Annotated in this window: 40 protein-coding genes; 30 read left to right on the forward strand and 10 right to left on the reverse strand. The window is 38.5% G+C overall.

From position 1 onward, the window contains the following. Positions 1-363 precede the first annotated feature (363 nt). Positions 364-885 carry a TetR/AcrR family transcriptional regulator gene (locus AAEY57_RS10650; RefSeq protein ID WP_076921277.1) on the reverse strand — a complete coding sequence of 174 codons (522 nt, stop codon included), beginning with the start codon at positions 883-885 and terminating at the stop codon, positions 364-366. Between the two features lie 111 nt (positions 886-996). Here AAEY57_RS10650 and AAEY57_RS10655 point away from each other — a divergent pair, with 111 nt between their 5' ends. Further along, positions 997-1,179 (forward strand): hypothetical protein, encoded by a 183-nt coding sequence (locus tag AAEY57_RS10655; RefSeq protein WP_024602491.1) that lies wholly within the window; start codon positions 997-999, stop codon positions 1,177-1,179. Positions 1,180-1,265: 86 nt separating this feature from the next. Here the strand turns inward: AAEY57_RS10655 and AAEY57_RS10660 are convergent, their stop codons facing one another. After that, a complete protein-coding gene (locus AAEY57_RS10660) occupies positions 1,266-2,474 on the reverse strand; it encodes a porin (protein WP_350607834.1) in 1,209 nt (402 codons plus the stop codon). Positions 2,475-3,090: 616 nt separating this feature from the next. Between AAEY57_RS10660 and AAEY57_RS10665 the strand changes: the two genes are divergently transcribed. The 7 genes from AAEY57_RS10665 to AAEY57_RS10695 all read left to right on the forward strand — a co-directional run bounded on the left by AAEY57_RS10665 (position 3,091) and on the right by AAEY57_RS10695 (position 11,464). Next, positions 3,091-4,677 carry an ABC-F family ATPase gene (locus AAEY57_RS10665; RefSeq protein WP_081485471.1) on the forward strand — a complete coding sequence of 529 codons (1,587 nt, stop codon included), beginning with the start codon at positions 3,091-3,093 and terminating at the stop codon, positions 4,675-4,677. Between the two features lie 152 nt (positions 4,678-4,829). Continuing rightward, positions 4,830-5,312: a 5-(carboxyamino)imidazole ribonucleotide mutase gene (gene purE, locus AAEY57_RS10670; protein WP_013464946.1), complete on the forward strand. Its 483-nt coding sequence runs from the start codon at positions 4,830-4,832 to the stop codon at positions 5,310-5,312. A 2-nt stretch (positions 5,313-5,314) separates the two neighbouring features. Beyond that, the gene (locus AAEY57_RS10675) at positions 5,315-6,460 is read left to right on the forward strand and encodes a 5-(carboxyamino)imidazole ribonucleotide synthase (protein WP_064664141.1); all 1,146 of its coding nucleotides are present in this window, start codon (positions 5,315-5,317) and stop codon (positions 6,458-6,460) included. 69 nt (positions 6,461-6,529) lie between these two features. Beyond that, positions 6,530-6,754, forward strand: a complete 225-nt coding sequence (locus tag AAEY57_RS10680) for a DUF2798 domain-containing protein (protein ID WP_350607835.1) — start codon at positions 6,530-6,532, stop codon at positions 6,752-6,754. A 4-nt stretch (positions 6,755-6,758) separates the two neighbouring features. Further along, complete coding sequence (locus tag AAEY57_RS10685) at positions 6,759-7,688, forward strand: YeiH family protein (RefSeq protein WP_350607836.1); 930 nt, start codon at positions 6,759-6,761, stop codon at positions 7,686-7,688. Next, complete coding sequence (locus tag AAEY57_RS10690) at positions 7,688-8,857, forward strand: endonuclease/exonuclease/phosphatase family protein (protein ID WP_350607837.1); 1,170 nt, start codon at positions 7,688-7,690, stop codon at positions 8,855-8,857. Before AAEY57_RS10685 ends, AAEY57_RS10690 begins: the two co-directional genes overlap by 1 nt. 105 nt (positions 8,858-8,962) lie before the next feature. Next, positions 8,963-11,464, forward strand: coding sequence for a S9 family peptidase (locus AAEY57_RS10695; RefSeq protein ID WP_350607838.1), 2,502 nt, complete (start codon positions 8,963-8,965; stop codon positions 11,462-11,464). 37 nt (positions 11,465-11,501) lie between these two features. Here AAEY57_RS10695 and rrtA read toward each other — a convergent pair whose 3' ends face one another. Next, positions 11,502-12,095, reverse strand: coding sequence for a rhombosortase (rrtA, locus tag AAEY57_RS10700; RefSeq protein ID WP_350607839.1), 594 nt, complete (start codon positions 12,093-12,095; stop codon positions 11,502-11,504). 97 nt (positions 12,096-12,192) lie between these two features. On the opposite strand from rrtA, the gene ggt reads away from it, so the two are divergent. From ggt to AAEY57_RS10715, 3 genes are all read left to right on the forward strand, one after another. Then, a complete protein-coding gene (gene ggt, locus AAEY57_RS10705; RefSeq protein WP_350607840.1) occupies positions 12,193-13,971 on the forward strand; it encodes a gamma-glutamyltransferase in 1,779 nt (592 codons plus the stop codon). A gap of 368 nt (positions 13,972-14,339) precedes the next feature. Next, the gene (locus AAEY57_RS10710) at positions 14,340-16,034 is read left to right on the forward strand and encodes an NAD-dependent malic enzyme (protein WP_128583564.1); all 1,695 of its coding nucleotides are present in this window, start codon (positions 14,340-14,342) and stop codon (positions 16,032-16,034) included. 112 nt (positions 16,035-16,146) lie between these two features. Beyond that, positions 16,147-16,857, forward strand: a complete 711-nt coding sequence (locus AAEY57_RS10715) for an SIMPL domain-containing protein (RefSeq protein WP_350607841.1) — start codon at positions 16,147-16,149, stop codon at positions 16,855-16,857. 85 nt (positions 16,858-16,942) lie between these two features. On the opposite strand, the gene AAEY57_RS10720 is transcribed toward AAEY57_RS10715, so the two are convergent. Further along, positions 16,943-18,304 carry a DUF2254 domain-containing protein gene (locus AAEY57_RS10720; RefSeq protein ID WP_028835242.1) on the reverse strand — a complete coding sequence of 454 codons (1,362 nt, stop codon included), beginning with the start codon at positions 18,302-18,304 and terminating at the stop codon, positions 16,943-16,945. A 120-nt stretch (positions 18,305-18,424) separates the two neighbouring features. Here AAEY57_RS10720 and AAEY57_RS10725 point away from each other — a divergent pair, with 120 nt between their 5' ends. From AAEY57_RS10725 to AAEY57_RS10775, 11 genes are all read left to right on the forward strand, one after another. After that, a complete protein-coding gene (locus tag AAEY57_RS10725; RefSeq protein ID WP_350607842.1) occupies positions 18,425-18,793 on the forward strand; it encodes an MAPEG family protein in 369 nt (122 codons plus the stop codon). A 6-nt stretch (positions 18,794-18,799) separates the two neighbouring features. After that, positions 18,800-19,699 (forward strand): transporter substrate-binding domain-containing protein, encoded by a 900-nt coding sequence (locus AAEY57_RS10730; RefSeq protein ID WP_350607843.1) that lies wholly within the window; start codon positions 18,800-18,802, stop codon positions 19,697-19,699. A 6-nt stretch (positions 19,700-19,705) separates the two neighbouring features. Continuing rightward, a complete protein-coding gene (locus AAEY57_RS10735; RefSeq protein WP_350607844.1) occupies positions 19,706-20,338 on the forward strand; it encodes a sulfotransferase in 633 nt (210 codons plus the stop codon). A 74-nt stretch (positions 20,339-20,412) separates the two neighbouring features. Next, positions 20,413-20,985, forward strand: a complete 573-nt coding sequence (locus AAEY57_RS10740) for a MiaE family protein (protein WP_350607845.1) — start codon at positions 20,413-20,415, stop codon at positions 20,983-20,985. Positions 20,986-21,176: 191 nt separating this feature from the next. Continuing rightward, positions 21,177-22,145, forward strand: a complete 969-nt coding sequence (locus AAEY57_RS10745; protein WP_350607846.1) for an ATP-dependent 6-phosphofructokinase — start codon at positions 21,177-21,179, stop codon at positions 22,143-22,145. A 122-nt stretch (positions 22,146-22,267) separates the two neighbouring features. Next, the gene (locus AAEY57_RS10750) at positions 22,268-22,576 is read left to right on the forward strand and encodes a DUF1090 domain-containing protein (RefSeq protein WP_350607847.1); all 309 of its coding nucleotides are present in this window, start codon (positions 22,268-22,270) and stop codon (positions 22,574-22,576) included. 378 nt (positions 22,577-22,954) lie between these two features. After that, positions 22,955-23,338 carry a response regulator gene (locus tag AAEY57_RS10755; RefSeq protein ID WP_013464929.1) on the forward strand — a complete coding sequence of 128 codons (384 nt, stop codon included), beginning with the start codon at positions 22,955-22,957 and terminating at the stop codon, positions 23,336-23,338. An 8-nt stretch (positions 23,339-23,346) separates the two neighbouring features. Beyond that, a complete protein-coding gene (locus tag AAEY57_RS10760) occupies positions 23,347-24,252 on the forward strand; it encodes an AAA family ATPase (RefSeq protein ID WP_036956482.1) in 906 nt (301 codons plus the stop codon). A 4-nt stretch (positions 24,253-24,256) separates the two neighbouring features. Beyond that, entirely contained in the window at positions 24,257-25,246 is a 990-nt protein-coding gene (locus AAEY57_RS10765) for a DUF58 domain-containing protein (protein ID WP_502935493.1), read from the forward strand. After that, entirely contained in the window at positions 25,239-27,212 is a 1,974-nt protein-coding gene (locus AAEY57_RS10770) for a transglutaminase TgpA family protein (RefSeq protein WP_350607849.1), read from the forward strand. The genes AAEY57_RS10765 and AAEY57_RS10770 overlap by 8 nt, the downstream gene beginning before the upstream one ends. Further along, positions 27,209-28,531 carry a Na+/H+ antiporter family protein gene (locus tag AAEY57_RS10775; RefSeq protein WP_350607850.1) on the forward strand — a complete coding sequence of 441 codons (1,323 nt, stop codon included), beginning with the start codon at positions 27,209-27,211 and terminating at the stop codon, positions 28,529-28,531. Before AAEY57_RS10770 ends, AAEY57_RS10775 begins: the two co-directional genes overlap by 4 nt. A gap of 184 nt (positions 28,532-28,715) precedes the next feature. On the opposite strand, the gene AAEY57_RS10780 is transcribed toward AAEY57_RS10775, so the two are convergent. The 3 genes from AAEY57_RS10780 to AAEY57_RS10790 are packed head-to-tail and all read right to left on the reverse strand — an operon-like array spanning position 28,716 to position 30,824. Next, on the reverse strand, positions 28,716-29,150 hold the full coding sequence (locus tag AAEY57_RS10780) for an acyl-CoA thioesterase (RefSeq protein ID WP_008114650.1): 435 nt from the start codon (positions 29,148-29,150) through the stop codon (positions 28,716-28,718). A 5-nt stretch (positions 29,151-29,155) separates the two neighbouring features. Then, positions 29,156-29,974, reverse strand: coding sequence for a M23 family metallopeptidase (locus tag AAEY57_RS10785; RefSeq protein ID WP_350607851.1), 819 nt, complete (start codon positions 29,972-29,974; stop codon positions 29,156-29,158). Then, positions 29,967-30,824, reverse strand: a complete 858-nt coding sequence (locus AAEY57_RS10790) for a 6-carboxytetrahydropterin synthase (RefSeq protein WP_350607852.1) — start codon at positions 30,822-30,824, stop codon at positions 29,967-29,969. The genes AAEY57_RS10785 and AAEY57_RS10790 overlap by 8 nt, the downstream gene beginning before the upstream one ends. 195 nt (positions 30,825-31,019) lie before the next feature. Here AAEY57_RS10790 and fabA point away from each other — a divergent pair, with 195 nt between their 5' ends. Next, the gene (fabA, locus tag AAEY57_RS10795) at positions 31,020-31,535 is read left to right on the forward strand and encodes a bifunctional 3-hydroxydecanoyl-ACP dehydratase/trans-2-decenoyl-ACP isomerase (RefSeq protein ID WP_008114654.1); all 516 of its coding nucleotides are present in this window, start codon (positions 31,020-31,022) and stop codon (positions 31,533-31,535) included. Between the two features lie 63 nt (positions 31,536-31,598). Here fabA and rmf read toward each other — a convergent pair whose 3' ends face one another. After that, positions 31,599-31,769: a ribosome modulation factor gene (gene rmf / locus AAEY57_RS10800; RefSeq protein WP_008114656.1), complete on the reverse strand. Its 171-nt coding sequence runs from the start codon at positions 31,767-31,769 to the stop codon at positions 31,599-31,601. 363 nt (positions 31,770-32,132) lie between these two features. On the opposite strand from rmf, the gene acuR reads away from it, so the two are divergent. The 3 genes from acuR to AAEY57_RS10815 all read left to right on the forward strand — a co-directional run bounded on the left by acuR (position 32,133) and on the right by AAEY57_RS10815 (position 34,299). Further along, complete coding sequence (gene acuR / locus AAEY57_RS10805; protein ID WP_350607853.1) at positions 32,133-32,768, forward strand: acrylate utilization transcriptional regulator AcuR; 636 nt, start codon at positions 32,133-32,135, stop codon at positions 32,766-32,768. A gap of 49 nt (positions 32,769-32,817) precedes the next feature. Continuing rightward, positions 32,818-33,810 carry an acrylyl-CoA reductase (NADPH) gene (acuI, locus tag AAEY57_RS10810; protein ID WP_350607854.1) on the forward strand — a complete coding sequence of 331 codons (993 nt, stop codon included), beginning with the start codon at positions 32,818-32,820 and terminating at the stop codon, positions 33,808-33,810. Between the two features lie 72 nt (positions 33,811-33,882). Then, positions 33,883-34,299 (forward strand): VF530 family protein, encoded by a 417-nt coding sequence (locus tag AAEY57_RS10815; protein WP_008114664.1) that lies wholly within the window; start codon positions 33,883-33,885, stop codon positions 34,297-34,299. Between the two features lie 56 nt (positions 34,300-34,355). Here AAEY57_RS10815 and AAEY57_RS10820 read toward each other — a convergent pair whose 3' ends face one another. Next, positions 34,356-34,787, reverse strand: coding sequence for a DUF3859 domain-containing protein (locus AAEY57_RS10820; RefSeq protein WP_350607855.1), 432 nt, complete (start codon positions 34,785-34,787; stop codon positions 34,356-34,358). Between the two features lie 56 nt (positions 34,788-34,843). After that, positions 34,844-36,661 carry a protein kinase domain-containing protein gene (locus AAEY57_RS10825; RefSeq protein ID WP_350607856.1) on the reverse strand — a complete coding sequence of 606 codons (1,818 nt, stop codon included), beginning with the start codon at positions 36,659-36,661 and terminating at the stop codon, positions 34,844-34,846. Positions 36,662-36,900: 239 nt separating this feature from the next. On the opposite strand from AAEY57_RS10825, the gene AAEY57_RS10830 reads away from it, so the two are divergent. The 4 genes from AAEY57_RS10830 (at position 36,901) to tnpB (ending at position 40,796) form a co-directional block, all read left to right on the forward strand. Beyond that, on the forward strand, positions 36,901-38,418 hold the full coding sequence (locus AAEY57_RS10830; protein WP_350607857.1) for a leucyl aminopeptidase: 1,518 nt from the start codon (positions 36,901-36,903) through the stop codon (positions 38,416-38,418). Between the two features lie 183 nt (positions 38,419-38,601). Next, on the forward strand, positions 38,602-40,071 hold the full coding sequence (locus tag AAEY57_RS10835) for a methyl-accepting chemotaxis protein (RefSeq protein ID WP_350607858.1): 1,470 nt from the start codon (positions 38,602-38,604) through the stop codon (positions 40,069-40,071). A gap of 75 nt (positions 40,072-40,146) precedes the next feature. Beyond that, complete coding sequence (gene tnpA, locus AAEY57_RS10840; RefSeq protein ID WP_036956872.1) at positions 40,147-40,449, forward strand: IS66 family insertion sequence element accessory protein TnpA; 303 nt, start codon at positions 40,147-40,149, stop codon at positions 40,447-40,449. Next, complete coding sequence (gene tnpB, locus AAEY57_RS10845) at positions 40,446-40,796, forward strand: IS66 family insertion sequence element accessory protein TnpB (protein WP_036956871.1); 351 nt, start codon at positions 40,446-40,448, stop codon at positions 40,794-40,796. The genes tnpA and tnpB overlap by 4 nt, the downstream gene beginning before the upstream one ends. The last annotated feature ends 148 nt before the right edge of the window (positions 40,797-40,944 follow it).

The raw sequence follows: 40,944 nt of genomic DNA on the forward strand, positions 1-40,944 counted from the left end.
GTTTTTGACGAATTCTTTTAATTGTTGATTAATATTGAAATTTTATTCTATCAACACAGAAATGGATCACAGCCACATATATACAGTTAAGCCTTTTTGCTATAAATTACCTTATTTTATGGTGTAAATGGCTGGCTGGTGGATGTAAGGTAACATAAAAAAGAACACATCATACTAATGGCGTTTAAATGTAGTCTTAGCAATGGGGTAATATAAATTATCAATTTAGTCATAAGTGGAGTGGTGGGTTTATAACGCTTATTGAGTTTGGCTATCTGGGTCGTTAATTAAAGAATTTAAATAACAAAAAAGGTTGGCGGTGCTTTATTTATATCAGCACCGGTCTATACGTTTAGGACTTAATTACAAAAGCGCTATTTTATTACTTAACTGTCTAAGCATATTTTCAGCATTAGGTAAGGGATCGTTTAACCCATCGATTAAGGTCATAAAATAACAGTCCATCATTACGCTTGCTTTTGTTTCATCAAACTTCGGTTGTTCACTAAAAAGCAGTTGTTTAAATTCATCCATCTGCGCTTTAAATAAAGACGTTCTCCAAATGATGTCGCTAATTAATAGCTTACTAAATTCACTATTTTCACAATAAAAAGAATAAAGCGGATGAGCGTAATGACGTAACTTTAATCGAGGGGAGTGCTGCGTATCTAACTGCTTTGCTTGGTTAATAATAACGGCTATTTGTTGTTGCATACCGGCCATCAATAAATCAATTTTATTTTCAAAATGACTAAACACTGTACCTACAGCAACATTGGCTGCAATCGCTATTTCTCTTGTTGATGTGTGATCGTAACCTTGCAACAAAAATAATTCCCATGCTGAAGCTAAAATTTTATCGCGTGTCTTTTCTTTTTTACTCATTATATTTCAATGCTTTACTTGTTTGTTAAATAAAAGGGCTAAATCATTATTTGATTAATTGAGCGCGCTCAATTAATATTTTGAGCACACTCATTTTTATAAGGATGTTACATGAAGTTTATCAAACGTGTTATTGGTTATGTACTTTTTATTCCACTAATTTATTTTTATTCTTATTTGCTAGGGCCAATATTAAAAGCAGTTTTAGTCCCAGGAGGGGTTGCTTTTTTATGGCTTATTCTAGGGCCAACAGAGGGGACGCGTGCGTTAAAAAAAGCATTTAAGAAAAAATAGCTCAAGCTTCAACTAAACAAATCGAAAAAAAGCCCTGCTATTTTGCAGGGCTTTAAGTTTTTTTAAGCTTGAAAGCTCAACTGATATTAAAGAACGTATCTAAAACCAAAAGCAATACCGTCATCTTCAGATTGCTCCATTAGCGCTTGCTGCTGTTTATTATTACTTTCAAAATCACCAAAGTCTTTACGTGCTTCTACATAAAGTTGTGTGTCTTGGTCAATTAAGTAATGCACACCAATAACTGCAAACTGACGCTTAAATACATCGTTAGGATCGGCATTAAAGTTTGGTTGAATTACGTAGTCATCACCTGCATCAAATAAGTTATAGGCAATAAATGGTCTAAAATCGTTATCAAAGCGATACGACACAAATGTTTCAATACCAATCGCATCTTTAATTAAACGACCTATGTTATCTGTATCGTGGTTTTCGTTTTTGTTGATATTAGCGGCTACATACAAGCCTGGCGCATCAATATTGCCCCAAATAACACCTGCACCATAAATTAAATCGTCAACAGAGCGGGTTGTTCCGTCGCCATACGTTAATTTAAACTCGCCGCGGTTAATACCCGCGGTCAGTTTTAGCTTATCAGTCACGTTATAGGTTACTGCACCGCCAAACGTATAGTTAAATTCAACTTGTTGTGCAGCAGCATCTCCAGACTCAAAATTTGCTTGGCATTGTGATTCTGTAATATTACTTACATCACAAGTATAAAAAGCGCTGTTTTTTAACTGAGTTTGAACACTAAAGTCAAAGTCGTTGTAGCTATTACGGTATTGCAGTGTTTTATCACCACGACCAGTACCATTTACGGCACCATCGTCTTTGTTGTAAGTGTAAACACCGGCAGCGTTACCATCCCATACATAGCTGTAGTTTGTTGCATACACAACATCAAACCACGCACCCCATTGTTTACCAATCGTAATTTGGCCGTATTTATCGTGTTTAAGTCCTGCATAGCCTAAACGATTATATAAAAACTCATCTTGAATAGATTCAAAACGGTTGTTATATACAATATCGCTACTGCCAACAGGGTTGACACCCCATTCAACTAAAGCCATTGCTTCCCAGCCGTTTTTTATTTGGCGTTTAAAATCAAAATTAATTCGTGAGGCACCATTGACGATTTCGTTTTGACCTTGAGTATTTATCACTCGCGCATCAATGTATCCGCCTACTGCGACTGTATTTTTTTCATCCTTAAACACTTCTACTGCTGAAACACTTGGAGCAGCTAAAACACCCGCAATTGCTAGCGATACTAATTTTCTTTTCATTGTGTGTGCCTTGACTAAATTAAAGGCGTTTTTATAATTACTAAATTCGAAGTCGTGCAGACTAGCAAAGCAATAAAAGGCTCAAAAGTGAAAAATTATCAATGACAATTAGCACAAAACACGCAGCTTGTTCATTTTAAGTTAATGCTGTTTTTATTTTGTAGCCGTATAAACTGCCATTTAATTTTGGAATAAGACATTAGGCTTAAATGCAGGAGAGGGAGTGTTGAATTTTTTTCATAGTTGCGCCTGTCGGCATGGGTAGAGCTAAAACTCTAATACTATAAAAAACGTTAATATAGCCGTATTAATTGTTAATAAAAGTAAAATGCGACCAAGTCGCCTGTAAACGCGATTAAATAATTTATAAAGGTTTTATGCTAGTTGTTTTTTAATAAACATTTTTTTACTGCATCAACAGTACAATAATGAGTTTTACCCACCTTTTCAGCACATTTACTCGCCCAGTACTTTGGCTATTTAATTGCTTTTATAGTTAATAAACAGCCACCGTTTACTTTGAGTTTGGTGCTATAAACTTTCATAGAAAAAAACGGTGATTTGGTTTAAACTGCGCGCAATTTAAATACTTCAGTCTCCCTTGGAGGGTAGCGCTATTATTAGTACAGCAAACATCACCATGCAATTTGGTGCTAAACCGTTATTTGAAAATATCTCAGCTAAATTTGGCGAATCAAACCGTTATGGTTTAATTGGTGCTAATGGTTGCGGTAAATCAACGTTTATGAAAATCCTTAGTGGTGAATTAGAACCATCTTCGGGTAACGTAAGTACTGATCCAAATGAGCGCGTTGCTAAACTAAACCAAGATCAATTCGCCTACGAAGAATATTCTGTTATTGATACCGTGATTATGGGTCATAAAGAATTGTGGGATATCAAACAAGAACGTGACCGTATATATAGCCTACCTGAAATGAGTGAAGAAGACGGCATGAAAGTAGCCGATCTTGAAACTGAATTTGCTGAAATGGACGGTTACTCGGCTGAATCTAAAGCGGGTGAGTTACTATTAGGTGTGGGTATTGCTACAGAGCAGCACTACGGACCTATGTCAGAAATTGCACCAGGTTTTAAACTTCGTGTGCTTCTAGCTCAAGTTTTGTTTTCAGACCCTGATATCATGCTGCTCGATGAGCCTACCAATAACTTGGACATTTATACAATTAAGTGGCTTGAAGATGTATTGAATCAACGTGACTGTACCATGATCATCATCTCGCATGACCGTCACTTTTTAAATTCGGTATGTACGCACATGGCCGATATTGACTACGGTGAACTACGTATTTACCCGGGTAACTACGATGAATACATGTTTGCAGCTACTCAAGCACGCGAACGTTTATTAAGTGAAAACGCCAAAAAGAAAAGCCAAATAGCAGAGCTTCAACAATTTGTATCGCGCTTTTCTGCCAACGCATCAAAGGCAAAGCAAGCCACTTCACGTGCAAAACGAATTGATAAAATTCAATTAGACGAAGTAAAAGCGTCGTCACGTCAAACACCGTTTATTCGTTTTGAACAAGAAAAGCAGTTATTTCGTAACGCACTAGAAATGACTAGCTTATCGCAAGGTTTTGAAGAAACTTTATTCTCAGGCCTTGAGGGTTTGGTTGAAGTAGGTGAACGCATTGCTATTATTGGTGAAAATGGTGTGGGTAAAACAACATTATTAAACACTTTAGCAGGACGTTTAGCGCCTAAAAGCGGTGAGTTTAAATGGTCTGAAAATGCAAACATTGGCTACTATGCACAAGATCATGCCGATGAGTTTGAAAAAGACATGAATTTGTTTGAGTGGATGGAGCAATGGCAACAAGAGGGCGACGATGAGCAAGTTGTTCGTAGTTTCTTAGGTCGTATGTTGTTTTCACAAAACGATATCAAAAAATCTGTAAAAGTTATCTCAGGTGGTGAGCAAGGTCGTATGCTCTTTGGTAAAATCATGATGCATAAACCAAATATCTTATTAATGGATGAACCGACTAACCACATGGATATGGAATCTATAGAAGCGCTTAACTTAGCACTTGAAGCATATGAAGGTACCTTGATGTTTGTATCACACGATCGTCAGTTTGTATCATCAGTTGCTACCCGTATTTGGGAAATTAAAGACGGTAAAATAATCGACTTTAGGGGAAACTACAGCGAATATTTAGCGAGTAAAGAAGCTTAATTGCTGATTGTTTCGCTGTTTAAAAAAGCCATGTTTAACATGGCTTTTTTATTGCCTGCTGGTCGCATTAGTGCAGCATTTAAGTATATAATACCCGCCATAAAACCGGACATAAGTCCGCTATTCTTAAAATACATTACTGAGGAGTATTTATGACTGTTGGCATTATTATGGGTTCTAAATCAGATTGGCCAACCATGGAACACGCCGCCCTTATGCTAGAAAAATTTGGCATTGAGTATGAAACTAAAGTGGTTTCTGCCCACCGTACTCCTCAATTACTTGCCGATTACGCAAGTTCAGCCGCAGAACGCGGTATTAAAGTTATTATTGCAGGCGCAGGTGGCGCGGCGCACTTACCGGGAATGGCGGCAGCGTTTACATCTCTGCCAGTTTTAGGCGTACCCGTTAAATCTAAAGCGCTAAACGGTGTAGATTCTCTGTTATCTATTTGCCAAATGCCAAAAGGTGTTGCGGTAGGCACTCTTGCTATTGGTGAGCCCGGTGCTGCAAACGCAGGTTTATTAGCGGCACAAATTTTAGGATGTCAAAACCCAGAAATCTTCGCAAAAATCGAAGCGTTCCGTAAAGAACAAACTGAGACTGTTTTAGCTAACCCAAATCCTGCAGAGTGATCATGAATATTTTAATTTTAGGGGCAGGGCAGCTAGCACGAATGATGAGCTTAGCTGGTGCACCACTTAATTTAAATGTGGTTGCTTATGATGTAGGCAGCAAAAAGATTGTACATCCGCTTACCAATGAAGTGTACCCAACAACGCTCGAACAAGCGATAGAAAACGCTGATGCTATTACGGCCGAGTTTGAACATATTCCAGATGATGTACTTACACAGTGTTGTAATAGCAATAAGTTTTATCCGGGCAAACAAGCCATTAAAACCGGTGGCGACCGTGCGCTTGAAAAAGCGCTCCTAGATAAAACCGCGGTCGCATGCGCGCCATATCAATTAATTACAGAAAAAGCGCATCTTGAACTCGCGGTTCAAACACTTGGTAAGCCATTAGTCATTAAAACATGCCAAGCGGGTTACGATGGTAAAGGCCAATGGCGTTTAAAATCAGACGATCAAATTGAGCAAATTTGGGCTGAAATGGCTGATTTTATTGCATCAGGCACTGAGCACGCTCCGCACACCATAATTGCAGAAAAAATGATCCCGTTTGATCGTGAAGTCTCTATTATTGGTGCGCGCGATAAACACGGCCATGTTGCTATTTATCCATTAACTGAAAACGAGCACACCGAGGGTGTGTTAACGCTTTCGGTTGCAGGTAAAAACAATAATAGCCAACTAGAACAACAAGCAATCACGGCATTTACCCGAATTGCGAATGAGCTTAATTATGTGGGTGTACTCGCCATTGAGTTTTTTGATGTGCAAGGTACATTACTGGTTAATGAAATTGCGCCGCGAGTTCATAACTCAGGCCATTGGACGCAACAAGGTGCTCATTGCTCGCAATTTGAAAACCATATGCGCGCTGTTGCCGGCTTACCTTTGGGTAGTACGCAACTTAAGCAACCGACTGCTATGATAAATGTATTAGGCCAAGCACAAATCCCTACTGATGTGTTAAAAACAGCAGATGTAACCAGCCATTGGTACGGTAAAAGTGTAAAACCTGGTCGCAAAATGGGCCACATTAATGTATCTGCTGATAATTTACAGCAATTAGGTGAACGCCTTGGTGAACTCGCAATGTGTTTACCAGAGCAAGATTACCCCGGTGTATTAGCTACCAGCAAATCGCTATTATAAGTTAAAAAACAAAGCGATAAATTGAACTTAACTTCAATATATCGCTTTACCTTCTAAAGGTTCTTTTCAATGATCCATCCAAAGTTTCGTACTATTGTGTTTGCCTTTTTTATGGCACTTTTCATGTCAGGTTTTATGTCGTTAGTTATTTCTTTATTTAATGTTGGTATGGTCGATAACATCGTATCTATCTGGCTTAAAGCGTGGTTATTTGCCTTTTGCATTGCCTTTCCTACAGTTATATTTGTTGCTCCCGTTGTCCATAAACTGACTAATAAACTTATTCGGCCTTAAAATAGTGATTATCACTAAATTGCATAAGCCAACATTTATACTCTCACTCGCACTGTGTATGACTCCTTTTATTGGAGCAGGAAGTGCATTGGTTTTAGGCGCTATATTTGCTATTACCTTAGGTAACCCGTTTGCTGAGTTATCACAAAAGGCCAGTAAATGGATGCTAAAGTTGGCGGTTGTGGGGTTGGGGTTTGCTGTTGATTTTAATCAGGTAATTGAGGTTGGTCGCAGCTCTTTAGTGTTAACAATTGTCAGTATTACTGCCATAATTGGGCTTGGCGAAATTTTAACTCAAGTGTTTAAACTTAATCGTAACACAGGCGTGTTAATTTCCTTTGGAACCGCTATTTGTGGTGGTAGCGCTATTGCGGCCATGGCACCGGTTATAAAAGCTAAAGATCATGAAGTGGCTGTGGCGCTGGGTATCGTATTTTTACTCAATGGTGTAGGGTTATTATTATTCCCTGCAATTGGGCACTATTTTGAATTAACCCAAGAGCAGTTTGGATTATGGGCTGCACTTGCAATTCATGATACCAGCAGCGTGGTAGGTGCATCGGCTACTTATGGTGCAGTGGCACTGAGCATAGCAACAACAGTGAAGCTTACTCGTGCTATGTGGATTATTCCATACACTACGCTTGCGGGAGTGTTTATGCGCTCTGATGAAAAGGCGAGTATTCCTTTATTTATTGTGGGCTTTTTATTAGCTGCATTAATTAATACTTATATGCCGTCGTTTTCATCCACATGGGAACTCATTAATAGTGCAGCTAAGCAATTATTAGTGGTTACACTGTTTTTAATTGGCAGTGGTTTGTCACTATCGGTTCTTAAGCAAGCAGGTATAAAGCCATTTTTGATGGCAATTACTTTGTGGGTTATAGTCAGCAGCACAATTTTATTATTAATTATAGATGGATTCATATAATGAAACGTAATCTTAGTATTACAGCAATCAGTAGTGTGTTATTTGCTGTTTTTTCTAGCAGCCCTGTATTGGCTGAATCGCTACGCGTAGCAACCTTTAATGTCAGTATGGATGCCACTAATTACACCGCTAAAAATGAACAAGTAAAAAGTGATGCACTGGTAAATGCACTGCGTTCAAACCACCAGCAAATTAAAAATATTGCTGAAATAATCCAGCGCGTCCGCCCAGATGTAGTACTACTCAATGAGTTTGACTACATTCCAAAAGAGCAAGGTATCGAGTATTTTAAAAGCCATTATTTAAATGTAGGGCAAAATAATCAAGCAGTAATTGATTACCCATACGTTTACATTGCCCCCGTTAATACCGGCTTAGCAACTGAGTTTGACTTGGACAATAACGGCAAAAAAAATGGTGTGATGGGTGATGCGCAAGGTTTTGGATTTTTTGAAGGCCACTACGCAATGGCGTTTTTGTCTCGTTACCCCATTGATTTTGACAACATCAGAACCCTGCAAACGTTTAAGCACAAAGATTTACCGAATGTGAAAATGCCGGTAGATCCAAAAACCAATACAAATTGGTATAACGAAGAAGAATGGAATGCTTTACGTTTAAGCTCTAAATCGTTTTGGGATATACCGGTAAAAGTAAATGATAAAGTAGTTCATATGTTAGCCTCGCATCCTACGCCGCCTGTGTTTGATGGTGATGAAGACAGAAACGGCATTCGTAATCATGATGAAATTAGATTAATTGCTGATTACGTTAATAACGAAAGTTACCTGTATGACGATAACGGTAAAAAGGGCGGCCTTGCAGCAAAATCACGCTTTGTGATTTTAGGTGACCTAAATGCCGCCCCTGAGGGCGATAAAAAGCGCACAAATACAACAGATCAGTTACTTAAAAGCCCGATGATTAATGCCGGTTTTATTCCAACCAGTGAGGGCGCTAAAGAGCAATACCCACAAGCTTATGCTAAAAATTACACTGCTAACTGGCAGGCACGCGTTGATTACGTTCTGCCTTCAAATTATGGACTAACCATTAAAGATGGTGGCGTATTTTGGCCGAAAAAACAAAGCGAATTGTACCGTTTAATCAAAGATAGAAACGCATCAAGTGACCACCGTATGGTATGGCTTGATTTAACGGTTGAATAAACGGGTTACTCACCCCGATATCAGCGTTGTTTATCTTAAATAATTGCAATTATAAAGGTGCTTCTGCTTAAATACGGTTAATTATAATAACCGTCAAGAAGCACTATGATTTTTAAATTTTCATCTTCTAAAACACTTGTTGCAATGGCTGTTGCGTCAAGTGTTATGTTAGCGGGCTGTACAGCAACCGCCACAACTTCTAATGACTCAGCTATTCAAACAAATACCAAGGTTGCAAGTGTTGTTAACACACCTGCAGACATGGGTGTCTCAAAAATTACGCTTGAACAAGCGATGGCTCACCCTGATTGGATTGGACGTCAACCGCAAGGTGCATTTTGGAGTGCTGACTCAAGTACTGTTATTTACGCGCGAAAACAACAAGGTAGTGAGCTAAGAGATTTATTCACTCAAGCTGTAAACGCTCAAACAGCAGAGCAAGTGGCTTTAAATCAGCTTCACAGCGTAGGCTCAAGTAAAGCTGTTTTTTCTAACGATAAATCACTTCAAGCTTATGTGTTTGAAGGCAACATATTTATTAAAAACGTACAGTCAGGCGTAATTAAGCAAATTACGCAAAGCTCAGCCACCGAGTCAAAACCACAATTTTTAAACGATGGTAACTTAGCGTATCGCCAAGGTAATATCTTTTTTAAAGTAGATTTAACCACAGGTTTAACCCGTGAAATTGCTAATTTAAAGCTGGCTGACAAACCACAAGGTATAAAAGAGCCAACAACTTATATTGCCAAAGAGCAACATAAGCTGATTGATTACATTGCACTGCAGCATAAAAACAAACAAGATAAGTATGCGCGAAATGAGCAAGTTAAAACCCAAAATAGCTCAATTGCCAACACGTATTACTATTTAGGCGATGGCAACACGGTTGATGAAGCCCAGCTTTCTCCAAATGGCGACGCGTTAATTGTGGTTGTTCAAGAAAAAAGTTCATGGCGTGGTGAAGGCGACATTATGCCTAACTACATCACTGATGATGCGACAATAGAGCCTAAAAAAGTTCGCCGTCGTGTGGCTGACGCTAAAGAGCAAACTTCTGAAATTGTTTATATTAACCTTGCAGATCAAAGCCAAACTACTTTAGGGTTTAATACCTTGCCTGGTTTTGATGAAGATGTACTCGCTGAGGTTAAAAAAGAAAACTATGCCCGCGAAGGCAAAACGTATAAGTCTAAGAAACAACCGCGTGGCATTAATGTAATTTCAGACTGGGGATGGGATCAATCGCCTATCAGCTGGAACGATGATGGCAGCCAAGTGGCGATTATGCTTGAAGCATGGGATAACAAAGATCGTTGGTTGGCCACTGTTGATTTTGAAAATAACAAACTCGTATCTCAACACCGTTTACATGACGATGCGTGGATTGCGTATGCGTTTAACGACTTTGGTTGGTTAAATGACTCAACTACGCTTTATTATTTATCGGAAGAGTCGGGGTACAGTCAGCTTTATAAAAAACCTTTAAATGGCAAGGCTACGGCTTTAACACAAGGTGAGTTTGAAGTGTCTGACTTAACCCTTACTGATGACAATAGTGCTATTTACTATAAAGCGAATATTGAGCATCCGGGTCTTTACGAAATATACCGTGTTAATCCACAAACAGGTGTTAGTGAGCAAGTAACCGACTTAAACGGTATGACGGATTACACCTTAAGCCCTGATCAATCTAAGTTATTACTTAGACATTCTAAAATCACTATGCCGACTGAACTTTATGTGGCAGAGGCTAAAGCAAACACAACCGCTACTCGTTTAACCAATACGGTATCTGATGCGTTTTTAGCTAAAAAACTCACAGCGCCTAAAATTGTTGCTGTGCCATCAAGTCATACAGATCAGCCCATATACGCCAAAGTATATTACCCAGCTGATTACCAAGAGGGTGAAACAGGCAAAACCCGCAAAGCAGTTATTTTTAACCACGGTGCAGGGTACTTGCAAAATTCACACATGGGGTGGTCTGGCTACTTCCGTGAATTTATGTTCCATTCATTACTAGCAGATGAAGGTTATGTAGTAATGGATATGGATTACCGCGCATCTAAAGGCTATGGTCGTGATTGGCGAACGGCTATTTATCGCCAAATGGGAACACCTGAAACACAAGATTTAGCCGATGGCGTAAAATGGATGGCGGATAATGCCAATGTTAATATCCAAGCGGTAGGGACTTACGGTGGCTCTTATGGTGGGTTTATGACCTTCATGGCGTTATTTACCGCACCAGACTTGTTTCAATCAGGCGCAGCGCTTCGTCCAGTGACTGATTGGGCTCATTACAACACAGGTTATACGGCTAACATTTTGAATCACCCTGATGTTGACCCGATTGCCTATGAGCGTAGTTCACCTATTTATTATGCAGAAGGGCTTAAAAAGCATTTATTAATAAATGCGCCTATGGTTGATGATAACGTGTTCTTTCAAGATTCAGTACGTTTAGTACAGCGTTTAATAGAACTTGAAAAAGAAAACTTTGAAACAGCAATCTTCCCAGTAGAACCGCATGGTTTTGTTCAGCCTTCGAGCTGGTTAGATGAATACCGTCGAATTTATAAACTGTTTAAAGAAACGCTTTAATCGACTAAAAATAAAAACGCCACTTATGTGGCGTTTTTTAACTGTGTTTATTATCGTTTTTGATGTGTTTTACAACCAGCGGCACAGCTAATAAAACCCCACCAATTGCGCCAATTAAATGCGCATCAACGGCCACCGTTGATTGAATAAGTTGACCAATTTCTGCGCTTGGACCATTAACTTGCTCAAGAATAAGCTTTATCCATACGCCAATAAACAAGATATAACCTGATTTTAACCCAACAGTGACATCTTTTATGGCCCCCCACACGATCACGCTATGCAATAGCGCACTCAGCCCTGTATAAATAATGATTGTTGGACAAAACCAATAAACACCCAAGCCACACCAAAGCGCAAGGAGTGCGATATTAAAGCTGTATTGCTTAGGTGTAGTGTATTCACCATGCAATAACCAAATAAGCGCGATACCAGCACAATTTAAACCTAGGTGTACCCAGTTAGCATGTACAAATTGACTGGTAAATAAACGCCATAGTTGGCCTTGTTCAATTAATGGGCGATTAAACTCAAGCTCATTGTTCATACCAAGCCATGCTAAGAGCGTACTTAATACAATTAAACACAAGGGGGGTAAAACATAACGCGGCTGAAGAGGTAAATTAAGCATTTAATGATCATTTTTTTATATTTATTTTTGCATATTGTGCCTGTTTAACTTTAAGATGCCAATTATCTTCCATGCAATTTAAGTTTAATCAGTAATTATGAATTTTAAGCTCAACTCGTTATTTGCTCTCTCTTTAAGTGCACTGTCTTTACCTTTATTTGCACAGCAAGCAAGTCAAATTGAAACCCGTGAACCAGAAGCCGCCACAGGGGTAGTACAAAAGCAATTAGTACCTGGCGATAAATACATGGTTGCGGCTGCAAATCCTTATGCCTCACAAGCGGGTAAGGCCATTTTAGCCCAAGGCGGAAGCGCCGTTGATGCGGCTATTGCCACCCAATTAGTGCTTACATTAGTTGAGCCGCAATCATCAGGCATTGGTGGTGGTACGTTTATGATGTATTACAACAAAGCTAACAATAAACTAACCAGTTTTGATGGTCGCGAAACAGCCCCCAGTAATGCCGATGAAAACCTGTTTTTAAATGAACATGGCAAAGCTGTTAAATGGATTGAAGCAGTTGTAGGTGGTCGCTCTGTAGGTGTACCAGGTATTTTACATGCGTTTGCCAGTGCCCATAAACAATATGGTAACTTGCCATGGGCAACGTTATTTAAGCCAGCTATTGCGCTTGCTGAACAAGGGTTTGAAGTATCTCCACGATTACATGGCTTACTCGTTAGGCAGTTAAACCCTGGTGTTATGAGTATGCCGGTCATAAATGAGTATTTTTTTCCCAATGGTGAAGTGATCAAAGTCGGCAGTATTAAAAAAAATCAGCCATTAGCTAATTTATATAAAGACATTGCTTCAAAAGGGATAGATGCTTTTTATAAAGGTGATAATGCAAAAGCCATGGTAAAAGCAGTACAACAGTCAAAAATTGCGCCTGGTAAATTATCTGAGCAAGATCTTGCTAATTACAGCAGTAAAGAGCGTGCACCCGTTTGTATAAAATACCGAGTTTATAATGTCTGCTCGATGGCGCCGCCAAGTAGTGGCGGTATCTCAGTACTACAAATTTTAGGCTTGCTTGAACACAAAGACATGGCAAACATTAAAGCCAATAGTGCCGAGGCAATTCATTACTTTAGCCAAGCGTCACGTATTGCGTTTGCCGATCGTAATAAATACATAGGCGATCCTGACTTTACCCAAGTACCTACTCAAGAGTTATTAAATAAAGACTATATTGCCACCCGCGCAAAATTAATTACTGAAAAAGATCAAAAAGCATTGCCAGGCAACCCTGTTGATCACTTAAGCTATGCAAATGATGATTCTTTTGAATTGCCCTCTACCTCGCATGTATCAATTGTGGATAGCAAAGGCAATGCTGTTTCAATGACCAGCTCTATTGAAATGGCGTTTGGATCAACAGTGATGGTTAATGGTTATATTTTAAATAATCAGCTGACTGATTTTTCACTCTCGCCGCGTAAAAATGGCAAGTTAGTGGCTAACAGAGTAGAAGCCCATAAACGTCCGCGCAGCTCAATGTCACCCGTGATGGTATTTAATCAAGATGGGAGCTTACGTTTAGTGGTCGGCTCTCCTGGTGGTAGTCGCATTATTGATTATGTAGCGCAAGTTGTTATTGGCGTTTTAGATTGGGATTTGAATGCGCAACAAGCCATTAATTTACCGCGAACCACTAATCGCAACGACTACACCAGCGTAGAAAAAGGCACTGCACTTGAAGCGGTGGTACCAAAGCTTAAAAAGCGCGGCCATGATGTGCGCGTGATTGACTTAAACTCTGGGCTGCATGCGGTAGAAGTTAAAAACAACCGTTTGTATGGCGCCGCCGATCCTCGCAGGGAAGGGATGGCATTATCGGATTTAAGTAATAATAAAGCCTCATTTAAATTCTAAAACATGTATAATCAACAGCAGGTTTGCAGCTAATGTATTACCTGCTGTTATTTATGTAACAGCTTAATAGTTAATGATTATTTGATTGAAAATAGTATGTTAACTAACGTAAAAAATTAGCAAATCTAAAAATAACTGACACTGTTGTAATCATTGCACACAGCAAACGCTGGTCTAATGCCCGTTTTAATTTTTATAAACTCACAACAGCCAGCTAACATATTCACCAAATATGAGTGGCTTTATACTAAAGTAGCGCTTGTATTTGTAAATTTTCAATGGTCTGACAAGCTTAAATGTCATTGCAATTTAGCCTTTAACAATGATAATGGCAGATCATTACTTAAGATTCAGTAAAGCTTGGAAATATGACTACAAATACCGATCCAAATTATCTTTATATTCCTTATTCTGGCCCAGGCCTAATTGAAACCCCACTATTGAATAAAGGAAGTGCTTTTAGCCAAAAAGAACGTGAACACTTTAATCTTGCTGGTTTACTTCCTCCTCGTTACGAAACAATAGAAGAGCAAGTTGAGCGTTGTTACCAACAATACTCAAGTTTTAACGACAACTTAAATAAGCACATTTATTTACGCGCCATTCAAGATAATAACGAAACGCTTTATTACCGTTTAGTGCGCGATCATATCGAAGAAATGATGCCTATTATCTACACCCCAACAGTGGGTGATGCCTGTGAAAAGTTTTCTGATATTTATCGCAGTGCCCGTGGTTTATTTATTTCCTATGAAGATCGCTTTCACATTGACGATATTTTACGTAATGCCACAAAAGGCAAAGTAAAAGTGATTGTTGTTACCGACGGTGAGCGTATTTTAGGTCTTGGCGACCAAGGTATTGGTGGCATGGGGATTCCAATTGGTAAGCTTTCTTTGTATACCGCGTGTGGCGGTATTAGCCCAGCTTATACGTTACCGGTTATGCTCGATGTGGGAACCAATAACGAAAAATTATTAAACGACCCAATGTACATGGGTGCTCGCCATAAACGTATTGCACAAGACGAATACGATGAGTTTTTAGACTTATTCATTAAAGCAGTTAAACGTCGCTGGCCAAATGTGTTACTGCAGTTTGAAGATTTTGCTCAGCCTAATGCAATGCCATTATTAAAGCGTTACCGTAATGAAATTTGTAGCTTTAATGATGACATTCAAGGTACTGCGTCGGTTACTGTGGGGTCTTTATTAGCAGCATGTCGTGTTAAAGGTGCTAAATTATCAACTCAAAAAGTTGTTTTTGTAGGCGCAGGCTCTGCAGGCTGTGGTATTGCTGAACAAATTGTTAGCACTATGGTTGCTGAGGGCATCAGTGAAGCACAGGCACGCAGCCAAGTATTTATGGTTGACCGTTTTGGCTTATTAACAGATGGTATGCAAGGCTTACGCGACTTCCAACAAATGTTAGCGCAACCAACGAGCTGCCTAGCAGATTGGACTTACAGCGGCGAATACGCGTCATTATTAGATGTAATGCACTGTGCTGAACCAGATATTTTAATTGGTGTATCTGGCCAACCTGGTTTATTTACCGAGCAAGTCATTCGCGCTATGCATGCTAAATGTGAATCGCCAATTATTTTCCCGTTAAGTAACCCATCTAAACAAGTAGAAGCCTACCCAGAAGATGTAATTAAATGGACTGATGGCAAAGCAATTGTTGCAACTGGCAGCCCATTCGACCCAGTTGTTTATAACGGTGTGACTTACCCAATTCCACAATGTAATAATAGTTACATATTCCCGGGTATTGGCTTAGGTGTTATTGCCGCCAAAGCAACCCGTATTACCGATGCGATGCTAATTATGTCGAGCGAAATGTTGGCTGAGTCGTCACCTTTAGCTAATACAGGTAAAGGCAGCTTACTACCGGCACTGACTGAAATTGAAACGCTTAGTAAACGTATTGCGTTTGCAGTGGCTAAAAAGGCAATTGAAGAGGGCGTTGCCCTTGAAATTTCAGACGATGCGCTGTGGGCAGCCATCGACAAAAACTACTGGTTACCAAAATACCGTAACTACAAACGTTGCAGCATTTAATTACAGTAGAGATTAAAAAAAACAGGCTTTTGCCTGTTTTTTTATGCTTGTTCATCTTTAATTAACCGCATAAGGTGTTAACTGAGGCAATCAAATTTAAAAGGATAGACTTATGAAAACGCTTTCGATTTTAACCGCCGCATTACTCAGTACATCAGCTTATGCGAGCAACGCCCCAGAAGAGCCGCATATTTATGTTAAAGGTGAAGCTTCACTAACGACGATGCCGGATCATGTTTTATTAACGGTGGGCATTACTGAAATAGATAAAGACTTAATTGCAGCAAAAAAACAAACCGATACCACTATGGCCAGTGCAATAAGTTTAGTAAAAAAACTAGGGGTAGATGATGCGGATATTAATGCCGGTCAAATTTCTATATACCGTGATAACCAATATAATCGTGAAACAGGTAAACAAGAGTTTACTGGCTTTAAGGTATCAAGAACGCTCACCATTAAACTTTCTACAATTAATAAATACCCTGAATTATTACAGAGCTTAGTTAATAATGGCATTAATGAAATTAGACAAACGCAATTTTTAGCTAGCAACTACGATGAGCTGCATAAAAAAGCACAAAAACTGGCAATTAAACAAGCCAAAGTCGCGGCAAAAGAGCTAAGTGACGACTTTGATGTAGAGTTAAAAGGCTTATATAGCGCGTCGTTAACCCCGCTTGATATGCCATCTACACCGTACATGCGCAGTGAAAAAGTAATGATGGCAGACAGTGCACCTGGTAATTATGTCCCTGATGCCTATCATGCGGGTGAAATTACAATTAGCGCGTCAAGCTATGCAATTTATTATATAGATTAGGGTTTGATGATCTTTCAATGCCAAATAGGCGCTGCCGAGGGCGATAACTCTTAGTCCCTCGGCAGAATAAATAGCTCTACAGAGCTTACTCGCTAATAGGTCGGTGCTGCTCAAAACGTGCCACCAACTGCTTACCTTGTAACTCACTAATTCGCACTATTGCTTGTAGCATATTTCTAATTTCTCGTCGGTCATACTCATTACAAATGTGCTGATTAATATCATCAACAATGGCACCTAAATAATTAAACACACTGTTTCGAGCCTCAACATCCTCGTTGGCAATAAACAAAATATTTTTAAATGCTTCAATAACATTGGTCATTACATAGGCATCTGCTTTGGCATAATTGCGCAAAGGAGTGAAGTTATCGTGCAGTAATTCATCAAAACTGGTTTCATGAAAATAGAGTAAAGGGGCTTCTTCTGGTTGATAACACGCGTAGTTAATCGCATTAATCTTTAGGCGAGCAATCAATAAAATACTCAGCATATCAATAGCTTTAACCGCTGTCCCCGGATCGTTAATCCCTGGGCTCATTGCTTTTACAGCAATTTCAGAAATTTGGGTTAATCCATAACGGTAATGATCGCTAATGTATTCTTCTATATAAAAAATAAAGCAGTCTAAAATTTTCTCTATTAACTCTTCGTTTTCACAAATGTCTTTATTACACTTTAAGAACGGGTAGCCTTTAACGGTAAAGTAACCTTGCTTAACGGTAATAAAAAGTTCTATTTTTTCTTCAGCCAAAATAGCACACAGCTTATTTGTGTGAACCCCTTTGTAGTAACCCTCAGTAGTACTTTTTATTGAATGCCAATTTGAAAATTCAGGAAAGTTATCAACGGGGTTATCGCCTTGTTTGTTGATGATGTCTTGGATCTCTTGTTTGGTTTGTCTAAATAAACCATTTAATACGTTATCAACCTGAATTGCTTTTGAAATAGAGTGAATAAAAAAAACGAACAAGCCCAAAGAAATCAAACCAAAAATTAACGCAAAGAGTACCCCTAATGAGGGTATTGCCGTATTTCCGTTATCTAACTTATTAATATTAATGAGCATTATAATAGAATAAATAATACTGCCTAAATAAAACCCTAATACCATTTGATGCGATTTACGGGTAATAAGCCCAGGAACGACTCTGGGTGACAAGCTAGCGCTGGCTGCATTTAAAACCACCATCACCATAGAAAAACTAAATACGGTTAACGAAATAATACTGCCAGCTAAGGTGCTTAATATGGTTCGTGCGTTTTCTGCACTGTCTACTAATACAAATGAGATTAATGATTTAAATTGCTCAATAGGGGCTAAATACTCAACAGACATAGTGAGTACAGCAAAAATTAAAAACGCAACAGACAGGAGTGAGGGATAAAAGCCAATACTGTTTATTATTTCACGATAGTGATTGGTGATTTTTGTTCTTAAATACATATTATCCTTACTTGTTACTATTCCAATGTATAAATTACTCTAGCATAGTTCATGATAAAGCTTCTGATTTACCGCTTAACTTATGTGTTATTATTGCTGAAAAATTAAATGGACTATACTGTGATCATATCTAGCTATGCGGCCTTATTGGCCCTTTATTATATTTATTTGAGTGTTAATGTTATAAAAATACGTAAAGCCGAAGGGATTTCGTTAGGTAATGGTAGTAATACCGCGCTTGAACGTGCAACCCGAGCGCATGGTAATTTTATTGAGTACGTGCCCATTAGCTTAATTTTAGTTTTTTTATTGGAGTATCAAGGGTTAGCTAGTCATTATGTGCATGCATTAGGCGGTTTATTATTTATCAGCCGTGTTGTTCATGGTTCTGCCATTATTAACAATAATTTAAAGGCACGTGGATTGAGCATGATGAGCACCTTTGCTATTGTGATAATAAACGCGGTGTTATTACTTTTAAGTAGATAAACGATTATGCGGTTAGCTATTGTTTTTACATGTGTTTATTTTTTCAGTTCGCTGACATCATTTGCATGGGCAATAGAAAATAATAGCAAAAACACCGTTTCTAGTTTGCATGTTGTATACCCCAAAACAATGCGCAGTGGTGAAGATGAAATATTATATCCGTTAGTACTATTAAGAACAGCTCTGCAATTCAGCGGAGAAAATTTTACATTACAACCCTCAAGTATTTCGATGCCACAGAGCCGCGCGTTAAAGCAAATTCTTCATACTGATGAAATAAACGTAGCTTGGACCATGACCTCTAAACAGCGTGAGCAACAATTACTACCCGTTAGAGTGCCTATATTTAAGGGGTTATATGGATGGCGTGTTTTGGTAACTACACAGGATAAAGTGAATACCTTATTAAATATCAATACCCTTAGCGACTTTAAAAGCATACACTTTATTCAAGGGCATGATTGGCCTGACACACAAATACTGCAGGATAACGGTTTAACTGTATCGACATCAATCGAATATAGTTCGTTATTTAATATGTTGATAAAAGGCCGAGGTGATGTATTTCCTCGTTCTGTGTTAGAGGTTGAAACTGAGCTCAATACCTTTAAAGATGAAGCCGTTGCTAACCTCACGATAGTGCCGCACTTATTGTTGCAATACCCAAGTGCAATCTACTTCTTTTTTAGTAAAGAAAAGCCCGAAATAGCGCAAGCGGTTGAGAAAGGCTTAGCTATTATGCGTAAAAACGGTGAGTTTGATCGTTTGTTTAAGGCTTATCATAGCAGTGCGATTGAGCATGCAGATATAAAAAATAAAATTATCATTAAATTAAAAAACAATCAGTTACCCGCATTAACACCCCCTAATGATGCATCACTTTGGTTTTCAGAAAAAGACATTTAAAACGCCATGACACAAAAAATATTTATTATTGGTTTACCACGCACTGGGACGACTAGCGTATGTAATGCATTTTTAGATTTTGGTATACCTACTGCCCATACTGCTTACACTAACGCTTGTTTTGAAAATGCGGTGGCTATCGCAGACACACCTGTATTTAACGATTATCAAACATTAGATAAATATTACCCAGGTTCTAAATTTATATATTTAAAGCGAGAACTTAGCGCGTGGCTGCCTTCAATCAAACAGCTTTTAGTGCGTATGCATACTAATTTAACGCGTGCTGATGGGGGCTTTAATATTCATTTAAAGCGCTGTTACTTAAATACGTTTAGTGATTTTTCACTCGAAAACATTAATCAGGATGAATATTTAACTAATTGTTATAACACTCATTTTAATAGTGCTAATGCTTACTTTGCTGACCGGCCTAATGATTTTTTAGCCATTGATATAGCAAATCCCGAGAGTTTTAATAAGCTATGTGAGTTTTTAAATATTACCAGCAGCTTAGCTGACTTTGAAAAAATGAACATGGGCGGTAAAGTCACTGCATGGAATGATATAAAGCACCCATTAAAAATTGAGTCAACGTCGAAAGGGCGGATTGATAAGTTTTTGCCTTATGAAAGTTAAATTTAAATCGCGATCAAAGATTTTTATTTTTAAATACGCTAAAATCCACGCATTATTTTATAAGTTGTATCCCTATGTTTGAATTAAAATACCACACGCCATTTGAATGGACCGAAGTTGTTTTAGCTGACTTCGAAACCTTTTTACAAGACCACGCTGCTGCTGAGAAAAAAGCATCTGGCATGGCTATGTCAATGCTTTCACATTATCCGGATAAGCGTAAATTAGTTAAAGCCATGACTGACTTAGCTCTTGAAGAGTTAATTCATTTTAAACAAGTGCTTAAACTATTAATTGAACGCGATACTAATTTGGGTGATGATAAAAAAGATCTATACATTAAACAAATTCGTGCACACTTTAGGCATGGTCGTGACGGTTTTTTAATGGACAGACTATTAGTAGGTGGGGTAATTGAGGCGAGGGGACATGAACGTTTTTCTTTAGTTGCCGAGGCACTACCTGAAGGAAAAGAAAAAGATTTTTATGTCGCAATTGCTAAATCAGAAGAAAAACATAAAAATTTATTTGTGGAACTCGCCTACGAATACTTTGATAAGCAAGAAGTTAACGAACGCTTAGACGAGCTACTAACAATAGAAGCCGAAATTTGTAAAAACATTCCTTTTACAGCGGCTCTTCATTAAAAATTACGGTATGTTGTTTTAAAAGCAAAAGTAACATACCAACTTTTCAATTTATAACTGCTCCCTTCATACTAATTAAACAATCAAATAAACCCTAAGTAGATCAACTTTACTGCGCTTACTTTACACAGCCTACTCATAAACAGCTATTATGAATTATTAAAGTTTAGCTTGTCGAAGGATGTGAACCGATGCAACCAATTAAACACATTGCCGTTTTAACCTCAGGGGGCGATGCGCCTGGGATGAACACCGCATTATTTGCCATAGTAAAAACCGCTCAACAACATGGAATAAAAGTGTCGGGCGTTCGAAAAGGGTTTGAGGGTTTAATTGATAATGATTTAGTGACACTTGATTGCAAAAGCCTACAACAAACCATGCACTTAGGTGGTACTGTGTTAAAAACAGCGCGTAGTGAAAGATTTAGAGGTGACGCCGGTAGAAATCTAGCACTAGCTACAATTGAACATAATAATATTGACGCTTTAATTGTGATAGGTGGAGATGGCTCATTTAGAGGGTGTTTATGGTTATCACAAATTACTAACATACCGTATATGGGCATTCCAGGCACTATTGATAATGATATTGCGGGTACAGATTACACCTTAGGGTTTGATACAGCAGTAAACACATCAATGCAATGTATTGATAATATTAGAGATACTGCAGAATCACATAATAGGGTGTTTGTTATTGAAGTAATGGGACGTGATTCTGGTTATATTGGCACTTATGCCGGTTTAACCTCTGGCGCCGATTCGATATTAATACCTGAAAGTGATGTAGACATAACTTATTTAGTGAATAAAATTAGTGATTATCACAGTGAGGATGCTTTTATTGTGGTGGTATCTGAAGGTGATGAAATTGGCGTTGAGCATATATGTGAGAAAATAAGTACCGTTAATCCCAGTATAGATTTGCGCGTAACTAAGCTAGGGCACTTACAACGCGGCGGTAATCCATCTGCAGCGGATCGTATGTTAGCAATAAGATTAGGCGTACACAGTGTTAAGGCTTTATGTGCTGGAGAAAGCGCTAAAATGGTGGGTATTTTAAATAACAAAGTATCAAATACTCCTATGCAAGATGTTGTAAAACAACATGTTATAAATGAAGAGCTGCAAGGGCTGTTATCTGTATTTTGCCGCTAACGACTAATTAAAGAGGAATAATGACCAATGCGAGATAATAAAAACTCTAAAATGACGATTATTAAAGGTATTACAATAAGTTTTTTATTTGCCGGTTCAACAGTCGTATTGGCCAAAGATGATTGTGCAAATTTAACGGGGTGTGCGAAAAAGCCTGTGAAGTTAACCACCAGTTATTAACTGCAAAACGCCAAGGTAATTCACACCAAGTTGCAGGTCTTAATAAAACACTCAATAATACAAACGAATACTGCACCCAGGATGGATTAAAAGCAGAGTTACAACAAAAAATAGATGATACCAATAGCGAAATTGAAGAATATAAAACCGGTCTTAAAAAAGCTAAGCGCCAAGGTAAGCATGACAAAGTTAAAAAGTATCAGCAAAAGCTAAACGACGAAACTAAACAGCTTAAGCAATTAATTGATTAGCTAAATAGTTTGGCTGACTAAAATGTCATTACAGCGTTTTTATATTTAATAAAGTAGAGCATATTACTATAAATAAATAATGCGCGAATAAAAGGGCTAAAATACCATGTTTATAAGTGACGTAATTGCCGACAGTTAGTTTGATTAAGTACATATTTATATTATTTAACATAATATAAATTATAGGTAGTAATATACCTATGCATAAGCAGTGCTCTATTTTAAAAACTTTAAGCCCACTAAGTCCAATACTAGACGGTATCGGACATTATGTAGCTTTAAACAACTATTATGGTTATTCATAGTTATCACCTTGAGGTTCCTTAATGCTTAGCTTAATATTAAAGCACAAGCCGTAAAAAACATTGAAGTATTCATATGGAATTTGTACGCCCACTCGAACCAATTTTAATTATTGATGATGTTAAACAGATCCGCGCTGATTTAAGCCAAGTATTAGCCGGTTTAGGTTTTGATGACATTATTGAGTGCGATAATTTTAATTGTGCTAAACCTCTGCTTATTGAAAAATCACCCAACGTTATATTCTTAGATGTTGATTTACCTGATTCTGAAAGCATTGAAATTTTAGAGTCGATTAACAACGAACACCCTCATGCACATGTTGTTATGTGTTCAGGCCACAATAGCTTTGAAACAGTGCAAAATACCTGGGAGCTAGGCGCAAAAGAATTTATAGCTAAGCCCTTTAACGCGCAAAAAGTTGATGCGGTAATGAAACGTTTAGAACTCATAGATTAAAGGAAATTATGCAGCACATTGTTACAACAATAATTGATGACCTATCTACCGTTATATTTGGTAAACAACAACAAATAAAATTAGCGTTAGCCTGTTTATTTAGTGAAGGCCATTTACTAATTGAAGACTTACCCGGCATGGGAAAAACCACTTTATCGCATGCATTAGCTGCAGTACTGGGGTTATCGTATCAGCGTATACAATTTACCAGCGATTTATTGCCCGCTGATATTATTGGCACCAATATATTTAATAATAATGAACATAGTTTTTCATTTCATAAAGGCCCAATTTTCAGCCAAGTGGTGCTCGCTGATGAAATAAATCGCGCGGGTCCTAAAACACAAAGTGCTTTATTGGAGGCGATGGAAGAACATCAAGTAACAGTAGATGGAGACAAGTACCCGCTCCCTACTCCATTTTTTGTAATTGCGACTCAAAATCCATTATATCAGGCAGGTACATACCCGTTACCAGAATCACAACTAGATCGTTTTTTAATGCGAATAAGTTTAGGGTTTCCACCTAAAGATGCAGAAAAACGGTTACTGTTAAATAATCTAAAACGTGATTATTCGCAGTTACCGCAGCGAATTGAACAACATCAACTTAAGCAAATTCAAGATGCTATATCAAATATCACGCTAAGTTCGCCAGTGGTTGATTATATAATTGAGTTAGTGACTTATACTCGTGAGTCTCAAACATTAACGACTTCGCTTTCCCCAAGAGCCAGTATGGCACTGGCTAAATCGGCCAAAGCGTGGGCTTATATTGAAGGCCGTGATTATGTACTACCCGAAGATGTACAGGCTGTTTTTTCAAATGTGTGTCAGCATCGATTAGGCTTACATAGTGATGCGGGCGATACACAAATAGCGGCCATTTTAAAACATGTTTTAGTGCCCGTTTAGGTAAATGCGTATTTATAAATTTAAGCGCCCTACTTTTATTGACGATATAAAAAGCGCGATTTTAACGGCCTTATTAAAAAATAAGCACAAAAAAAATAGCATCACCTTAAAACATAATACTATTTATGTTTTACCATCCACGCTTGGCGTTTACTTTAGCGTTGTTGCATCATTAAATTTTGTAATGGGGATTAATTATCAAAATAATTTAATTCTGTTTATGGCTTATTTAATGTTTGTGATTATAATTTTTGCATTGTTATTGGGCTACAGTAATGCCAGAGGTTTAACTGTCAGCTTTAAATACGCCATTGACAGTTTTGCGCCTCAGACACCACAGCTAGCTTGGCAAATAGAAGCCGATGATCCTTGCCAATCCATTACATTGAGTTACCCCAAGGATTTAAAAAATGCGTGTTACATTACGCGCGTTAAAAATGAAGTAATAAAATGCCAATTATCATTACCTTACACCAAGCGAGGCTGTTACAAGTTAAAGCCAATAAAAATTGCCAGTAATTACCCCTTTGGTTTAGTCAGTGTGTGGAGTTATATACAACCGAATAAAGCAGTGTATGTTTATCCGTCAATAATTAAAACAACAAATCAAAAACACCAAAACTTAGTTGCAAATAATACCGATGAAGGCACTGAAAAACATAAAGGTGATGATGAATTTGAAAGTTTAATTACTCATTTGCCAGAAATGGGGTTACAGCGAATATCATGGAAGCACTATGCAAAAACACAGCAATTACTTGTAAAACAATTTAGTGATTTTAAATCAGCGGATGCACAATTCGATTTTAACTTAGTCACGGGCGATACCGAACAGCGTTTAGGGCAACTCTGTTTTTTAGTTTTCCAAGCATTTGAAAGTGATATTAATTATTCTTTAAAACTTCCTAATAAATTAATCACTACCAATTCAGGCAAGCTGCATCATCAGCGCTGTTTACAAGCGTTAAGCCAAGTCGGTAATGATAATGAATGAGATTAAAAACCACCGCGTTATTAATTTTGCTCTATCGTTTATTTATTTAGGGCTAGTCAGTTTTTTTACAGAACACTTACCCCTGCCCTTTATTGCAATGCTTAGTGTGTTATGTGGCTGGAATATTTATTTAACGGTTAAACAAAAGCAGAAACCCAACGCGTGGTTTGCTAATGGATTGGCCGCCATTGCATTAATTATTATGCTAAGCAGCATAGGCTTTAAAGATACCGTTGTATTGTTTGTAGCCATGCTTTTATTGTCGTGTGTTTTTAAATTATTGCAGGCAAAATCAAAACAGCATTACCAATTGATCATTACTCTTACGTTCTTTTCACTCTCAGCGGTATATTTGTTTAGCCAAACCATTTTTACTACCTTAGTTATAAGCACCTTCTATATTTTAAACTTTGCGGTGCTAGGGTTATTAGAGTCTAGTCATAGCTTAAAACTCTCTTCAAAACAAAGTGCTAAAATTATGCTACTGGCTTTTCCTTTAGCCGTAATACTTTTATTATTTTTACCTAAACTTCCAGCATTTTGGCAACTCCCAGGGCCCAAAATGGCACAAACAGGATTATCTGAACAAGTCGATCCGTTTGATATAGCAAAGTTATCAAATTCAGATGAACTAGTATTTAGAGCAAAATTTAATGGTACACCACCCCCTACGCCCTATTATTGGCGCGCTATTGTACATGATGAATTTGATGGCGCAGCATGGAAAACATCCTCCTTTTTAAAGCAAGCGTTGATATTACCCGCTAAAAAAAGTACGAGTGAAAATGAGGCTCAGTATACGGTTATAGCTGAGCCTGCTATTTCAGATTGGCTATATGGGCTTGGTTTTTCAAGCAGTGAAACCCCCAATGTTATTGCCAATACTTTAGGTTTATTACGTAAACAACAATATAAATCCAAGGTTTTACAATATGCAGTTAATAGTGAACCGTTATCTAGTACATCGCTTAATAAGTCCCAACAGCGGTTTTATAGCCAATTAACTGTTAGTAATAATCAAAAATCTCATCAGTTAGCGCAACAATTAAAAAATAATAGTGCCAATGCCGATGAATTTTTTAATCAACTTTTAAGCTATTTTTCTAAAAATGAATTTAGCTATACACTAACACCCACCCCCATGCGCGGCGAAAATACGCTCGATCAGTTTATGTTTAATAATAAGCGCGGCTTTTGCGGGCATTATGCCAGTGCCGCTGCCTTTATTTTTAGAAGTGCAGGTATTCCTGCGCGTGTTGTCAGTGGCTATTTAGGAGGCGAGCTAAATAAAAACAGTGATTATATGACTATTCGTCAATACGATGCGCATGCCTGGGTTGAAGTATATACCGGTGCCGGTTGGAGAGTATTTGATGCCACAGCGGTTGTCGCACCCGAGCGGTTAAACGGCTCCTTGTCACAAAGCACCACCCTTAATGACGAATTTAAAAATAATATTAACTTTGGACTCGTTAGTTTAAGTAACTATGCCGCCATTAATTGGCTTCGCCTTGAATTAGAAAACTTAGATTATCAATGGTCTAGTTGGGTACTTGGGTTTGATAAAGACAAGCAACAAGATTTATTTGCTACCTTATTTGGTAATAAGTTTATTTGGCTGGTGCCACTTGGGGTTATTATTATTTTAATTTTGAGTTTTACGGCTTACTTTATTTATTTAAACCGCCCTAAAGCCGCAAAAAAACAACCACCACTGGTAAATGAGTATTATGAAATTATTTTTTGGGCTAATAAACACGCGATTAGCTATCCTGAAAATGCCACGCCAACCCAAACTTTAGAACATATTAGCAACCAAGCTCCCCATGCAGAGCAACAAATAACCGCTTTTTGTGAGTTATTTAAGCAAGTGCGCTATGCAAGGCATCCATTTACTAAAGAACGTAAAAATCAGGCTAAAGATCTGATAAAATTAATTAAATCTACAAAACAGAGAAATCTATGAACGCAGTAATTATCGGCGTTATTTTAATGCTTGGACTCACTTTAGTCCGTGTAAATGTGATTGTTGCAATGACGATAAGTGCACTGGTTGCCGGATTAACCGCTGGCATGGGATTGAAAGAAAGCATCGATGCATTTAATTCAGGATTATCGTCAGGTGCCGAGATTGCTTTAAGTTATGCTATGTTGGGCGCATTTGCCGTGGCAATTTCTAAGTCAGGCCTAACACGTATTTTAGCTGCGAAGTTATTAGCTAAAGTTAATGCACAAACAGATTCGAGTGAAACCCTGCTCAGCTATTTTATCCTGTTTATTATTTTGATTTGTGCTATTTCTTCACAAAATTTAGTCCCTGTTCATATTGCGTTTATTCCTATTTTAATCCCGCCGCTATTAGTGGTGTTTAACAAGTTGCGATTAGACAGACGCGCCATTGCTTGTATTTTAACCTTTGGTTTAGCCACCTCGTATATGGTACTCCCTTATGGGTTTGGTGGAATTTATTTATATTCAATATTACATAAAAACCTAGTGGATAATGGCCTTGAAATAGTCAATACCAGCGTACCTTTGGCGATGATTATTCCTGCTATTGGCATGTTCGTGGGGTTGTTAATTGCGCTGTTTATTACTTATAGAAAACGCCGAGAATATACAAATACCGCCCTTACCGTTGAGAGTAAACAAACAGAAATTGATAACCCCAAAAAAGTAATGATGGTTGGTTTATTTGCTGTTGTTACGTCGTTAATTGCTCAAAATGCCAGTGGCTCTATGATATTAGGCGGCCTAGTTGGCGTGGTTATATTTAGTGTGTTTGGTGTGGTTAAGTGGGAAGAAAACGGCGACGTATTTAGCAAAGGCGTGGCAATGATGGCCATGATTGGCTTTATTATGATCTCAGCACAAGGCTTTGCCGCAGTCATGAAAGAAACTGGGCACGTAGCCAGCTTAGTTCACAGTAGCGCCGCAATTTTTGATGGTAATAAGCCGATGGCTGCGGCTGTAATTTTATTAGTCGGCTTATTTATAACGATGGGAATTGGCAGCTCGTTTTCAACGGTACCTATTATTGCCACCTTATTTGTTCCTTTATGTTTAGAGCTGAACTTTTCGGTTATGGCAACCGCTGCTCTTGTTGGTACTGCTGGCGCATTAGGTGATGCCGGCTCCCCTGCCTCCGACTCCACGTTAGGGCCAACTTCCGGCCTTAATGCTGATGGTCAGCACGATCATATTTGGGATTCAGTGGTACCAACCTTCATTCACTTTAATTTACCGCTATTGGTATTCGGCTGGATAGCCGCCATGGTACTTTAATTTTTAAAAGGTGTGCTTTGTGCACGCCTTTTTATTTTGAAATTTACACCCTCCTTTTTACTTATTATCCCAAACAAACATTAATGCTAAGTTTGTAGCACTAAGAAAATAAAGTATGATGTGTTCTTAATGGGTTTTAATATAAGCACCTAGTTTGGTGCTTATATTAATTTACTATTTCGCGTTATAACTCAAAGCCATGTAGCATTTTATCGCATACTACCGGTGTTGGTCTGTGGTTATCATCCACGGCAACAAAGGTAAAACTACCCGTAATAGCAGAATGCTTATTATCTTTGTGCATGGTTTCTAGGAATATTTCAACATCTACCTTTAGGCTGGTATTCCCTACATGCGACACTTTTGAGATTAATTCGGCAAATGAACCTGCCGGAATAGCCTCTTTAAAATCTACCCTATCAGATGAAATAGTCACTAATGGCTTACGGCAAAAACGGGTAGCTGCTATAAAAGCAACCTCATCCATCCACGCTAATGCATCACCACCAAATAACGTATTGTGGTGATTAGTACGCCCAGGAAATACCGCTTTTGTAACCGATGTGGTCGAATCTTTTATACGCTGCGCAATAATTGCTTCGCGCTCTACTTGAGTCATAATCTCTACTTTTTGTTTGCTAATGTGTCTTGCATCAATAATGCAGGGTCAAGGCGTTCACCTTGCCAATTAAATCGCCAATCTAAATGCGGGCCAGTTACACGGCCCGTAGCACCTATTTCAGCCACTTTCATACCTTGTGTAATTTTATCCCCCACTTTTACATCTAGCTTGCTTAGGTGAATGTAAGTCGAGGTAACACCGTGGCCATGATCTAAAATTAAAGTACCACCTGAGTAATATAAATCTGGTTCAGCAAATACCACGGTACCGCTGATCGGCGCATACACAGGAGAGCCTGTTTTATTTGCTATGTCTAAACCAAAGTGTGGTCTGCGTGGTTCACCATTAAAGTAACGCTGGCTTCCATAAACACCTGAAATACGGCCCTCGGCAGGCCTAAGCACAGGCTGTAAAAAGTACTCTAGGTCAGAGTTAACAGCGCGCGCTTTTCTTACCGCGACCGCTTCACGGCTAATACGTTCACTGACCGCTTTTGGTGGCGATACATATTTTTTTGCAACACCGGTTATTTTATCGATGTTGTAGTCACGAAGGGTTATAACTAAATCTTGGTTGTGGTTTTTTCCACTTTTATCTACCCAGCTTAATGTATGTACAGGTTTTGCATCACGACCAAAACCAAATACAAATAAGCCAGTATCAGATAGCTTTAATGGCTTATCATTTAAGCTAACCGATTTTGCGTTATTTAATTGCCCTGTAACCAAGCCGCCTTGAGTTAAATGCCCTTTTAGTTCAACTGCCAAAGCACTAAAACTAAATGATGCAATTAACGCTGAGACTAATAAGGATTTAAGCATAACTAATTGACCCCTTACCAACGCCTTCATAAGCGGTAATTTTTACGTCTTTTTCTGGGTGCTCTAATTTCACTTGGCCGGCAATATACTCAGCAATACATTCTACTGTGGTATCTATTGGTAAAATGTCGCAACGCGATTCGCTAATAGCCATTTCAAAATAACCTTGCGCGGCTGTATATGCAAAACACACGTCATCCTGTTTGGCGATAATATGCTTTAATTCAGAGGCGCTGATTTGATCTTCGCTGGTAGCTAAGTAAATATCTTGCCATTTATCAGCCCACTGTTTTTGTAAACGAGGCATAGAGATACAACCTAAGCTGATCCCTATTTGTGAACGATGGCCATGAATAATGCGCTGGCAATTACCATCATGCTTTTTAAGGCCATGGCTGTAGTGGTAGTAAAAACTTTGGTTGTGCTCAGGCTTTAATACCAGTTCAATTTTTTCAATATTATCAGGAAGCTGTGGCAGTATTGTGGCAACTAAATACTCTGTAACCGACTCAATGGTTATCTTATCGGTATCTATCAGGCAAAAAGCTTGATGAGGCGCACTCATTGCAAGGTGCTTATTCTCACCAAATGTACAATCTAATGTTTTATGATCAGCAAATTCATTAATGCTACCGTTTATGTTATTTGGAACAGCTAAACGGTGATCAATACACTCATCAATAATACCTTTTATTTGCTTTTTAACTAAGCCAAAGTCTAAAACCATAGACTCTTCATTTAGTTTGCCATGTAAAGTCAAATCAACAATCCAACTTTCGCCAACTGCACCGCGTTTATTGCATAAGTAAGAAAAATCAATCACAGTGAGTGAGTTAACAAAAAGGGTCATAAATTTCCTTTAAACTGATTAAAAGTCAGCCCTAATTATAATGATTTCTGTTAGTAATTGCGCGGTTTAATCATACTAAAATCAGTTGCATTGACTGATTGGCTATATTTAAACCATTTTTTAACTGCTCCGAGTTGTTTAGCGTACAAGTGTACGCTAAAGTACGGGGCAATTTCTAAGCAAAGATAAAGTGTTATGGAACCTAAAAATAGCTATACAAAAGAAGATTTGATCCTTTGTGGTCAAGGTGAAATGTTTGGTGAAGGAAATTGTCGTTTACCAAGTGACAACATGTTAATGATGGATCGTATCATCTCTATCACCGATGATGGTGGTGAGCACGGTAAAGGCCAAATTATTGCTGAGCTAGATATTGACCCTAGCCTTTGGTTTTTTGACTGCCACTTTAAAGGCGACCCTGTAATGCCGGGTTGTTTAGGCTTAGATGCAATGTGGCAACTGGTTGGGTTTTTCTTAGGCTGGTCTGGTGGTCCTGGTCTTGGTCGTGCATTGGGTGTAGGTGAAGTTAAATTTACTGGTCAAATATTGCCAACAGCTAAAAAAGTAACTTACCGTCTAGACATGAAACGCGTTATTAAACGTAAGTTGTTTATGGGTATGGCTGATGGAACGGTAGAAGTAGATGGCCGCGTTATATACGAAGCAAAAGATTTAAAAGTGGGCTTATTCCAAGACACTAGCGCGTTTTAGTTTTAACGCACGCAACAAAAAAGCCTCTAACTAGAGGCTTTTTTGCTTAAATTCGTTGTGAGTTTATGTTTTATACATATTGCGATTTTCTATTGCCTCGCGCCAACCACCAAGCCACTCAGACTTAGGATCAACTTGTTGATAAGGGCAGTGCTCTTTTGAGCGACCAGCTAAACCAGCTTTAAAACCTTGAGAATGAGCTCTTTCTAAACGATCTCTTTTCTGTCTCTTCATCGGTAAAATCCTCACCTTTATATTTATATTTTTGTAGCATTAAATTCATCTACATTTAATAAATAGCCAACAAAAATGTTAAATTCAAACACAAAATACAATTAATTTGTTTGACTTTAACTAAGCTGCTGATGCAATGATAAATTAATTTAAAAATAATTTTATTGCTCAACTTTAATCAATTTAACTTTATTAAAATGTTCCGATACATCGGTTCAAAACACATAAGTGTCATATTTGTGACTAACAATATACCCTTAAGTTCCCAATTAATTTGTAATCAAAAAAAGAACGTGAGTGCTGTTTTAAAAACATTCCAAATAAAAGCTTGATTAATTAAAACCGTTCGGTCTAATATAAAGCATGAACAAAACACCAGCTGTTGCAACTAGGCGTGGCCGCCCACCCAAAATAGCCAGAGACAGTGCCGATACAAAAGCGCTGCTCATTCGTGTGGGCTTAGAAACCTTAACTGAGTTTGGCTTTAGTGCCACCGGGCTCGACACCATATTAAAAAAAGCAAAAGTACCTAAAGGCTCCTTTTATCATTACTTTAAAAGTAAAGAAGCCTATGGCTTGGCTCTTGTTGATGCCTACGACGGTTTTTTTATAAATAAACTTAAATTTTACCTAGAGCAATCTGAAGTCCCCGCACTCGAGCGCATTGTTAATTTCACACAAAGCGCAATTGCTGGAATGCAAAAGTATGATTACAAACGCGGGTGCTTGGTCGGTAACTTAAATCAAGAGCTTAATCATTTAAGTGACGACTTTAAAACTCGTTTAATGCAAAGCTACATCGCTTGGCAACAACAATTAAAACGATGTTTAGATTTAGCCCAGCAGCAACAAACTATTAATCCACACATTAATACCGAACAAATGAGTGAATATTTTTGGGTGGGTTGGGAAGGCGCAGTAATGCGAGCTAAACTAACCCAATCAAGTAAGCCACTTACTTTATACGCAGAAATGTTTTTACGCGCATTACTCAGTTAATGCATTTTTTACTATTAATTTAAAGACGATCGGTCTAAAAGGAAATCTAATGAGCAATTCTATCAAAGCTATTGTTATAGATAAGCAAGACGACAACTACACTGCAGCTCTAAGCACCATAAACAGTGACGATCTGCCAAACGAAAATGTATTAATTGATGTGCTTTACAGTACCTTAAATTATAAAGATGGCTTAGCCATCACGGGTAAAGGCCCTGTTGTACGTAGCTTTCCTATGGTGCCGGGGATTGATTTAGTGGGTACAGTGACTAGCAGCGACAGTGCTGAATTTAAAAGTGGCGACCACGTTATTTTAAATGGTTTTGGTGTTGGCGAAAAGCACTGGGGTGGCTTATCTCAAAAAGCAGCACTGAGCAGTGATTGGTTAATTCCCCTACCCGCTAACTTATCACCTAAACAAGCTATGCAAATTGGTACTGCCGGTTATACGGCAATGCTCAGTGTTATTGCACTAGAAAAGCAAGGCGTTACTCCCGAGTCAGGTGAAGTGTTAGTCACCGGTGCTAATGGTGGCGTAGGCAGTTTTGCTATTTATTTACTAAGCCAGCTAGGTTATCAAGTAACCGCAGCAACAGGTCGCATGGAACAAGCTGACTATTTAAAATCATTAGGTGCAACTAATGTAATTGATAGGAATGAGTTTTCAAACTCTGGTAAACCTTTGCAAAAAGAACGCTTTGCTGCTGCAATTGATTCTGTAGGTAGTCACACACTTGCTAATATTTGTGCCTCACTTAAATATGGGGGGGTTGTTACTGCTTGCGGGCTTGCTCAAGGTATGGACTTACCGGCCTCGGTTGCACCATTTATTTTACGTGGGGTTTCATTAATGGGTATTGATAGCGTTATGCGCCCTAAAGCGGATCGTGTTGAAGCATGGGATCGTTTAGCTTCATTAGTTAATGCCGATTACTTGGATAAAATTTCAACTGAAATAAATCTTGATCAAGTCATTGAAAGCGCCGAGCAACTAATGCAGGGCCAAATTCGTGGTCGTGTAGTGGTTAATTGTCAAAGTTAAGCATTTTTGCTACTAAACTCTCGTTATTAAATTTATAATGTTCGCTGATTTTTTAATAACGAGAGAACACCTATGAGCAACCAAGAACTTTTCAGTAATAACCCACTGCAAGGCGTTAAATTAGAGCAAGTGGTTGAAGAACTGGTTGAGCAATATGGGTGGGAACTCCTGCATGCCTACTTACAACTTAACTGCTTTAAAAATAACCCTGACATTAAATCTGCAGTTAAATTTTTGCGTAAAACCGAGTGGGCACAACAAAAAGTAGATAATTTCTATTTGTACCGTCTTAAAAACTTACCTCGCCCAGATGACGTACAATACGAACTACCGCCACGCGACCGTATTATCCCTGAAGGTGACAAACCGGGTGAACCATGCGAGTTAAGCTTTTCTGATGCTAAGCGTATTCAAGAGAAAAAAGCAGCCAAGCAACGTGCCCGTACTCGTAAACAACGTTCAAATTCAAGTAACCCTTGGGGTAACTAAGCTAATTTCATAAAAGAGCTAACTTTATTGTTAGCTTTTTTTGCTTAATGAAGAAATTAATAGCCTCGGTGTTTCCAAAAGTCGTCTTCTGTTTTGGTTTTTTCATTGATAAGATTAAATGTCTTATCAGCAATGACTTTTCCTGCTAATGATAAGGTCATACGCCAGTTACCTATTTTATCTTCTATAGGCTCCCACACGGTGTCGCCTAAATAAAACGACCAATCGTTATCTTTAACATATACATTCCCCTCAAAAGGCAGCATCACTTCGCCATCGGCATCTATAATACCGGGATGATAAATACAATAATGTAGTTTTTCGCTTTTCGCTTTTTTGATATTTACTATTAAACCAAATTCTACATCAAGTTCTGCTTTTACTTGCGTAGTGAATTGCGTGATTTGTGGTAACGCTTTGTCAGCTTTGTCCCATTTGGAATATATACCGTAACTTTCTAATGTAATTTGTGGTTTAGATTTTGCCATTGAAATTTCTATTTTTTCTTTCTATTGTTAAGCCACCAGCCTCAGCGACTGATTTATTAATTAAGTCGTTGTTTTGGATTTTTAGGATAATAATTGCTGGGTTGCTGCTCGCATAAACTAAACTCGCGGGTATTTTTATAAGGTAACTTCATAAAGCCAGCCACCCCCACGTCGGTAATATTTACCGCGTATTGCATAAGTTTATTTAGTAAACGTTTAAATTCTACTTCTTTGCTGGCATCGAGTAATCGATAGTAATGATGAATTTTCATCCTATCTGGCAGCGCTTCAAAAATAATACAACCCGTATGATGTATCTGGTTTAGCTCAAATACACATTTAATCACTTTTTTAGGCAGTTGCAATTGTTCATCGGGATCTTTACCATCTTCAAAATATGAATGCGGACGGGTTACATCGCTGGCTTTTACATTAACCACTTCATAATCAAGTTCAGGTAACTGGTTAAATTTAAACGCACCGGTGCCATCGCGTTCTAGCTGAATCGTTTTACGGGCATCAAATAAACAACACTTAAATAAGCCCTTTTGACTAATCGCTTGCGCAAGCATTACAGTATTATTTACCGCATCAGTAAACGCGGTTGCTAAAGCTTCATCGTGCATAATAAGTGATGACTCAACATACAAAGAATCATCTTTCCAATGAAAACTCAGCCCCCCTACTACAGGATACTTCGCTAAGCGACTAATAGAGGCTAAAAACGCTTTTTCGGTATCCCCAGTATCAAACAAAAATTCTTTGTAATACCTATCTAACTGAGCATCGTTTACATCGAGTAATTGCTGTTTATGGTCGGCTTGGCGTAAAAACTGTTTTCGGGAACTATATACAACGGTTTCGGGCTCAGGATCTTGGCTAAACCAAAAAGGAATGCGTGCTTTAGTGTCTTGCATTGGTAGCTCTGGTAAAAATGCTTTTGCCATAGTTTCTATGTTACGCATAAAATAGTCGCCAGCTTTATCCCTTACACTACGCTCTTTTGAAAGCATGTTGTCAATTACATTCGCCAGCTCTTTAGGTAGCATTAAACTACTGGCCGGAATAGCCTGAGCGCCAAATCGGCAAGACTGAGCCGATGCAAGTGCATACAAAGTTGATGCAACCCCCTGCTCATCAAAACGAGGGGATGACTTTTCACCAGACATTTGCGCATCACCAATAAAATACACATCACCCATTCGCGCGTTAGTGGTGCTTAAATCACCCGACATTAAATCCATAAAATTACTGGCAATAGGGTTGCCTTGTTCATCTAATTGGGCATATACCGAACTCCCCCAATCAACCAATGAAAGCTGCTTTTCATTTTCATCCCAAACCAAGTTAGAGGGTTTAATATCACCATGTACAATAGGCTGCGGGCTTAAACCATTTTTATGACGACGTAAATCAAGCAACACATTTCTTAATTTAACCGCTAAGCTCATTATTTTGGCGGCCGGTAAGCGCCCTTGCTTTAGTGATACTTTTTCAAGGTCTTCACCAATAGCGCGCGCCATCATCAAAATGCCTTGTTTTTTTATTCGCTCAAAACCATAAAATGTTGGCACTAAGGGATTTTTGATTTGCGAAAGCATATACGCTTCATCTTCAAGGCGATCACGTACACTTTGCGCGAGCGTTATTCTTGAAAATTTAAACACCCAAGGCAGGCCATGTTCATCATCCCCTGCAAATACAAACCCAAATGCCCCTGAGCCAATCATTTCTACCTTTTTATACCCAAGCAAAGTGAGCTGTTTAATACAAATATTAAGCCACTGACGATGTTTTTTTGCATCACGGTGTGACAGCAAATAAACAGACTGTTCTTCGTTAATATAAAAGTTGCGAATTTCTTTTGCTTTCAATGCAGATTCTCTAGGTTAGTGGTTAAAAGCTGCGTAATGCCTTTATGTTTGATAGTAACGCGAGCATTGTTTTAATTAAACCTTTAAGCATGACAATATGTTTATCAAGCCGTTATGTCATGGTATTTAGTCATGATTTAGACGTATATCGCTGATATTTGCGGTTTCACCGTATCCTACTTACCCATAACAGCCTAAATAGGGTAAAACACCCCTTTAAATTATTCTTGGGTTAAAAAATGAAACGTATTATAAAAGCCTCTTCAATCGCGCTTGCACTAGGTATGTGTATTAATGCACAAGCAGCAGACTTTAATTTTTCTTCAAAAGTAGACAGCGACGCAAACACGCTGGTTGTATTTTATAGCCAAGATGGCAACAACAGCCAATTTAAAACACTTGATAAACAATTCGATGGCCAATTACAACGTATTATCGATATAGAAAACTTTACTGGCGATTACGCAAAAGTCGCGCAACTTGTCGCGCCTAGTAAAAGTAACTACGGCCGTATTTTGGTTGTAGGTACAGGTAAAACAGACGAATTAAATAAAGCAAAAGCGGCTAAGTTAGGCGGTAATATTCATGCTCGCCTAGTTAAAGCTAAAGCAGGCACTGCCAGTGTTATTTTTGAAGATGTAACGGGGGCAAACGATAACGCTGCACTTGCTGCTAATTTTGCCCATGGTGCAAACTTACGCGATCACCGTTTTGAAAACTACAAAAAAGAACCAAGCACTGAAACAGTTAGCTACACATTTGATGTTGATAACACCAAGCAAACTCGCAAGCTTTACACCCAATTAGAAAGCATTCAAGCCGGTGTGTTTTTAGCCCGCGATTTAACCTCTGAAGTCGCTACCGAAATGACACCTGTTGATTTTGCTAATGCGGCAAAAGAATTATCATCTTTGGGCGTAACCATCAAAGTATTGGAGCCTAAAGAAATAAAAGAACTGGGTATGGGTGCATTAGAAGCTGTTGGCCGAGGTAGCCAGCAAGGTGCCCGTTTAGTGGTTGCCCATTATAAAGGCTCTGACGATACCCCTATTGCCCTTGTTGGTAAAGGCATTACATTTGACTCAGGTGGTTACAGTATTAAAACCGGTGCGTCTATTGCACGTATGAAATCAGACATGGCTGGTGCTGCTGCCGTACTTGGTACTGTAAAAGCAATGGCGTTAGCTAAAGCAGATAAAAACGTAGTAGCCGTTATGGGAATGGCAGCTAATATGGTATCGCAATTTGCTGTTGCTCCAGGTGATGTTGTTCGCACTGCTGAAGGCTTAAGTGTAGAAATATTAAATACCGATGCTGAAGGTCGTTTAGTACTAAGTGATGCAATGTGGTATGCACGTGAGCACTACAAACCAGAGGTCATGATTGATGTTGCAACCTTAACGGGTTCTAAAATTCGTGCTGTTGGTAATGAATACGCAGCGGTATTCTCTGATGATGACACGCTAGTATCTCAACTTACTCTTGCAGGTAAACAAGTAAACGAAAACCTATGGCGCTTACCATTAGGTTATAAAGATATGTTGAAGTCTGACATTGCTGATATAACAAATGTAGGTTCAGGTGGCCCTGGTGCAACCACAGCCGCTACTTTCTTAGAGCATTTTGCTGGCGACACCCGTTGGGTGCATATTGATATCGCAGGTAATGCATTAGTGAAAAAAGGCAAAGATGAGCTTTCACCAGGTGGAACGGGGTTTGGTGTTCGCTTATTAAGCGAATGGTTATTAGCTAACTAATTGTTTATTAATACTAATAAAAGCGCCAAAGTAGGTTTACTACTTTGGCGCTTTTTGTACGAAAACAGTTTTATAGAGCTCAATACATCACTATTAATAAATCCTTAAAAGTGTGTTTATTATTTGATTTTGTTTGATTTATAGTCAAAGATAGAAGGAACAATTAGTAACGAGGTCAAAGGAATGAAAATAACCTACCTGCTCTACAGCATTTTTTATTTAAGCATTTGTTTTCTTTTCTATTTTGAACAGCTCTCCACCATTGCTGCAGCAATTATAGTGCTGTTATCTGCAATTTTTTATATAAAACCAGCAAAATCTGAATCAGCAAATAACAATTCGTCACTAGGTGCCGTGCAGTCGTTCAATAACAAAATTGCACAAAACATTACCAAAGCCACCTCAAAAAATGCCATAGGCGCAGCTGAAGTGTCATTTTATGTTGATAGCTTATCTAAAGAAATAGACGCTTGTTATAACGAGAGTGAAACTGTCGGGCGTGCCACACACGAGCTTTCACAAAATAGTACTGAACTCAGTGACAGCATGACCACTATTAATCAAGCAATGGTACAAACAGCGCAAGCCTCAAGCTCTGCCGATAGCCGCTTACAAACGGCCACCAGCCAAATTGATTCGTTATCTGGCTCTATAGATAAAGTGGCCCAGCAATTAGATTTATTATTGAAAAGTGCCAGTGATATACAAAGCATTACCCAAGTTATTCAAAACATTGCAGAGCAAACCAACCTACTTGCTTTAAATGCAGCCATAGAGGCCGCTCGTGCAGGTGAGCAAGGTCGTGGTTTTGCGGTTGTTGCCGACGAAGTGCGTAACCTAGCAAATAAAACCAATGAAGCAACCAAACAAATTGCAGACATGCTTACAGACATTAACGCCAACAGTATAAAAACCAATGAAGATATGAAGCAGGTTTCACAGCAAAGTATTTCTGTAAAATCAGAGCTAGAAAACGTGACTCAATCCTTTTTAACGATTAACCAAGATATTGGTGCCTCATCTACCGCGCTTGATAGTATGCATCAGTCTGTTTCTGCATTTCAGCATGCAACCACACAAATAAATAGCTCAGTCACTAGCATCAGTAGTTTATTGGGCGAAGTTACTAAAAAAGGCAGTACAATTTCTCAGCAAGCGTCTTCTTTATCGCTGGGATCAGAATCAATATTTAGAGAGCTTGAAAACATAGAGTATGACGCATTCTTTAAACCAATCCTGATATCGGCTAAACACGCCAGTAAAGCAATTGGCGAATGTTTTGAGGGTTGGATCCAAAGCGGAAAAATAACCCAGCAACAACTTTTTTCGCAAAACTATAAACCCATCGAGAATACTAATCCAACCAAGTACACAACCGATTACGATAAACTTACAGATCAATCACTGCCGGCTATTCAAGAACCAATTCTGGAAAATAAAGACATAATTTTTGCAGGAGCCGTTGATACTAAGGGCTACTTTCCTACTCATAACAAACGCTATAGCCAAGCCCTAACCGGTAACTTTGAAAAAGATTTAGTAAACAACCGTACTAAACGTATTTTTAATGACCTGACAGGAATTCGCTGTGGTAGCCACACCGAAAGCTTTTTATTACAAACCTATAAACGTGATACCGGTGAAATACTGTAACCGTCGGCTAAACCACACCTAAACATTTATTTTATATTCGCTAAGCTCATTTCTTTTTAATCACAGGAGTGAGTTATGCAAACCAATCGAACACAACAATGGCTAGATTTAATTCGCCGACAACCAGGCTCTGGTTTAAACATACAAGATTTTTGCCAGCAAAATAACTTAGCAACGTCCACTTTTTATAAGTACCGCAAACAATTAACCGCCCAATCTAGTTTCAGCAAAGTGACCATTCAAACTGAACAAACCCGTTTGCAAGAAATTGTTGAGCCTGCCCATATCACACTGACTTTGCAGGTTGGAGAATTAAAATTGCCAGGTTCAACCTCTGCACAGTATTTGTCTGATTTGATTAGAGGTTTAGTTAAATGAAAATGTTTGTTGAGCCAAGTGACATTTACCTGCACCGCCCAGTGGTGGACTTTCGAAAATCGATTAATGGTTTAGCTAATATTGTTGTCGCTGAAATGAATTTAAATGTGATGTCCGGTGCTTTATTTATCTTCTGCAACAAAAGCAAAGATAAACTCAAAATCCTTTACTGGGATAAAACGGGGTTTGCTTTGTGGCATAAGCGATTAGAAAACAATAAGTTTAAATGGCCGAATGCCGAGCATGAAAACCAGCTTGTTTTATCTGAGCAACAACTGCACTGGCTGCTCGATGGCTTTGATATTGTTGGTCATAAACCGCTGATTTTATCAAACTTGAGCTTATAACTTTAGATCATACCTGATCAGCTTTTAATCTGAATAACATGCAGATAATCAGCGAGTTACAGGGTAAAATACCCCTATGACTGAACTAGAGCAGCAACTTCTCAAACGCATTGCCGAACTTGAAAAACAAGTAACGGATAAAGATTCC

It is taken from the genome of Pseudoalteromonas sp. MER144-MNA-CIBAN-0113, assembly GCF_040308965.1.
GTDB lineage: Bacteria > Pseudomonadota > Gammaproteobacteria > Enterobacterales > Alteromonadaceae > Pseudoalteromonas > Pseudoalteromonas tetraodonis.

Bases quoted from the DNA above. Each gene is read 5' to 3' on its own strand.
- purE (WP_013464946.1), top strand. From the start codon at position 4,830: ATGACTGTTGGCATTATTATGGGTTCTAAATCAGATTGGCCAACCATG.
- AAEY57_RS10760 (WP_036956482.1), top strand. From the start codon at position 23,347: ATGCAGCACATTGTTACAACAATAATTGATGACCTATCTACCGTTATA.
- AAEY57_RS10745 (WP_350607846.1), top strand. From the start codon at position 21,177: ATGCAACCAATTAAACACATTGCCGTTTTAACCTCAGGGGGCGATGCG.
- AAEY57_RS10730 (WP_350607843.1), top strand. From the start codon at position 18,800: ATGCGGTTAGCTATTGTTTTTACATGTGTTTATTTTTTCAGTTCGCTG.
- AAEY57_RS10680 (WP_350607835.1), top strand. From the start codon at position 6,530: ATGATCCATCCAAAGTTTCGTACTATTGTGTTTGCCTTTTTTATGGCA.
- ggt (WP_350607840.1), top strand. From the start codon at position 12,193: ATGAATTTTAAGCTCAACTCGTTATTTGCTCTCTCTTTAAGTGCACTG.
- AAEY57_RS10820 (WP_350607855.1), bottom strand. From the start codon at position 34,787: ATGGCAAAATCTAAACCACAAATTACATTAGAAAGTTACGGTATATAT.
- AAEY57_RS10775 (WP_350607850.1), top strand. From the start codon at position 27,209: ATGAACGCAGTAATTATCGGCGTTATTTTAATGCTTGGACTCACTTTA.
- AAEY57_RS10815 (WP_008114664.1), top strand. From the start codon at position 33,883: ATGAGCAACCAAGAACTTTTCAGTAATAACCCACTGCAAGGCGTTAAA.
- AAEY57_RS10660 (WP_350607834.1), bottom strand. From the start codon at position 2,474: ATGAAAAGAAAATTAGTATCGCTAGCAATTGCGGGTGTTTTAGCTGCT.
- fabA (WP_008114654.1), top strand. From the start codon at position 31,020: ATGGAACCTAAAAATAGCTATACAAAAGAAGATTTGATCCTTTGTGGT.
- rrtA (WP_350607839.1), bottom strand. From the start codon at position 12,095: ATGCTTAATTTACCTCTTCAGCCGCGTTATGTTTTACCCCCCTTGTGT.
- AAEY57_RS10790 (WP_350607852.1), bottom strand. From the start codon at position 30,824: ATGACCCTTTTTGTTAACTCACTCACTGTGATTGATTTTTCTTACTTA.
- AAEY57_RS10710 (WP_128583564.1), top strand. From the start codon at position 14,340: ATGACTACAAATACCGATCCAAATTATCTTTATATTCCTTATTCTGGC.
- AAEY57_RS10655 (WP_024602491.1), top strand. From the start codon at position 997: ATGAAGTTTATCAAACGTGTTATTGGTTATGTACTTTTTATTCCACTA.
- AAEY57_RS10650 (WP_076921277.1), bottom strand. From the start codon at position 885: ATGAGTAAAAAAGAAAAGACACGCGATAAAATTTTAGCTTCAGCATGG.
- AAEY57_RS10835 (WP_350607858.1), top strand. From the start codon at position 38,602: ATGAAAATAACCTACCTGCTCTACAGCATTTTTTATTTAAGCATTTGT.
- AAEY57_RS10675 (WP_064664141.1), top strand. From the start codon at position 5,315: ATGAATATTTTAATTTTAGGGGCAGGGCAGCTAGCACGAATGATGAGC.
- AAEY57_RS10740 (WP_350607845.1), top strand. From the start codon at position 20,413: ATGTTTGAATTAAAATACCACACGCCATTTGAATGGACCGAAGTTGTT.
- rmf (WP_008114656.1), bottom strand. From the start codon at position 31,769: ATGAAGAGACAGAAAAGAGATCGTTTAGAAAGAGCTCATTCTCAAGGT.
- tnpA (WP_036956872.1), top strand. From the start codon at position 40,147: ATGCAAACCAATCGAACACAACAATGGCTAGATTTAATTCGCCGACAA.
- AAEY57_RS10830 (WP_350607857.1), top strand. From the start codon at position 36,901: ATGAAACGTATTATAAAAGCCTCTTCAATCGCGCTTGCACTAGGTATG.
- AAEY57_RS10735 (WP_350607844.1), top strand. From the start codon at position 19,706: ATGACACAAAAAATATTTATTATTGGTTTACCACGCACTGGGACGACT.
- AAEY57_RS10765 (WP_502935493.1), top strand. From the start codon at position 24,257: ATGCGTATTTATAAATTTAAGCGCCCTACTTTTATTGACGATATAAAA.
- AAEY57_RS10770 (WP_350607849.1), top strand. From the start codon at position 25,239: ATGAATGAGATTAAAAACCACCGCGTTATTAATTTTGCTCTATCGTTT.
- acuI (WP_350607854.1), top strand. From the start codon at position 32,818: ATGAGCAATTCTATCAAAGCTATTGTTATAGATAAGCAAGACGACAAC.
- acuR (WP_350607853.1), top strand. From the start codon at position 32,133: ATGAACAAAACACCAGCTGTTGCAACTAGGCGTGGCCGCCCACCCAAA.
- AAEY57_RS10695 (WP_350607838.1), top strand. From the start codon at position 8,963: ATGATTTTTAAATTTTCATCTTCTAAAACACTTGTTGCAATGGCTGTT.
- AAEY57_RS10720 (WP_028835242.1), bottom strand. From the start codon at position 18,304: ATGTATTTAAGAACAAAAATCACCAATCACTATCGTGAAATAATAAAC.
- AAEY57_RS10690 (WP_350607837.1), top strand. From the start codon at position 7,688: ATGAAACGTAATCTTAGTATTACAGCAATCAGTAGTGTGTTATTTGCT.
- AAEY57_RS10715 (WP_350607841.1), top strand. From the start codon at position 16,147: ATGAAAACGCTTTCGATTTTAACCGCCGCATTACTCAGTACATCAGCT.
- tnpB (WP_036956871.1), top strand. From the start codon at position 40,446: ATGAAAATGTTTGTTGAGCCAAGTGACATTTACCTGCACCGCCCAGTG.
- AAEY57_RS10780 (WP_008114650.1), bottom strand. From the start codon at position 29,150: ATGACTCAAGTAGAGCGCGAAGCAATTATTGCGCAGCGTATAAAAGAT.
- AAEY57_RS10755 (WP_013464929.1), top strand. From the start codon at position 22,955: ATGGAATTTGTACGCCCACTCGAACCAATTTTAATTATTGATGATGTT.
- AAEY57_RS10785 (WP_350607851.1), bottom strand. From the start codon at position 29,974: ATGCTTAAATCCTTATTAGTCTCAGCGTTAATTGCATCATTTAGTTTT.